36 protein-coding genes are annotated in these 51,523 nt (G+C 49.2%); 21 read left to right on the top strand and 15 right to left on the bottom strand.

The features are described 5' to 3' along the window. Together LAT75_RS04660 and LAT75_RS04655 are read right to left on the bottom strand one after the other, a co-directional pair. Window positions 1-420 (bottom strand): beta-ketoacyl synthase N-terminal-like domain-containing protein (locus LAT75_RS04660; protein ID WP_291481464.1); only part of this gene is annotated, 420 nt, incomplete at its 3' end. A gap of 39 nt (window positions 421-459) precedes the next feature. After that, entirely contained in the window at window positions 460-2,826 is a 2,367-nt protein-coding gene (locus tag LAT75_RS04655; RefSeq protein ID WP_291481463.1) for a 3-hydroxyacyl-CoA dehydrogenase/enoyl-CoA hydratase family protein, read from the bottom strand. 258 nt (window positions 2,827-3,084) lie between these two features. On the opposite strand from LAT75_RS04655, the gene LAT75_RS04650 reads away from it, so the two are divergent. The 4 genes from LAT75_RS04650 (at window position 3,085) to LAT75_RS04635 (ending at window position 7,891) form a co-directional block, all read left to right on the top strand. Next, complete coding sequence (locus LAT75_RS04650; protein WP_291481462.1) at window positions 3,085-4,107, top strand: hypothetical protein; 1,023 nt, start codon at window positions 3,085-3,087, stop codon at window positions 4,105-4,107. A gap of 272 nt (window positions 4,108-4,379) precedes the next feature. After that, window positions 4,380-4,988, top strand: coding sequence for a polymer-forming cytoskeletal protein (locus tag LAT75_RS04645; RefSeq protein WP_291481461.1), 609 nt, complete (start codon window positions 4,380-4,382; stop codon window positions 4,986-4,988). Between the two features lie 300 nt (window positions 4,989-5,288). Further along, window positions 5,289-6,698: an aldehyde dehydrogenase family protein gene (locus LAT75_RS04640; protein WP_291481460.1), complete on the top strand. Its 1,410-nt coding sequence runs from the start codon at window positions 5,289-5,291 to the stop codon at window positions 6,696-6,698. Between the two features lie 20 nt (window positions 6,699-6,718). Then, window positions 6,719-7,891, top strand: a complete 1,173-nt coding sequence (locus LAT75_RS04635; RefSeq protein WP_291481459.1) for an iron-containing alcohol dehydrogenase — start codon at window positions 6,719-6,721, stop codon at window positions 7,889-7,891. Between the two features lie 63 nt (window positions 7,892-7,954). Here LAT75_RS04635 and LAT75_RS04630 read toward each other — a convergent pair whose 3' ends face one another. The 5 genes from LAT75_RS04630 to lysA form a co-directional block, all read right to left on the bottom strand. After that, window positions 7,955-9,013, bottom strand: a complete 1,059-nt coding sequence (locus LAT75_RS04630; RefSeq protein WP_291481465.1) for an FIST C-terminal domain-containing protein — start codon at window positions 9,011-9,013, stop codon at window positions 7,955-7,957. A 137-nt stretch (window positions 9,014-9,150) separates the two neighbouring features. Continuing rightward, window positions 9,151-13,578, bottom strand: coding sequence for a PAS domain-containing protein (locus LAT75_RS04625; RefSeq protein ID WP_291481458.1), 4,428 nt, complete (start codon window positions 13,576-13,578; stop codon window positions 9,151-9,153). A 144-nt stretch (window positions 13,579-13,722) separates the two neighbouring features. Next, the gene (locus tag LAT75_RS04620) at window positions 13,723-14,727 is read right to left on the bottom strand and encodes a GntG family PLP-dependent aldolase (RefSeq protein ID WP_291481457.1); all 1,005 of its coding nucleotides are present in this window, start codon (window positions 14,725-14,727) and stop codon (window positions 13,723-13,725) included. Window positions 14,728-14,824: 97 nt separating this feature from the next. After that, on the bottom strand, window positions 14,825-15,676 hold the full coding sequence (locus LAT75_RS04615; protein ID WP_363320519.1) for a 3-hydroxybutyryl-CoA dehydrogenase: 852 nt from the start codon (window positions 15,674-15,676) through the stop codon (window positions 14,825-14,827). Window positions 15,677-15,762: 86 nt separating this feature from the next. Beyond that, window positions 15,763-17,013 carry a diaminopimelate decarboxylase gene (gene lysA, locus LAT75_RS04610; RefSeq protein ID WP_291481455.1) on the bottom strand — a complete coding sequence of 417 codons (1,251 nt, stop codon included), beginning with the start codon at window positions 17,011-17,013 and terminating at the stop codon, window positions 15,763-15,765. A 345-nt stretch (window positions 17,014-17,358) separates the two neighbouring features. Here lysA and LAT75_RS04605 point away from each other — a divergent pair, with 345 nt between their 5' ends. From LAT75_RS04605 to LAT75_RS04570, 8 genes are all read left to right on the top strand, one after another. Continuing rightward, the gene (locus LAT75_RS04605) at window positions 17,359-19,530 is read left to right on the top strand and encodes a penicillin acylase family protein (RefSeq protein WP_291481454.1); all 2,172 of its coding nucleotides are present in this window, start codon (window positions 17,359-17,361) and stop codon (window positions 19,528-19,530) included. Between the two features lie 40 nt (window positions 19,531-19,570). Beyond that, on the top strand, window positions 19,571-20,491 hold the full coding sequence (locus LAT75_RS04600) for a hypothetical protein (protein WP_291481453.1): 921 nt from the start codon (window positions 19,571-19,573) through the stop codon (window positions 20,489-20,491). Window positions 20,492-20,692: 201 nt separating this feature from the next. Beyond that, complete coding sequence (locus LAT75_RS04595) at window positions 20,693-23,467, top strand: glycoside hydrolase family 3 N-terminal domain-containing protein (RefSeq protein WP_291481452.1); 2,775 nt, start codon at window positions 20,693-20,695, stop codon at window positions 23,465-23,467. Window positions 23,468-23,470: 3 nt separating this feature from the next. Continuing rightward, window positions 23,471-24,217: a cytidine deaminase gene (locus tag LAT75_RS04590; RefSeq protein WP_291481451.1), complete on the top strand. Its 747-nt coding sequence runs from the start codon at window positions 23,471-23,473 to the stop codon at window positions 24,215-24,217. 85 nt (window positions 24,218-24,302) lie between these two features. Next, window positions 24,303-24,926: a hypothetical protein gene (locus LAT75_RS04585; protein ID WP_291481450.1), complete on the top strand. Its 624-nt coding sequence runs from the start codon at window positions 24,303-24,305 to the stop codon at window positions 24,924-24,926. 185 nt (window positions 24,927-25,111) lie between these two features. Next, window positions 25,112-25,288 carry a histone H1 gene (locus LAT75_RS04580; protein ID WP_291481449.1) on the top strand — a complete coding sequence of 59 codons (177 nt, stop codon included), beginning with the start codon at window positions 25,112-25,114 and terminating at the stop codon, window positions 25,286-25,288. Window positions 25,289-25,381: 93 nt separating this feature from the next. Next, window positions 25,382-27,019, top strand: a complete 1,638-nt coding sequence (locus LAT75_RS04575) for a 5'-nucleotidase C-terminal domain-containing protein (RefSeq protein WP_291481448.1) — start codon at window positions 25,382-25,384, stop codon at window positions 27,017-27,019. A gap of 9 nt (window positions 27,020-27,028) precedes the next feature. Further along, on the top strand, window positions 27,029-27,448 hold the full coding sequence (locus LAT75_RS04570; RefSeq protein ID WP_291481447.1) for a DUF2721 domain-containing protein: 420 nt from the start codon (window positions 27,029-27,031) through the stop codon (window positions 27,446-27,448). A gap of 48 nt (window positions 27,449-27,496) precedes the next feature. Here the strand turns inward: LAT75_RS04570 and LAT75_RS04565 are convergent, their stop codons facing one another. Next, window positions 27,497-28,186, bottom strand: coding sequence for an ankyrin repeat domain-containing protein (locus LAT75_RS04565; protein ID WP_291481446.1), 690 nt, complete (start codon window positions 28,184-28,186; stop codon window positions 27,497-27,499). A gap of 254 nt (window positions 28,187-28,440) precedes the next feature. Here LAT75_RS04565 and LAT75_RS04560 point away from each other — a divergent pair, with 254 nt between their 5' ends. Both LAT75_RS04560 and LAT75_RS04555 read left to right on the top strand, forming a co-directional pair. Next, window positions 28,441-29,265, top strand: a complete 825-nt coding sequence (locus tag LAT75_RS04560; RefSeq protein WP_291481445.1) for an FKBP-type peptidyl-prolyl cis-trans isomerase — start codon at window positions 28,441-28,443, stop codon at window positions 29,263-29,265. Between the two features lie 114 nt (window positions 29,266-29,379). Then, entirely contained in the window at window positions 29,380-30,309 is a 930-nt protein-coding gene (locus LAT75_RS04555; protein WP_291481444.1) for a PhzF family phenazine biosynthesis isomerase, read from the top strand. A 111-nt stretch (window positions 30,310-30,420) separates the two neighbouring features. Here LAT75_RS04555 and LAT75_RS04550 read toward each other — a convergent pair whose 3' ends face one another. Together LAT75_RS04550 and LAT75_RS04545 are read right to left on the bottom strand one after the other, a co-directional pair. After that, on the bottom strand, window positions 30,421-31,281 hold the full coding sequence (locus tag LAT75_RS04550; RefSeq protein WP_291481443.1) for an SDR family oxidoreductase: 861 nt from the start codon (window positions 31,279-31,281) through the stop codon (window positions 30,421-30,423). Between the two features lie 2 nt (window positions 31,282-31,283). Beyond that, entirely contained in the window at window positions 31,284-33,059 is a 1,776-nt protein-coding gene (locus tag LAT75_RS04545; protein WP_291481442.1) for a long-chain fatty acid--CoA ligase, read from the bottom strand. Between the two features lie 352 nt (window positions 33,060-33,411). Here LAT75_RS04545 and LAT75_RS04540 point away from each other — a divergent pair, with 352 nt between their 5' ends. Further along, window positions 33,412-33,801 (top strand): hotdog fold thioesterase, encoded by a 390-nt coding sequence (locus LAT75_RS04540; protein ID WP_363320518.1) that lies wholly within the window; start codon window positions 33,412-33,414, stop codon window positions 33,799-33,801. 9 nt (window positions 33,802-33,810) lie between these two features. On the opposite strand, the gene LAT75_RS04535 is transcribed toward LAT75_RS04540, so the two are convergent. Then, window positions 33,811-34,545, bottom strand: coding sequence for a hypothetical protein (locus tag LAT75_RS04535; protein ID WP_291481440.1), 735 nt, complete (start codon window positions 34,543-34,545; stop codon window positions 33,811-33,813). A 321-nt stretch (window positions 34,546-34,866) separates the two neighbouring features. Here LAT75_RS04535 and LAT75_RS04530 point away from each other — a divergent pair, with 321 nt between their 5' ends. The 3 genes from LAT75_RS04530 to LAT75_RS04520 all read left to right on the top strand — a co-directional run bounded on the left by LAT75_RS04530 (window position 34,867) and on the right by LAT75_RS04520 (window position 40,410). Beyond that, window positions 34,867-36,132 carry an HD domain-containing protein gene (locus tag LAT75_RS04530; protein WP_291481439.1) on the top strand — a complete coding sequence of 422 codons (1,266 nt, stop codon included), beginning with the start codon at window positions 34,867-34,869 and terminating at the stop codon, window positions 36,130-36,132. Between the two features lie 430 nt (window positions 36,133-36,562). Beyond that, complete coding sequence (locus LAT75_RS04525; protein WP_291481438.1) at window positions 36,563-39,226, top strand: immunoglobulin domain-containing protein; 2,664 nt, start codon at window positions 36,563-36,565, stop codon at window positions 39,224-39,226. Window positions 39,227-39,252: 26 nt separating this feature from the next. Next, entirely contained in the window at window positions 39,253-40,410 is a 1,158-nt protein-coding gene (locus LAT75_RS04520; RefSeq protein WP_291481437.1) for a T9SS type A sorting domain-containing protein, read from the top strand. Here the strand turns inward: LAT75_RS04520 and LAT75_RS04515 are convergent. Continuing rightward, entirely contained in the window at window positions 40,394-41,011 is a 618-nt protein-coding gene (locus tag LAT75_RS04515) for a thioredoxin family protein (protein WP_291481436.1), read from the bottom strand. The two genes, LAT75_RS04520 and LAT75_RS04515, sit on opposite strands and share 17 nt — an antisense overlap. A 164-nt stretch (window positions 41,012-41,175) precedes the next feature. On the opposite strand from LAT75_RS04515, the gene LAT75_RS04510 reads away from it, so the two are divergent. Continuing rightward, the gene (locus tag LAT75_RS04510) at window positions 41,176-42,123 is read left to right on the top strand and encodes a 3-methyladenine DNA glycosylase (protein ID WP_291481435.1); all 948 of its coding nucleotides are present in this window, start codon (window positions 41,176-41,178) and stop codon (window positions 42,121-42,123) included. Window positions 42,124-42,157: 34 nt separating this feature from the next. Next, on the top strand, window positions 42,158-43,042 hold the full coding sequence (locus tag LAT75_RS04505; protein WP_291481434.1) for a transporter substrate-binding domain-containing protein: 885 nt from the start codon (window positions 42,158-42,160) through the stop codon (window positions 43,040-43,042). An 86-nt stretch (window positions 43,043-43,128) separates the two neighbouring features. Here LAT75_RS04505 and LAT75_RS04500 read toward each other — a convergent pair whose 3' ends face one another. Both LAT75_RS04500 and LAT75_RS04495 read right to left on the bottom strand, forming a co-directional pair. After that, window positions 43,129-44,118, bottom strand: a complete 990-nt coding sequence (locus tag LAT75_RS04500) for a beta-ketoacyl-ACP synthase III (RefSeq protein ID WP_291481433.1) — start codon at window positions 44,116-44,118, stop codon at window positions 43,129-43,131. Between the two features lie 214 nt (window positions 44,119-44,332). Further along, the gene (locus LAT75_RS04495) at window positions 44,333-46,567 is read right to left on the bottom strand and encodes an NADP-dependent isocitrate dehydrogenase (RefSeq protein WP_291481432.1); all 2,235 of its coding nucleotides are present in this window, start codon (window positions 46,565-46,567) and stop codon (window positions 44,333-44,335) included. Window positions 46,568-46,915: 348 nt separating this feature from the next. Between LAT75_RS04495 and LAT75_RS04490 the strand changes: the two genes are divergently transcribed. Further along, window positions 46,916-47,875 (top strand): ATP-binding protein, encoded by a 960-nt coding sequence (locus LAT75_RS04490; RefSeq protein ID WP_291481431.1) that lies wholly within the window; start codon window positions 46,916-46,918, stop codon window positions 47,873-47,875. A gap of 117 nt (window positions 47,876-47,992) precedes the next feature. On the opposite strand, the gene LAT75_RS04485 is transcribed toward LAT75_RS04490, so the two are convergent. Further along, window positions 47,993-51,178 carry a T9SS type A sorting domain-containing protein gene (locus LAT75_RS04485; protein ID WP_291481430.1) on the bottom strand — a complete coding sequence of 1,062 codons (3,186 nt, stop codon included), beginning with the start codon at window positions 51,176-51,178 and terminating at the stop codon, window positions 47,993-47,995. Window positions 51,179-51,523: the final 345 nt, after the last annotated feature.

The raw sequence follows: 51,523 nt of genomic DNA, 5'->3' as shown, positions 1-51,523 counted from the left end.
ATGCTCGGCCATGTACGGATCGGGTGCAAAATGGTAGCCGCTCATCGGCACGAGCGTCATTGATTCGGCGCCGCCCGCAATCACGACTTCAGCATGGCCGGCCATTACAGCCTGTGCGCCCATCACGATGGTTTGCAGCCCTGAGGAGCAAAACCGGTTGATGGTTGCGGCTGGCACCGATTCGGGCAGGCCTGCACGAAGTGAGATCACGCGGGCCATATTCAGCCCCTGCTCCCCTTCAGGCATGGCACAGCCGATAAGCACATCGTCGATTTCGGCGGGATCCAGCCCCGGCAAACGCTCAATGGCACCTTTCACCGCAGCCGCACCCAAAGCTTCGGGACGGGTGTGCCGCAAACTGCCCTTCTTGGCTTTACCAACGGCCGTGCGGACAGAACTTACAAGTACAACTTCTTTCATCTTTATATCTCCTTGAAATTCTTTGGTTTTTGACCGTGGTTAATTACGCAGCGGCTTGTTGGTTTTGAGGATGCTTTCGATTCTCGCCCTCGTTTTCTCCTCACCAAGCAGCGAAAGGAACACTTCACGCTCCAAATCAATGAGGTAATCCTCATGCACGTACTCGGGGCCGAGGAGTTCGCCGCCGCACATCACGTGGGCGAGCCGGGTTGCGAGATAAGCATCATATTCGGATATCCAGCCGGCCTGCTGCATTTGCCATGCGGCATTTTGAAGCGGAGCAAAACCTGGCTTGCCCGGCACAAAAACGCGGTGCCGCACAGGCGGCGCAATGTAGCTCTGATTGGAAAGCCGTATGACTTCCTCCTTCGCGATGTATATCCGGCGGGCGTCGTTCATGGCGATGCGGGTCTGTTCTTTGGTGAGGTAGCCGAGATCGATTGCCTGCTGACCGCTCGTTGCCACTTTGGCCATTGCAATGGTTTCAAAAACCTTCTGCAGAAACGGCTGTATGTGGGATGGGTGCTGCGTTGGGGCAACTTCACCGGCACGTGCAACCATGGTCATGGTTCCGCTGCCCGCAGGGATGAGCCCGACACCAAGCTCGACAAGCCCCATGTAGGTTTCCGTTGAGGCTACAACGGAAGCAGCGCCCATGGTGAGCTCTACCCCTCCGCCCAGTACCCTGCCACGAATGGCATTCACAACAGGCTTCTGTGCATACCGGATTGCCAGTGCTGCTTTCTGAAAATTGTGAACAGCCTTTTCAATCAGATCGAACTGACCGGCAAGACCTGCCTGAGCAAGCTCACCGAGATTGGCACCGACCGAGAAATTCTCGCCGTCGTTTGCAATTACGAGCCCGCGCCAGTCGCCTTTCTCCACGAACTCAAGCGCTTCAAACACACCGTTAATTACGTTAAAGCCCAGCGTATTGGCTTTTGATCTGAACTCATAAATGAGCACGCCGTCGCCGGCGTCGATCAGTGCAGCTTCGGGATTGCTCCAAACTTCCTTGTCTTTTCCGGATGATTTAACCGATGCGAGGCTGATTTCATCCGAATGCACTTCAGCCTGCTGATAGCCGCTGCCGGGAACATAGTGCATCAGGGCGCCGTTTTCTTTTTTCTTGAAGAAGAAATAATCGCCGTCAGCAAGCATTTTGCGGAACCACAGCGGCAGCTCAAGGCCAAGCTTGCCGGCTTCCTGAGAAAAGCGGACCGGGCCAATTGCATCACAAACTGCGAACGGCCCCATCTGCCAGCCGAAGCCCCACTGAATGGCGAGGTCAACATCTCTCGGATAATCTGATATTTCGGGGATACGGTTCATTGCGTAGGCAATCATTCTTGTGGTATGCTCCCGAATGAAATCACCGGCTCTGCCCTCTTCCCCAAAAAGAATTTCCCAGCGTTTCGAAAGCGAATTCTTCTTAATACTGCTTAAGTCCCCTAAGTCCATTTCTTTAGGCGGCTCATAAGCAAATGTGCCGGGGTTGAGCGATTTTATCACTTTGCCGTCTTTAAAATAAAAGCCTCTGCCGGTTTTGGCACCGAGGGCCTTTTGCTCAACCAGCTTCAGCAGTAAATCCGGTACCCTGAAAACATCGCGGTCGGGATCGTCAGGAATGGCTTTATACAGATTTTTGGAAACATAGGTGAGGGTATCGAGCCCGACCACATCGGCAGTTCTGAAAGTTGCTGACTTCGGCCGGCCGGTTAAAGGGCCGGTGAGCAAATCGATTTCTTCTATAGAATATCCCTTCTGAAGAAACCCGAAGGTGAGCATCATAGAATAGGTGCCAACCCGGTTAGCAATAAAATTGGGAGTGTCCTTGGCCTTAACAATGCCCTTGCCCAAATGGATACGACCAAACCGTGCAACCCGATCCGTAACGGCCGGGTCTGTATCAGGGGTAGGTATCAACTCAAGTAGCTTCAGGTATCGCGGCGGATTGAAAAAATGAGTACCTAAAAAGCGCTTCCTGAAACCCTCAGAACAATCGGCGGCAATCTCATTAATAGGCAAACCGCTGGTATTCGAAGAGATAACGGCGCCAGGGTTAGCGTACTCTTCAACACGGGCCATCAGGCTTTTTTTGGCATCCATCTGCTCGACAATCACCTCTATAATCCAGTCAGCTTTAGCCAGAACCTGAATATCATCATCGAAATTGCCGGTAAATATGCGGCCTGCTACCGAATCAGAAACAACCGGAGAAGGCTTCATTTTGAGCATTTTGGAGAATGCCTGTTGAACAATGGCATTTTTGTTGCCTTCATTAGCGGGCATATCAAGCAGCCACACTGTTAGACCTGCATTTGCAAGATGAGCTGCAATCTGTGAGCCCATAACACCGGCACCAAGAACGGCGGCAGTTTTGAAATTGCTGATGTTAGTTGACATTAGAGAAATTGATTCTTTTCGTTAGTTGAAAGTTAACAGCGTTAACTGCTTAACGGTGTTAACATACTAAACGGAAAGCATGAAGTCAACAGTTTTTGAAAAAAGTGGGTTTAAAAAGCGTATTATTGCTTAGAATAATAGCGGAAAAGAAAGTGTATGAGTAAATATACCGTTTTGCTATTAGCTTTTTTTCCTTTATAATTGACACTAATTTTACTGAAGCAGACAACGCTTAGATTCAAACAACACATTAATTATATGGAAATCCAATCAGTCGTATTCCCCAGTGTTATCGAGGCATACAGTGTACAGCTTAAGGGCGTTACAAGGTATGAACTTAACGGTCTCAAAATCCAGGATGGCAATACGGATTATTTAATTGGTAATCTTGCACTTACAGAGGGAAAGAACCCACACAAAGCAATTAACAGCTATGTAAATGAAGCAGATTACGGGCTTCTTATTAAGGCAGCGCTTCTGGTAGCAACTAAATTTATTCATGAGCCGCTTGTAGTTACAACGGGTTTTCCGCTTTCAACAATAAACATCAACAAGCGCCAGGCTATCGAGTTCGTATCCGGAATTGATAACATTGTTTATGATTCAAGCCCAGCCGGAGGCGATGGGTACAAAACCAGACAGCTTGAAATAGCTGATGTTAACATCATAGGTGAAATTGAAGCAGCAAATAAAGCTGTTCGCGATATACCCGAAAAAAAGCTGAGTAATTTTTTCATTGTCAGCCTTGGATACGGCACTGTTGAAGTTGCCCTCAGTACCCCCGATGGTATGGTTAAACGTACCATGGCTTCGGGAAGCGGCCTTCGGTATGCCATAAACCGCGCGATGGACCAATTAAATGAATCCCATTATCTTGGTTTGCGCACCGAACATCAGTTTGATATTGCCTTCCAAAAGGGCAAAATTGTAGTTAACCGCCGCCCTCTTGACCTCACTGAAGTTCGTTCACGGACCCTTCAAAATTACTATAATGAAGTAATTTCATCGCTGATCCGTAACCATTGGTCTGATGAAGATTTTAATACGGCTGAATCGCTTGTTCTTGTAGGAGGCGGTGCCTATTACAAAGATCTTGTTAATTGCTTCAAAGAAGAATTTGATTCCATTCTTGAGGTATTTATTCCTGAGCGCCCTGCTTTTCAGGCAAGCATCGGATACTGCCTGAATTCATTTGAAATGGCAGAAGGTAATAAATCAGTTTGTGTGGGAATAGATATAGGTAACGCTCAAACTGTTATCAGCCTCTTCAAGGACAGCTGAAAGCATTAGAATTTTAAAATTAAAAGCCTCATGTTCTTTGTGACATGAGGTTTTTTTTTGCGAAGGAATATCCTAAATTATAGACTCAACAGCCCCTCTTTTAGCATTTACAGCAGTTGTTTATAACAAAAAAACTCTTAGCGTTTTTTAATATACTTTTCCTGCTGAATGTTAAAACCTAAACCTTGTGGTTCAATTATAAATAAATTTGTCAGTAAATCAGATTTTTCTGCTGAGGCGCATTACAGGCTGCAATTAAACGAAATGGAATAATGCTAAAAAATAAACCTAAACCCGAAGAGAAAGAATTTTCAGACTTTGAAAATGTCTGCATGCTGGGGAGAAACTCTCTCATTAAAGATAACCGGTTAATTGCTTTCGCAAATTCAAAAATATCAGGCGCATTAATGCTGGATATTTATTGTCAGCAGAATCTGGTTATTTCTGAAGGGGCAGTTGTTATCGGTAATATTTTTGCTGACTCAGTGCATGTATATGGTAAAGTTGCCGGAAATATACAGGCAAGTGAAAAAGTGCATATTCACGAAAATGCGCAAATCTGCGGTACAGTTCAGTGTAAGATTATCAAAATCGATGAAGGTGCCTTTTGTAAAATTGACGGTAGCGTTGGCAGTACTGATAAACTTTCAGAACCCTACCGAACCGCAAACGACAGCTTTTACACCGATAACATAAGCTATATCAACAGCTTATTTGAAGAGCAACTAAACAGAGAATCCGAGAGCAGTGCCCCTTCTGAATCTCAGAAAAAGAAGGCCGCCAGATTCCGCCTTAAAACCGAAGAAAAAGCAACTACCCCGCCCGACACAACTGAAACCAGCGAAAAAGGAAAAAGAGGTAACAACTCACTCCTTTTCTGATCTCAGTTTTTTTACGCACTTTTTTAACCCCGGCTTTTGATCCGATTCACGATCAGGAAGCCGGGGTTTTTTGTTTTAAGCTTACTCCAGATTCAAACTTTCAATTTAAATTGAAAGTTTATTCAATAATCTAATACCTATGTTGTATATTACCGTTGCTCTGCAAGTATCAAAACAACACAATCAACCCCTTATACGGCAATCAGATGCATCAGGCATAAGCTAAATGGTTTAAGTCACCCACCCTTCCGATAGCTTCTGAATGTTTCACTGATGAATATTGCCCAAACTAAATCAGATATGGAACTAAAGGATTTGAACAAACGGGAAGAAATTGAATTTGTACTTGAACGTGCAAATAAAGCACTTAAAGAACTGGAGTCTTTTACTCAGGTTCAGGTTGACCGAATAGTTAAGGCACTTGCCAAAATAGTTCACGAGAATGCTGAAATGCTTGCAGAAGAAGCCGTGCTCGAAACAGGTATGGGTAATGTTTCAGATAAGATCATAAAAAACAAAACGAAAAGTGAGCTTATCTATCACAATTTGCGATATGAGAAAACGGTCGGCATTATTGAAGACAATCCGGTTCAGGGCTTACTTACAATAGCCGAGCCGGTAGGTATTGTAGCGGCAATTATACCGTGTACGAACCCAACGGTAACAGCTATGAGTAACGCCATGTTTTGCATCAAAACCCGTAATCCGATTATCATCGCCCCGCATCCCCGAGCAAAAAAAGTAACGGAACATACCGTACAGCTCATGAAAGAAGCCGGGCGTGCCCTCGGGCTGCCATCCGGAGCTATTCAGATTCTGATGGATTCCTCCCGGGAAGACATCCAAACCCTGATGCATAATTCGAATTACATTCTTGCAACCGGTGGTTCTGGCATGGTAAAAGCCGCTTACAGCAGCGGAAAACCTTCATTGGGAGTCGGAGCAGGTAATGTTCCGTGCGTAATTCACCGAAGCGCTAATATTAAACAGTCAGTAGCTGATATTATCCGAAGCAAAACTTTCGATAATGGCTTAATTTGCGCAAGTGAACAAGCCGTAATCGTGAGTCAGGATATATCCGGCGTAGTATGGGACGAATTTAAAAGGCAGGGTGCCTTTGTTACCAATGTTCGGGAAAAACTCTTGCTTCAACAGGCCGCTTTCGGTGAAGACGGGCACGTACTACCTAATGTAATTGGCCAGTCAGCTGAAAAAATTGCTCGTTTTGCAGGTATTGAGCTTCCTAAAAATATTGATATCCGGCTGTTTTTGGTTCCAACCGAAGGCATAGGCTCAGAATACCCGTTTTCCTCAGAGAAAATGAGTCCTATTCTTGCCTTTTACATAACACCTGACTTCGAGCGTTCAATTGAATTTGCAAGCCGGTTACTTCATTTCCAGGGCGCCGGGCATACAGCAAGTATTCACACCAACGATCGCGAATCAGCCCTGCAGTTTGCTCATAAAATGAAGGCAAGCCGCGTGCTTGTCAATCAGCCGGCTGCAACGAGCAGCGGAGGCGCACGACATAACCGCCTTACGCCAACAACAACTCTTGGCTGCGGAAGCTGGGGAGGGAATATCACATCTGATAATATTACCGCTCATCACCTGATAAACAAAAAGCGGGTCGCATTCCGTGTTCGTGTGCCCTTAGAAACCGAAAATATATTTCAGGATGATGAACCTGCCGTTTCAGAATTTGCCTGATGTACTCTAATGATATTACCATGAAACCTCTCCAAACCTACCGAATACCTGAACTTTATGCATGGCCCGGTGCCCTTAGCGAACTGCCTGTGCTTGCTGCAAGAAGCGGTGCAAAACGCCTTCTCATCGTTACCGATACAGGAATTGTACAAAGCGGAATTCTCGATGTTGTTGTAAAATCACTGAAGGGCAACCAGCTTGAACTATTAATCGAATCAGGAATAAGCAAAGAACCATCTACCGGCCTCGTTGATAAATTATACGGTCGGGTGAAGGATTTCCGGCCCGATCTGATTGTTGCACTGGGTGGCGGAAGCCCGATGGATATTGCTAAATTGCTTTCCGTGATGGTACATCAGGGCGGAGAAGCCGTTAGCTATCTGTTCCCTGATGCCGTTCGAACCAAAGGAATCCCGCTTATTGCCATTCCTACTACAGCCGGAACGGGAAGTGAAGTAAGCCCGATTGCAGTATTTACCGACGACTCCGACGGGATAAAGAAAGCCGTTGTTTCCAGGCACCTTATTCCGGAAGTTGCTCTGCTCGATGCTCACTTATCGCTGCGTATGCCCGCTTTGGTTACTGCTGGCAGCGGTATGGATGCCCTCACACACGCTATCGAAGCCTACACCTCAACACGGGCAAATGCTTTCTCAGACAGTTTTGCGCGAGAAGCAGTGCGGTTCATTATCCCGTACCTGAAAACGGCTGTTTTAAGCGGCTTGCAGCAAGATGCACGACATTTTATGTTGCTTGGCAGTTTTTATGCCGGCATCGCTTTTACAAACGCAGGTGTAGCGGCTGTTCATGCGCTTGCTTACCCTCTTGGAGGGCTTTATGATGTACCTCATGGAGTGGCCAACAGCATGCTGCTTCCGTATGTAATGCAGTTTAATAAACCCGCTTGTGCCGGGCGCTACCATGAACTTGCCCGCATTACCGGTATAATAGAAACAGAAGACGCTCCTTCCGGTGCCGATGCCCTGATTCGTTATATAAAACAGCTATCAAGGGATATTGGCATTCCTGAAGGGCTGCACAGAGTGAATATTCCCGAACTTGCCATACCCGGAATGGCTCAGTCAGCGGCGGGAATCAAACGGCTCATGGATAATAACCCCCGCCCGGTAACTGCACTTGACGCTGAACAAATTTACCGGCATGCTTATGGTGATGCGCTTGTTGCCAGCTGAGCGTCATAAAAAAAGCTGCACAGTTTAACAACTGTGCAGCTTATCCCGGAATTCAGTTTACTGCTACCAGCGGCAGACCACAACTGTCTTGTTGTAAATTTCGAGAAATAATTCCCCGGAATTGGCTATTTCGCCGATAGTGAGTGCGCCATTCACTTCACCATCTCCTGCTATGATGCTAAGCTCGGCATCAAAATCATCGCCCATATATAGTGAGCGGGATATACAGTCGATACTGAACAAAAATGAAAATTGGCCCTCAGAGCTGCTGTTTTGAAGGGCTGATTTATTTCTTGCTGCTCGCGCTCCCTCTAACAGAGATGTCATATTGCCGTGCATCAGGCTTACATACTCGCCCTCAGGTACTTCATCAACTACATGAATCTTATTTCCGACAACCTGAATAGGATCCCTAATTACCATTTCTGAATCAATCTTAACCATTCCGAAGGGATATGATTTAGCAATATCAAAAAAGTTATCGTCAGTAAACTTTAAACCGGAGTGTTTTTCAACCAGCTCCCGGTACACTTGGTAAGCAGGTTTCCACTCAAGCTCCTCGAGCATGTTTCCGGTCGCTTTGGTCACTTTAAGCGGCTCGGAAACCGGCCGCCAGCCGTGTTCTACCCCAATAGCAACAGACAGTGATGAAAGCCCGATCATGGCTGCGTTTGCATACATCCCCTGCTCATTGAAAACACAGGGAAATGATTCAAAAGAAAGTGAACCTGCGCCACCACCAAGGTAGTTTACCCCGATTCCGAAATAATTGTACAAAAAAGAAACACTTTCAGGCTTACCCTGCCCCATAGCATCCACAAAACAAAAAACGGTCCGGATTCCGGGGCCCGCTTCGGCTGTAAAGCGATCAAGCAGCGCATCATACTCCGATTCTGCCAAACCGAAGGGAATAGCAATTGTAAACACAGGTTCAGGCAGAGGGATCACAACGAAACCGGCTTCTTTGCGCTTCGATCCTGAAATTAAACCGGGAAAAAACGCTCCAAAAAAGGGCTTTTCCAGTTTTTCAAAAAAAGCTTTTATCTGATCTGTCTCTTTTCGATGTGTTTCTGAAATTAAGATTAAGGCAGTTGCACAGCTCCCGGCTGCATTAATTTCCATTACGGCCTTATCAACATTACCAAAATCGGAATAATAGCATGGTTTCATCAAGATATCATTAATTTAAATACGTTATTTTTAAAACAGAAAGTAGGGGCAGAATGATTCATTTCCCAACTGTTTTTCGACCAATTGGCTTATACCTTCGATAAAAGCCCCAGGTTTTCGAGGGTTTCTTTCAAAAGGGTAGTACGCAGTGGTTTTGAAAGAAAACCGGACATGCCGGAATCGAAACAACGCTGTTTTTCCTCTTTGGCAACACCGGCTGTAAGCGCAATTATTGGAATTGCACTGAAATCTTCACCCATGCTGCGGATTTCTTTTGTAGCGTCGATGCCGCTCATCACCGGCATCTGAATATCCATGATAATAAAATCAGGTTTCACCCGCATCGTTAATTCAACTGCCTGCTGACCATTAACAGCCTCTATGATGTGAACATCACCCAGCAATTTTCTTAAAACTGTTTTAATCAGGGTAAGGTTCAGCGGCACATCTTCGGCAACGAGTACCCGCTTCAGTTCTTTCTTTTCAACGGCCTGCGGCGACTCTTGCTTCAGCCCTGATTCCTGAGGTGTGGACACTGCCGTATTTCGATGCTGATTATTTTCAGCCTGCTTTGAAGCTTCGGCCAGTACCTCCCGCAGCTGATGCCATTTCACCGGTTTTGACAAAGTAATATACTGATTCTTACTCAACCGGCTAAAAAGGGAGCTGAGCCGTGCCCGGTGCGACGGACTGTAGGCAAATACGACGGGATGTGTGTTTGCTGCAGCCGCGCAGCATTTAAAAATGGCATCAATTTCGAATTGCTGATTGGGGTTCAGTGAAATCATCGCAATATTTTCCAACCGGCTGGTTTCCAGCATATGCTGCACTTGAGTAACTGAACTGCAAATTTCACAAACAAATCCAAGTTTTTGGATCATCAGCTTCATAAGATCAGCTTGCGCTTCACAGGGCTCATAGATAAGGATTTTTATGGTTTTACCGATTTCCGAACCAGCGTTTTGCTTCTGCATGATTCGTTCGGTAATATCTGCTTCCTCGTTGAGCACAACATTACTAACGAGCGTGAAGCTAAATAAACTACCCTTGCCCGGCTTGCTGCGCAGGTTAATTTTTGACCCAAGTTTATTAATGATGGAAGCCGAAATCGCAAGCCCGAGACCGGTGCCGCCATACTTTCTTGTATCTGAATTATCAGCCTGCGAAAAAGCTTTAAAGAGACGCTGCTGGCGGTCCGGGTGAATTCCGATGCCGGTATCCTGCACTTCAAACAAAAACCGGCTTCGGCCCGGGCTCAGGCGTTGCTCCGACAAACGGATCGTTACAGTGCCTTTCTCAGTAAATTTAACGGCATTGTTCATCAGGTTAAGCAAAACCTGCTTCAGCCGGATTGAGTCTGTAAGAATAGTATCCGAAACGTCAAGCCCGATATCAAGAATAACTTCGATATTACGGGCGGTAGCCTGATAACTGATTATATCCGCTGTTTCTTCAACAAGCTTGCGGATATTTGTAGGTATATACTCGATTTCGAGTTTTCCGGCCTCAATTTTGGAAAAATCCAAAATATCATTGATGATATTCATGAGCGACCTTCCAGAAGTAAGCACGTACTCCAGGTACTGCCCCTGTAATTCATCCAGCGAAGTTGATGCAAGCAGCTCCGAAAACCCTATTACCCCATTGAGCGGGGTACGGATTTCGTGGCTCATGTTTGCAAGGAACATTGACTTTGCTTTAGATGCTTCTTCGGCTTTATTTCTTGCCTTTTCGAGGGTTTCTTCAAGAAGCATCCGTTGCTTCAGACTCACGAGCACCTTGGCAAATACCCGAAGTAAATCTTTTTCATTTAAAGAAAAGTGCTTCAGCTCACTCACCGTTTCAAAGCCTGTAAAGCCGACAACCACGCCATTATCAACCATGGGGGAGCAGAAAATGCTCTTCACCTTGTCGTACTCTAATAGCTTTTTATAAGCCCCGTCTTTCATCTCAGAAACATCAGAAATATCAACATTCTGGTGTTTCGTTATTTTTTCACCTATTTCCGGAATATTTGAAATATCATAAGCTGTATAAAGCTGAACCGTTGAAACGATACCGGCTTTGCACCACTCGTACCGCATTGACATTTCGGTATGTGATTCATTAAAATCGAAGATGTACACGCGGTCTGCCTCTACGAGATCTGCAATGGAAATGAGGGCATCCTGAATGGTTTCATCAAGCTGCTGCCGTTCCACGCTGATGAAAACCTGAACGATATCGAACAGTGTTTTAAGCATGCGTGAGTATTCGGCAACCTCTATTTCCGCATTTTTCTGGTTGGTGATATCAATCTTGAAACCGTCGAGCCTTGCTTTGTTTTGATCATCATCATAAACAACCTTGGTACGGTTTCTCACCCATTTCACCCTGCCTTCCGAATCGATTATCCGGTACTCCATTTCGGAATCGACCCCTTCTGTGAGGACTTTAGAAAGCTGATCAAAAGCGTGCAGATCATCAGGGTGGGTGTGTGCCCTCCATACATTTACATCCTCAAACCACCGCTCTTTCGGGAAACCGTAAAGCTGCTCTACAGAGGGTGTGATAAAAAGGAGTTTTTTTTCTTTCAAATCAAAGCTATAAACAACATCCGACATATCTGCCAGAATGTTACTAAGCCTTGTTCTTGTTTTTGCAAGTTCATCTCTGTTACGCTTACGCTCATCAATATCCTGAACGGAACCAAAAAGACGTACCGGTTTGCCAGCCTGTATCTCTGCCTGACCAATAGTTCTTACCCAAACACGCCGCCCTGCCGCTGTTAAAATCTGAATTTCAAGATCGTAGCTTTTGCCCTTTTCCAGCAAATCCTGAAAAGCTGAATCGAACGTGTTTCTGAATTCAGGATGGCAGAAACTGTTGGCATCTTTTAGAGACAGTTCGCCGATAGCATGCGGTTCAAGATCGTGAATAAGATAGCAAACCTCTGTCCAGATCAGGGTATCGGTTACGGGTACATACTCCCAGCTTCCGATACGGGCAATCCTGTTGGTCTCAACCAATATCTGTTTGAGGCGCAGCAGGTCTTTTTCAGCCTGCTTTCGCTGGGTTATATCAGCATTTGACCCTGCAATTCGGACAGCTCTGCCGCTTGCATCCCTGATAGCTGCGGCCCGGCCGTTAATCCAACGGTAATAGCCGTGTTTGTGGCGCATCCGGTATTCGATATCAAAATTTGCCTCATCGCCACAAACGAATTTCTCAAGGTAGCCAAGCACAAATGCTTTATCATCAGGATGTAACAGATCCACGAAAGCATCAATCGTAGCAGAGAGCTCTTCTTCTGCATATCCAAGCTGCTTTTTCCATCGGGGCGAAAAAAACATACGGCCTGAAAACAGTTCCCAATCCCAGATTCCGTCTTTCGTGCCTTTTAGTGCCAGATCATATTGGAGGGTTTTTTCCTTTAAACTCAGTTCTGCCTGTTTAAGGCTTGTAACGTTGGTGGAAATACCCAGAATTGCCATCTCACCCAAACCGGGATGTCTGTAAGGTATTTTAATGGTCTGAAACCAGCCTTTTTCCTGGCTCGTACGGTTCATTTCGTACATTTCAGGCATTGTTACCCGTTTGCCGTTTTCTATAACCGTTTTATCAAACGCCGTAAATTTACGGCTCAGCTTGGGATCAACGCCAAGGTCAACATCTGATTTTCCGATAATTTCATCCGGACTTATTCCGTACCAGTTTGCGAACTGCGTATTCGCCATCAGGTATCTGCCCTGCTGATCTTTGGCAAAAATATAATTTGGCATAGCGTCAAGAATGCTTCTCAGCTGCTTATTAAGCAGTTCAACTTCTTCTGCCTGAAGCACTTCGGCAGTAACATCTCGGGCAGCACAATAGATTCGATCATTCTGAAGAGTCGCTTTCCATTCGAAATGCTTTACTTCTTTACTTTTGGTGATAATCCGGTTTCTTATCGTAAGGGAGTTTTCAAGAGTGAGGTTTGTAATTTTTTTTAGCGTATTTCTCTGATCAACCGGGTGAATAAGAGTATGAAACGGATTATGATACAGCTCAGAGCGTTTGTAGCCTGTAAAGTTTTCCCATTGGGTGTTCAGATAAACCATTTGCATATTCGAGTCGAAAATGCAGAGCATATCCAGACTTGCCTCAAAAAGTGCTTCGATTTCTTCAATTCGTTTCCGCTCATAATTGGTGTCGAAAACCATCACCCCTAAAAGATCAGCTTCACCAGCCTGTCTAAAAACAAAAAGCCGGACCCAGTCGTCGAGGGTAACAAAGTAAGTCTCGATCTCAAGTGTAAAGTTATCGCTCTCTACAAACGAGATGATCTGCCCCCATTCACGGTCCTGCGTATGAAAGCCCGGAAACAGGGCACCGATACGGTTTTGATTGAGCCCGATGCTGAGCTTGGCCAGCATGAGCTCCAGTTTTGGGTTATAGTTTACAATTTCAAAATCAGAAACACGCTTGGTACTGTCGCGGATTACGCGACACTCGAGGAAGCCAAAAGGGCTATGGTTAAGTATTTCCCTTGTAATCAAAAAATATCCTTCTTTGGCAATCTGCTTTAAAAAAACATGGGTTTGTTCTATGCTGCATCTGCTGCTGAATACCTTTCAACACAACATATTTAAAAAATATACTACGAATACTGCAAGTATTTTTTACTAACTGAAAATACTGATTCATTTAAAAAAATCACATACTTGTGTAAACTCATCATCTGTAATCTGAAAGTGGAATACAGCCCTAATGGTTTGCGGGCCAAAAGCCGTCATACTTATGCCAGCCTGTGCAAGTTCACTGAGGGTTTGCTCAGCCGGCCCCGGTGTATCGAAAAGCAGGATATTCGTAAATACGTTTTCCGGATCAGCCGCATAACGGCCTTTTTTCTGAATTACATGCGCCAGTTTTCGTGCCCTTTCGTTGTCTGTTTTCAGCTTATCAAAATGATGATCCAGCGCGTAAGCGGCGGCTGCCGCCAGCAGACCGGTCTGCCGCATACCTCCGCCGAGCATTTTCCGGGTGCGCCGGGCTGAACGGATGCGCTCTGCCGTTGAGAGAACCATCGAGCCAACCGGAGCGCCAAGCCCTTTACTGAAACAAACTGAAATGGTATCGAAAAGTGATCCGATTTCGGCTGCGCTGTACGGGTTTTCTGCCAGAGCATTCCAGATTCGGGCACCATCGAGGTGCAGAAAAAGGCCGTGTCTGTCCGCAATTTCGCGCAGTGTTTTTAGTACCGGCATCGAATACACAGCCCCTCCTCCTTTATTTGTAGTGTTTTCAACAGCAATTACGCGCGTATGCGGGTCCCAGTCGTTTTTTGTGCGAACAGCCGCTTCTACCGCTTCAGGATCAAGAATTCCGTTTTTCCCTTGAAGAGGGCGAAGCTGAACCGACGAAAGCCAGGCAGCGGTTGAGGCTTCATAATTAAATATGTGAGCTTTGTTATCAAGTATAATCTCATCACCGGGATTGGTAAGCTCATACAGACAAATCTGATTACCCATCACACCGCTTGGCACAAACAGACCCGCCTGTTGCCCAAACATGGCTGCGACTCTTTCTTCAAAAGCGTTTACGGTTGGGTCCTCACCGAACACATCATCCCCGACGGGGGCGTTTATCATAGCCTGAAGCATTTCCGGTGTTGGCCGGGTTACGGTATCACTTCGCAAATCAATCATAGCCATTTTTTTTGAGTTTAATGTTGAAATAATAGCGGTTAAAAATTAAAGCCGCTGCTTCTTTTGAAGCAGCGGCTTTATGAGATGCAGTTAATTTTTATTTTTTGAAGGAATAAAAACCAGATCCGGTTTTATCTCCCAGCTTGCCGGCATCTACCATTTTAACCAGCAGCGGACACGGCCGGTATTTTGGGTCTCTGAAGCCGTCGTAAAGCACGTTGAGGATATCGAGGCAGACATCAAGACCAATAAAATCGGCAAGACGCAGCGGCCCCATCGGGTGCGCCATTCCGAGCTTCATTACCTCATCCACATGCTCGGGGGTACCAACTCCCTCATATACACAAAATATCGCTTCATTAATCATGGGCATAAGTACCCGATTTGAAACAAAGCCCGGTGAGTCATTTACAGGAACCGGAACTTTCCCGAAATCGCGGGATAGCTTCTCGATTGTACTGTTCACCTCGTCGCTCGTTTCAAGCCCGCGAACAACTTCAACCAGTTTCATGACCGGAACAGGGTTAAAGAAGTGCATGCCAATAACCTTATCCGGGCGTTTTGTTACCCCTGCAAGTTTTGTGATGGATATGGATGAAGTATTAGATGCAAGAATGGTTTCCGGGGGGGTAACCGCATCGAGTGTGCTGAAAATCTTTTTTTTCAGGTCGAAATTCTCGTTTACAGCTTCGATCACCAGATCAGCCTCAGCAGCAGCGGTTTCAAGATCGGTTGATGTAGTAAGCCGCCCGAGCGCAGCGTCTTTGCCGGCTTCTGTAATCTTTTCTTTGGCAACCATTCGGGTGAGGTTTTTTGTGATGGTGCCTAAAGCACGCTCAAGTACAGGAGCGCTGATATCCACCAGGGTTACGTTAAAGCCGGATTGTGCAGCAACATGCGCAATACCGTTGCCCATGGTTCCGCCGCCAATAACTACAATTTTCTGAATGCTCATACATTTTATGATTTAAGGATTGTTTCAGTTGATATAACAGTACATGAACCACTCCGCCAGCCTGCGGAGCTTAGGATGAATCAGCTATTGATGGTAGTTGTAAACCTGCATTTATCCAAAAATTCGGCAACCGTTTCTTCTGCCGTTTGCGCAGGTCTGATTATTTGAAACGTGCCGTCGGTTTTAAGCAGTGCTTCAGCCGGCAGCGCCCGCCGGTTATATTGTGAAGCCATCGTCATACCGTAGGCTCCGGCATCGCAAAACGCGAGCACATCATCCATTTCGGCCTCTGGAAGCAGCCGGTCGAAGGCCAGAATATCGCCGCTTTCGCATATGTTACCCGAAATTGTGTAGAGCTGATCTGGCGTGTGCTCAATTTTGGTGAGGTTTACCACATCATGCCAGGCATCATAAATAATGGGGCGCATCAGGTGATGCATACCCGTATCAGTGCCAAGATAACGTGTTTCGAGCTGATCTTTGATGGTTTGCACCTTCGTGAGTAAAAACCCGGCTTCAGCTACAAACCAGCGGCCGGGCTCAAACAAATAGTGAAAGCCCTCCGGCCGGCCTTTCAGGTCAGCTTCAAAAAGCGCAGAGGCAAGCCTGCCGAAATGCGCCATATCAAAAGGTTTCTCCGAACTCCGGTAAGGGGTCGGCATTCCGCCGCCAAAGTTTATGAAGGTAAGGTCAGAAAACTCCTTTGAGAGCTCTATTAACACTTTCATGGCTGCAATCAGGTTTTCGGGTTCTTTAATACCGCTGCCAATATGAGCGTGCAAACCGATAATGCGTTTGCCGTATTTTTTGGCCAGTGCTACTGCTTCTTCAATCTGCCCGATCCGGATTCCGAATTTACTTTCGGAGTCGCCGGTGTTTACCCGTGCGTGATGCCCGTCGCCAATTGCCGGATTAATTCGCACGCAGCATTCAGTCGCTTCAGGGTGCCGGCAAAAGCGTTCAAGTCGTTTTAATGAACCAATATTGAGAATTACGCCCATCTGTATGGCAGCATCCATTTCAGCATCGCTCATGCTGTTTTCAGTGTAGAAAATCTGCCGGGGATTATCTGTAAAATGCCGGCACAGCAGCACTTCCTCGAAACTTACGGTATCAAAGCCAATACCGGATTTTTGAATGAGTGAAAGAATATGCGGGTTGTCGTTGGCTTTTATTGCATACAGCCACTTAACCGGCTGATTTTCAAATGTATCAAGCACAATTCTGCTTTGTCTCATAATTACGGCTTCATTGTAAACGTAGCAGGGCGTGCCAAGCTGCCGGGCAACCTGAAGCAATGCTGTTGTGTCAGTTTCTCTTATTTTTGTCAAAATTCCTCGTATCAGTTCGTTATATTACACTTTCAAATTTATGTGAAAAGCACCTGCAAACTCAGAGCTTCGATCTGAGGTAAACCGGGCATTCCAAAAATAAGCTCTCAAACTATCTTTCACCGCTCACAATTCAATTATTTTCAATAATGCATGCTTGCTGTGCAGTACGCGCAGCAAGCCCCTAAAGCTTGTAAAATTTCGGACTGATTTACCTAACTTCAGGGCTATCGTAACAAATAACCTTATCCTGATTTGTGAAGGGTATGCCTTCGAAGCAGTACACCTTATTTATTTAGCACCTTCTACAGATAAAATCGGCAGCATTTACTCTCTCTCAAAATTATGAAGTTCACATCACCGGCACTTCTGGTTTTTCTTGCAGTACTGATTTCTGCATCACTTTTTCTTACCGTTCGCTCTGTATTATTTGGTTCTTCGGGCTTTGAAAGCGGCACCCTTACCATCCATTCGCTTCACCAACCCCTAAGCCTTGACCGTACTGAAAGTGGTATGGTGAGTATTAAGCTGCTGCAGATTGAGGACTATGAAACCGCTTTAGGTTTCGTGCACGCCCGCGACCGGCTATGGCAGCTCGAAAAAATGCAGCGCGCAGTGCAGGGTACCCAATCGGTATATGCCGGTAAGGATTTCATGCGGGCTGATTTACTCACCCGCTTACTACTTGAAACCGGCAATCAGCGGTTTGAGGATTTTTTTGGGTTTACCGCTGCCGATATGCAGCGTTTTGAGCGCTACGCAGCAGGTGTTAATGCTTTTATTGATCAGGCCGGAAGAAATTTACCTATGCAGTTTACGATTAGCGGTAGCAGTGCATCCCGATGGACCGCTGAAGATGTTGCAGCATCTTTTGTACTTCAGCTGTGGCTGCTCGAAACCGACTGGCAACAGCAGCTCGCCAACCTGAAAGTATCGAAACTTCTTCCACAGGGGCTTGTACCGCTGCTTTTTGGCCGCACTATTACCTCAGAATTTGCTGAAATTGACGCGGGTCCGGCCTTTCTTGAACAGATTAGTGAACTGCTCACAGCTGATTATCAGCTCAGGGTACTGCTGAATGCTCCAAGGCAGATTGATCCGGTAAGGTCGATAGCTGAATGGCATGAAGACGGGACTGTCACAAGCCTGCTCTCTTTTCAGTCAGGGCCGGGCACACCAGGTTTTTGGTATGATGCAGCATTTACAGGGCCGGCATTTAGCGGAAATGGCATACGAGCCTTCACGCTGCCCGGCACACCCGTATTATGGGCAGGCTCAACTGAGCACAAAAGCTGGCATCCGGTTAATTCTAAAGTCATTACAGATATCCTTTATCAAAATGAGGATTATGCGCCATCTTCCCGTATTTCGGTAAGAACCGCCGAAGGCGGCAGTATGCTTTTTCATCTGAACATAACCCCGGATTCCTTCACAATGCTGCCCGACCAGCGCAGCCGCTTTGCCTTCAAAAGATCTAACACACAAACCGGTGCTATTTTCAGAGATTACATGGGCATTGGCATATCTGGCCGGGAAAATCTGCAAGTTTATGAACAAAGGCATATCAACATCATTAATACCCATAATGATGAAAACATGCTTACTCAACCTCAGTTACAGGCTCAGTACCCGATTCGTTTCTCCGGTTACCGGAGCACGGTAAGTGATGCCCTTTCGGGGCAGACTTTTTTTGGATACAACCGGCTGCTTGAATTCAGCAATCCGGAATTACTTGTTACCCATAAAGGCCGGCTTCAATTTGCGCAAAACCTGAGCAACATTCTTTCAGGCTACACTTCAGTACCATCTCTTTCGATGGCGGCCGAATACCTGTCGAATTGGGACGGGCAGTACAACCGGTACCTCACGGCTGCGACCCTCACAGAGCTTAGCCTGTTTAAAACAGCCGAAAATGCCCTTGCAGCTTATCTTGACCCTGAAGTTGTTGGCGTTTTGCGCAATATAAACCTGATCGATCCGGAGATCGGCGTTTTTCTGCTTAATGCCCACCTCACAGCACGGGAGGGAGCTTCCCCTGTGAGCAATCAGTTTTTTGCCCGCCGGGTTCAGGAAGCTCTTTTTGAGCTGGAGTCCATTTTCGGACCAGAACCATATGCCTGGCGCTGGGGAAATGTAAACAAGAATACGTTTACTGACCTTGCCCTCTGCGGGGATACGCAGCAATCAGCATTTTTCCGCCAAAGGGCGTGCTTCACCCTCGAAGCCGTGCGTGATGTAAGCATACTCGGGCAACAGGACCTTGTGAACGCTGCCGTCGTTTACCTGCGTGACGGCAGCGTGCAGACAAGTTCATTCACTACAGCACTGCTTCAAAGCCGCACAGATCCAAACGGCAATGCTGAACATGTTTCAATGCTTATCCCGGGTCATTCTGATAACCCTTTTTCAACCTGGTTTGATACAGGCATGGGCTACTGGCCCTACTTCGAACGCTTCTCACTCATCCCATCCACAAAAACACGATCACAGCTAAGGCTAAAACCTGCTGGTACGTGAAACAGTTAGCACGTTTACACCTCACCCTTTTGTTTATTATATGACATCATCACACGAACTCAGTATCGGGATTGACGGCGGTGGCAGTGGTTCCCGTTTCGTGTTTTATTATAACGATCAACCCTATTCAGCCGTCGGGCCCATTTTGCAGGCACGGATTAAGCCCGCAGATGAAACGGCAGGGCTTATCGCGCAGATTATCGGTCATATTTGTGAGAAAAAAAATTATCCGATGCCCTCACGCATTACAGCCGGCATAGCAGGTGCCGCACAGGCTGAAATCAGGCAGGCCCTCACGCAAAGTCTGAAAGGAATCTTCAGGGCCGCAAAAATTACGGTTATGTCGGATATTGCAGCCACATTTGTTACCAATTTCCCTGACAGCAAAATTGAGGGCAGAGCTGTTTTGATTTGCGGAACCGGATCTGTACTTGTGTACGGACATGACGGAATTTTAAAAGTTGCCGGAGGTTTCGGCCCCGCTCTCAACGAATACGGAAGCGGGCGTCAGCTGGGTAAAGATTTTATGAGCTGCCTGATGAGCTGCATGGATAAAGGCACACGCGACCCTGAAGTAAAAGCTATACTGGAAAAAGACGGCCTCTACCTGAATACCCGCCTTGACGCCTTAAAACTGCTGTACAGCTCCGATTTCAACCCTTCCACACTCGCCCCAACCTGTCTGCAGCTGGCAAGCACAGGACATTCAAGCTGCCGGAAAATTGCAGAACATCACATTGAATCCCTTTTAAGCCTTTTCGCGGCAGCTTTTAGTGTTAAGCGCAGCCTGAAGCAGGTTGCACTGCACGGCGGCTTATTTAACAGCAGCTGGTTTATGGAAAGGGTGATTCAGGAACTCACAGCTGCTTACACGGATATTCAGATCAAACGCAGCTATCAGGATACAGCCGGTTTTCTGGCCAAAAAGGAAATCAGCAACATACCTGTTGTTTGCCTTTAGAACATTTTAGCATTAATCTTAAGGGCAGCACGCTTCAATATTGTTCATCAATCCCCGAATCCCATTTTCCGGAATCTCATGTGCAGGCCATTTTGTGTAACCTTTAGCTTCTTCTTCATTTTAATCTTACTGTCAACTCCGCTTCAATCAACAACATTAGGTGAAACTGCCCTCAGCTCCGGAACGGGCTCAACTGATGATGTGAGAAATCACATACAGGAACAGGCCCTGCACCTGCTTCGGGACATGAGTTTACAGGAAAAAATTGCTCAGCTTATCGTTATTCGGGCACAAGGCAATTACTATTCGGAAGATGCGGATGAGTTTCTGCACCTTTCACGAATGGTAAATGAGTATCAGGTTGGCGGTATTATATTTTTCCGCGGGGAGATTTACAACCAGGCTGTACTGCATAACAAACTGCAGCGGCTGTCCAGAATCCCCCTTTGGATCAGTCAGGATATGGAATTCGGTGCAGCTATGCGTATTTCCGGCACAACCCGATTCACGCCCGCTATGGGCATTGCTGCTACAGGCAACCCTCACAATGCCTTTGAAAAAGGACGCATCACAGCACTTGAAGCACGCGCTATCGGCGTTCATCAGATTTACGCTCCGGTTGTGGATATCAATAACAACCCTGAGAACCCGGTAATTAATGTACGCTCATTTTCCGAAGATCCTGAAACCGTGAGCATGTACGCCGAATCTTTCATAAAGGGAGTGCAGAGTCAGGGCATTGTTGCAACTGCCAAACATTTTCCGGGACACGGAGATACCGACGTTGACTCCCATATCGGTCTGCCGGTTGTGCAGCACACCCGCGAGCGCCTCAATCAGCTTGAACTACTGCCTTTTCGCCGGGTAATTGATGCAGGCGTTGGCAGTGTTATGTCGGCGCACATTGCCTTCCCAAATATTACCGAGGGTATTAACCGACCGGCCACACTTGAACCCGGTTTAATGCACGGTTTACTGCGGGATGAACTCGGCTTCGACGGCCTCATCGTAACAGACGGGCTTGAGATGCAGGGCATTGCGTCGAATTATGCGCCGGGTGAAGCGGCCGTTCTCGCGTTGAATGCAGGAGCCGACGTGCTGCTGCTTTCCCCGGATGAGCTCACTGCCATTTTCCAGATTAAGGAGGCCGTACAACGCGGCGAGATCTCCGAAAGCCGCATCGATGATTCGGTGCTTCGCATCCTTGCGCTTAAAATCGATCACGGGCTTATGCGCAACGCCGAAGTAAACATCAACCGTATTTCACGGGTTGTAAATACGCGTGCAAACCAGCTTACGGCCGATCGTATAGCACGCGAATCGATTACCGTGCTGCGCAATAACCGGGACATTCTGCCGATAAGGCCCGACCGGTTCCCCAAAATTACCGTTATCGCCATAGCCGGCGGGCGTACGGGAAATGTGGGTTCCGAATTCAGAAGTGAACTTTCAAAATATCATCCGGATATTTCATTCCATTTGTATGACGAACGAACTTCCGAACAGGAGCTCAACGAAGCGATAGCTTCTGCCCGACAAGCCAACCTGATTATCGTAGGCTCGTTTCTGCCCCTTACAACAGGAAGGCCCATCACTTTCAACCGCGAACAGCAGCGCTTTGTACGGCGCATTCAGCAACTCGGGCGCCCGAAAGTTGTTATTTCATTCTCCAGCCCGTATGTGGTTAATGAAATTCCGGATGCTGATGTGCACATACTATCATGGACTTCCCTCGGCAGCCATTCTGCAGCAACAGCTGCAGCCCTTTTCGGAGCAAGCGATGTTTCCGGACGCCTGCCCATATCCATACCGGGCCTGTATGTGCGTGGTGAAGGCATCGAAATTCCTAAAACTATCTTAAGGCAGGACCGCCCGGAAGCAGCAGGGCTTTCCACCGAAAAACTATACGAAATCACCCGAATCATGAACAGGGCCGTTCAGGACTCTGTCTTTCCCGGAGGAACTGTAGCAGTTGTACGAAACGGTATTTTAGCCTGGAATGAAGGCTATGGATATCACGACTATAACAAAAGGCGCCCGGTACGCAGCACTGATATTTACGATATAGCTTCGCTCACCAAACCGGTAGCTACAACTACCGCTGTAATGATGCTTGCCGAGCAGGGCAGGCTACGGCTCGATCAAACCGTTCAGTCTTTTATCCCGGGCTTCCGCTCAGGCATGAAAGGCGACATCACCATAGAGCATCTGCTCAACCACACCTCCGGCCTGCCGGCTTACCGCTTGTATGTGGATCAGTTTCAGAGCCGGGAGGCCATACTTCAGGCCGTTATCAGTGAGCCGCTGCTTCAGCCGCCGGGCGAAGGGGTAATCTACAGCGACCTTGGCTTCATCCTGCTTGCTGAAATTGTTGAACAGATTACTGAAATGCCGCTCGACCGGTTTTTAAACACGCAGTTTTTTTACCCGATTGGCATGACGGATACGCTGTTCAACCCCAGAAGGCGCGGAAGATGGACGCTAAACAGGATTCCTCCAACAGAAGTTGACCGGCAGTGGCGAAACACCATTATTCGCGGGGATGTGCATGACGAGCGCGCGCACTTTATGGGTGGCATAGCAGGCCATGCAGGGCTTTTTTCCACAAGCGGAAACCTGGCCATTTACGGGCAGTTTTTGCTCAACAACGGAAGCTACGGCGGGCGTGAATATGTTTCGGACGCAATTATGCGTACCTTTACCTCCCGAGAAGCTTCCCGCGGGGGAAGGGCTCTGGGATTCGACTTAAAAAGCCTTAACGGCTTCACTACTGCCGGTCAGCTGAGCAGCAACGACACCTTTGGCCATCTGGGGTTCACCGGAACAAGCCTCTGGGTTGACCCGCAGCGGAATCTTGCCGTCATCATTCTTACCAATCGTACCTATCCGGAGCGAGGAACTTCCGCCGGCATTAATCAGGTGAGAGCGAGGGTGATGGACGCCGTGATTGAGGCCATCACCGATGTTACAGACTGATTTATGAATTTCAAGAAATTAAGCACTTTCAGCTACGTCCCCTATTCAGGAAAGCCACAAGCCTGTGTAATCCAATCCGTATCCGGGCATTTTTATCCCGGTGTGAGGATAGAAAACATCTCTTACCCCCTCACCATCGGCCGTATTCAGGCCGCAGTATTTTCCTGCATTGCTGACGGGGAAAAACCCGAAACACTGATACTTCCTGACGAAGCCGATACAGGGGAACTTCTATCCTACTGGGAAACAACCTTTGGCTTTACGACCATTACCGATGCTGATTTCACATTCAGCCCCAAAAATCTGGTCGTTAAAATTTCGGGAAATATCCGATACGACCATCTGCTTGAGCTTTGCAAGAAGGCCGTAATTCCCAACTCCTCTTTTCCGGTAGCTGCTTTGCTTCAGGTAAATGACGGATTTATACCGGGGGTAAATGCTGAAACAACCGGCTGGGAGCTTGGGCTGTGTGCCGAGCGGATTGCACTCAGCAGGGCGATTTCTGCCGGCTATGGCCCGTCAGAAACGGGCAACATGTATATCGCTGCACCCATGGGCGACTACGTGAGCCCGTGCGGAGCATGCCGTCAGGTAATGATGGAACATATACAATCGCAGCGGATTCATCTTTACCAAAATCATACTGAATTGCTTTCAGTAGGCTGCACAGACCTTCTCCCCTATCATTTTTCAAGCGATGAGTTGAGTAAGAAATCCGGCAAAAACCAACAATCTGCTTTTTCTGAATGATGAATCCCGAAAGGCTGTTGCCGACCTTTGTAACAGTACCGGAAATTTAACCACCTGCAATACATCTCTATCACAGCAAAGCCGCATGAAATACCTTTTCATCCTTGATTATACCCGCCTTGATCAGGGTACTTTCCTCAAACATCTCGCACGTTCACTCGCCGGTCTTAAACTCGATTCTTTCATGATGATTCATGCTGACAGCGAGTACACATCCCGAATAACAGAAACGGGGGTGCTCACCGAAACTGCGAGAATCAGGGCTACAAAAGAGCTCAACCACAGGCTCACCGCACTTTTCGCCGATGAGGGCATCCCGCTGATCGCCATTAACGGGTATCAGCGTAAAACGATAGTTAAAGACGGAAATAAAATAAAGGTCAATGCAAACTTCCTGAAAGAGCTCGGAACAAAGACCAATGTACTGCTCTCAAACCTGATTGAAGACGAAAACGGAATGCAAGCTGCCCTTCCCTTGGCACAGCTTGCAGAGGTGCTGCATGAAAAAATGAACTTCACCTATCTGTGTGCATTTGACTCAAATGACAATCCCGAGGCACTACTTTTTACCAGGCATGATGACAATCCTTTACCGGCAAAACTTCCGGAAGAACTTTCGGGAACATCAATGCCGCTGAACCTGCTTCAACCTGCGCAAATGACCTCTTCAGAAGTCTTTCAAAAAAAGCTCCGTTCATCAAAGATATAGCTATATTTTACAACATTATCCACAAACGCTTAAAAAACAATTGCATACAAAAAACTATTGTAAATTAGCCCGAAACCCCTTTTTTTAGCCTTCAGTCTTGATTCACGTGAATCATATAATTAGATTCTAAGGCATTCAACATTGTTTCTTTCATCTTAATTAACAGATAAACGGAGTTCAACAAAATGAGTCGTTTTCACGAAGTTAAAGCCCTCGTAGATTCTCTCGAAGAGGACATGGATAAGTTCTACAACAAGTCAAACAAAACTGCCGGTACCCGCGCGCGTAAAACGCTTCAGGACCTGAAAAAACTTGCTCAGGAAATCCGCATCGATATTCAGGATAAGAAAAACGAAGAGTAACTACTCATTTTTTCTCCTATCCAAACTAAGCCACAGCTCAGCGTGTGGCTTTTTTTTTGTTTCAAAGCCAACACACGTCCCCTCTTTTTAGCTATGCGCCCTTCCCTGTTACTCCTTTTACTTCTGCCCCTGATTGCAGGGGCATGCTCAACCTCAGAAAAAGAAACCAAGCTTGTTTTACTTTCTACAGCTGATGTTCACGGTTATGTATTCCCCTGGGATTACTATAATGATCAGCCTGAAGAGCGCTACAGCCTTCTAAAAGCTGCCACCATTATCGACTCCGTTCGCTCGCAAAACCCGCACACCCTTGCTTTAGACGCCGGCGACTGGCTTCAGGGCAACCCCTTTGCTGAATACTTTGCCAGGGTTGATACCACCCTGGCCTACCCTTTTTTGAGTGTCGTTGATGCGCTTGATTTCAGCGCCGTTGTCGTCGGAAACCATGAGTTCAACTTCGGCCTTGAACACCTGCACTTCCGTATGTCTCAGTCCGATACTCCCTTTCTGGCAGCCAACGCCTTACATTCCGAAACAGGGCAAGCAGCCTATACCCCATGGCTGATTAAAGAAGTTGACGGATATAAGATTGGCATACTTGGCCTTACAACTCCGGGTTCCGCCATTTGGGACCGCCCAAGGCTCGAAGGCAGGCTTCGGTTTGAAGACGGGGTTGAATCTGCACGCAGGTATGTGCCGGAAATGCTGGAAAACGGTGCAGAAGTGATTATTCTGGTGATTCACTCAGGCTTTGAAGGTTCTACGAGCTACACATCCGACGTTTTGGGTGAAGAGCATTTCGGCCGGGCAATTGCAGATGAGGTGCCCGGCATTCATGCCATGGTTACGTCGCACACACACCGGTTAATCGATGATTTAATTTATTTATCAGAAGCCAACCCGCAGGGAGTAGCTGTAACTCAGCCGGGTCGCTGGGCATCGCACATAGGTTATACAGAGCTGCTGCTTAGCCGTGATGCCACCGGAACTGTACAGGTCGCCTACGGCAAGAACATCGCCCTTCCTGTTGAAGGCGCAAAACCGCATACAGCTTTGTATGAGCAGTTTCTTGGGGAACACGAATTGGTGCGCTCCCACATGCAAAAAGCCATTGCCACAACAGATTCTGTATGGAGCAGCTCCGATGCCCGCCTTGCAGACCGTGCCATTACTGACCTTATACAATATGTTCAGCGAAGAGCAACAGGTGCAGACCTCTCAGGCAGTGCCATATTTCATACCGATGCAGCTTTTACAGACGGCATCATCAACCGTGGGTCGCTTGCGAGGGTATATCCTTTTGAAAATACGCTTTTCAAGCTGCGGATAAGCGGGGCTGTGTTACGGGAGTATCTGGAATTTTCAGCCCGCTACTATGAAACCTACAATGGCGACGGTACTGCGCTCCCGCAGCCTGCCGGCCACATACCCGGCTTCAATTTTGACGTCGTTTACGGGGCCAACTACCAGATAAACCTGCGTAAACCCGCCGGTGAACGCATCGAAAACCTCCGCGTGAACGGCAGGCCGGTACGTGATTCAGACAGCTTCACCATTGCACTCAACTCCTATCGTGCCGTAGGCGGAGGCGACTACCACATGATAGCCGGTGCAGAAGTGGTCGGCGTTATAGATACCTCAGTAAGACTTCTGGTTGAGCAATACCTCCTGGAAAAAGGACACATCAACCCACAGGATGTTGCCCGTAAATACTGGCAAATCGTTTACTAATATGCAGCTATGTCTCTCGACCTGACAACACCGGCACTGTTATTTCCGGCCATTTCATTATTACTGCTGGCCTACACCAACCGGTTTCTGACCCTCTCCGGCCTAATCCGCGGCTTATCGCAAAAATACCGGGAAAACCCCGATCACTTAATCTACGGGCAGATTGTAAACCTGCGCAAGCGTGTAAACCTGATAAAATCTATGCAGCTTCACGGAGTTCTCAGCCTCTTTTTGTGCGTTTTTTGCATGTTCCTTCTTTTTGCGGATTACCTTTTAGCCGGCAGTTATGTATTCGGGGCAGCACTGCTTTTCCTGCTTTATTCACTGGCATTGTCAATTCAGGAAATATACATCTCCGTCGAAGCGCTGAATCTTCAGCTGAGCCTGATTGAAAGCAACCCCGTTCCAAAAGAAAAGCCCGCGCAATAAATTTATGCACGGGCTTCTGAAAAGTACGCTGCTGATTGGCACTCAGGGTTAATCCAGAGATTCTTCTGATATTTCATCATCACCGCTGCTTACAACTATATCATCCTGAATGGAATCATCATCATCGTCGTCATCTTCTTGCGCAACTGGCGCAGCTGGTTTTTTCTTTTCCTTTTCCTCAACTGCACCAGCCCTGCGCAGGTAAGCACCAACTTCGGGATGATCATTATCAGTGGCCATTCTTAAAGCCGATTTACCGCTCTTGTCTTTAACGCGAACATCTGCACCGTGGCGCACAAGGTAGGTACAAACGGCGAGATGACCTTCTCTGGCTGCAAGCATGAGAGGAGTTTGCCCCCACGACTGACGTGCATTGATATCAGCACCTTCTTTAAGCAGCAGTTTAACAGCTTCCAGCTGCCCCTCGCGCGCAGCTATGATAAGAGCCAGCGGGCCTACCTGGGCGCCGTTTTCCAGCAGATACTTCATCATCTCAATATTACCGTTTTCGGCAGCCCGGTTGAGCGCTGTACCACCCATTTTATTCGAAATATTGGGATCAGCACCTGCCTTAATCAGAGCCTGAACCACATCAAACCGGTTGTTTTCAGCCGCGTAAATTAGAGGGGATGAACCGTTTTTAGCCTGCTCATTAATTGCTGCACCCTCGCTCAACAAGCGCGTCAGACCCTTAAGATCGCCCGATGCAGCACATGCATGTAGTTCTGGAATACTCATAAATGGATATATTTACTGAATAAAAAAAAATTGCGGCTTTGAATGAATTGGGTTGCCTGAAACTAATACCATTTCTGAAAAATTCCATACGGTTTTGCCTTTTTATCGAACCATCGCTTTGTTTTTTTGCAGTGCCTTTATCTTCTTATCTTGACTGCGCAGCTTTTGCCTGCAATCAACCTCCGGCAACAAACCGCAGCTGCATTTTCGCTCACAAGGTTGCCGCTCTTTCAACAACATTCAAAATTAAATTTATGAGTTTTCCGAAGTTAATCGCATTTTTTGTCCTGTTCGCATTCACAATCAGTTTTGTTGCCTGCCAAAGCCCTGACAACGGAAACGGGGAGTCAGAATTTCAGCCGGTTTTTCCTGAAGGGCTTATCGTTGAAGATATTGTTACCGGTGAAGGTGTTCAGGTACGGCAGGATGACATTCTGAGTGTAAATTACACCGGCTTTCTCGAAGATGGTACTGTATTTGACAGCAGCGAGGGCCGCGGGCCTTTCAGCTTTCAGCTCGGTGCCGGTCAGGTTATCCCGGGCTGGGACCGCGGCCTTGAGGGAATGCGGGAAGGCGGAAAACGCAACCTTACCATTCCTCCTGATCTGGCTTACGGTGAGCGTGGTGCAGGAAATGTAATTCCTCCAAATGCTACCATTAGTTTTGAAGTAGAATTGCTTGAAGTTTTCAAAATGCCCGACGGTGTTTGGGAGTACAATGAATCGGATGTTGTAACTACTCCAAGCGGCCTTCAGTACGTAATCATCGAAGAAGGCACCGGCGAACTTGTTGAAGTAAATGACCGCGCTTTTGTTCACTATGATGGTTTCCTTACCGATGGCACTATGTTTGATTCATCCGCCATGCGCGGACAGCCGCTGAGCATTGTAGTTGGCGTAGGCATGGTAATCCAAGGCTGGGACGAAGGCCTGCAGGGCATGCGCGTTGGCGAGCGCCGTGTGCTCATTATCCCTTCTGAGCTCGGTTACGGCGACCGTGCCCGCGGCGACTTAATTCCCGCAAACTCAACCCTCGTTTTCAATGTGAACGTGGTTGATGTCGATAAAGCGACTGACTGATTTCGATTCTTAACTGCAGGCTGCCTGAGAAGACGGCAGCCTGCAGTTATTTTGTTCTGGCAGCTAAATCCTCCCGCTGATTATTTTCATCCTCTTTTTCCACCACACCCGATTATGAGCAGCATACCCATTAAACAAATCGATGCTTTCACCCGGAAACCTTTTGCCGGAAATCCGGCCGGTGTTGTAACAAATGCCGACCACCTTTCTTCTACCGACATGCAGCGGATTGCCAGCGAAATGGCTGTATCTGAGACCGCTTTCGTGCTCAAGCCAACTTCTGAAAGCTGCGATCTTCGCCTGCGCTGGTTCACGCCCACCCGTGAAGTTGACCTTTGCGGGCACGCTACCATAGCTGCTTTCCATGCCCTTGCAGAAGAAGGCCTGTTCGGCTTAACCGTTGATGAACCCCAAAGCTTCAATGTCGAAACCCGCTCCGGTGTGCTCGCTGTTGATGTGGAATGGAAAGACCTGCAGCCCTATATCAAAATGGGCCTGCCCATTCCGAAGTTTTTCCCCTTTCCGGATGACTACTCCCTGCTTTGTGCAGCCATCGGTGTAGCCGAAGTTGAGCTGAGCAAAAAGGTGAAGCCGCAAATTACGCAGGATGGCTACTGCTTCATCCCCCTCGCTTCGTATGAGAGCCTGAAAACCATTGAGCCTAACCTTATGCTGATGCGCAAGATCAACGAGCGCCATGCTATTACAGGTTTTGCCGTTGTAACTACCGATACGGGGGAATACGACATCGATTGGCACATGCGCTTTTTTGCGCCCTCACTCGGCGTTCAGGAAGATCCGGTAACCGGTTCCGCCAACGGACCAATGGCCGTTTTTCTGTGGCACAACAACCTTGTTGACCGTAACAAGAAGTTCTTTTCCTTCAAAGGATATCAGGGCTACCTGATGAACCGCCCCGGCTACGTTACGGTGAACATGGCTGTGAAAGATAATGAGGTTACCATGCTTCAGATTGCGGGTCAGGCCGTGACAGTTCTCGAAGGCTCCATCCGCACGCACCTCAACATTGCCGAAAAACTATAGTATGAACACATGAGCCGAGTTCCGGCTTCCTCATCCATCCCCCTGAAACAGAAAAGTCCGCTCCGATGCAGCACATCAGAGCGGACTTTTATTTTATTAGCCGGTCGGGACTTAATTCTTCCCGGGTTTCATCATCCTGAAAAACTGCTTCAGCTGCTCACGGGGGGCAGCCTGTGTAATGAAGTTAAACTGCCCGGCTTTCAGGCGTTCGCCGCCGTCGATGGTTACGCACTCCCCGGTGATGTAAGCTGCGAGGTCGGAAATCAGAAAACAGGCCAGGTTTGCAAGCTCATCATGCTCGCCGTAACGGCCGGCCGGGATCTGCTTCAGGTAGGCCTGCTCCATCTTGGGATCGGGCATCAGGCGAGTCCAGGCGCCTTCTGTGGGGAAGGGTCCCGGGGCGATGCTGTTTACCCGAATACCGTAAGTTGCCCACTCGTAGGCGAGGGTGTTCGTCATGGCATAAACACCGGCCTTGGCGCAGGCCGAGGGCAGCACAAAAGCCGAACCGGTTTCGGTGTAGGTCGTTACGATATTGAGGATGCTCCCCTGTTTTTTGGCATCAATAAGGCGACGGCCAAATTGCTGCGAGCAGTTAAAGGTGCCGTTGAGCACAATATCTACGACCGACTTAAACGCGTTGGGGCTGAGGTCTTCCGAGGCAGACAGGAAATTGCCGGCAGCGTTGTTTACCAGCACATCACAGCCGCCAAAACCGGCTTCGATCTTATCCATCATGGCACCTACAGCTTCATAATCGCGTACATCAACCGAATAGAAAGCTGTTTTTTTTCCGGCGGTTGAAACCGCGTCGATTTCTTTCGCCGCAGCTTCCAGCTTTTCGAGCCTCCGGCCGCAGATCAGAAGCTGCGCGCCAAGAGCTGCAAAACCTTTTGCCATCGCCAGACCGAGGCCTGAGCCCCCGCCGGTGATCAAAACCGTTTTGGTGCTCAGGGTGTCCTCTTTAAACATATTCAGCTCTCCTCATAAATTCGTTCGATTTCAAGTTTGTATTTATCGTGAATTACGCGTCTCTTGGTTTTCATGGTAGGCGTGAGTTCCCCGCCATCAATACTCAGCAGGTTATCCAGGAGGGCGAATTTCTTAATCTGCTCCCAGCCCGGAAGTTTTTCATTGAGGTGATCCACCTCAGCCTGAATCAGGTCTTCCAGCTTCTTCATAAAAGCAGGGTCATTTTCTGAAAGCGGCGCGAGTTTGGCTTTGATGGCTTCCATATTCGGCACGATCAGCGCGGAGCAAAATTTACGGCTTGCACCAAGCACCACTATCTGCTCGATGAGGCCGCTGTTCATCAGGGTATTTTCAACATGCTGCGGCGCAACATATTTACCGGTCGAAAGCTTGAAGATATCTTTCTTGCGGTCTGTGATATAAATGAAGCCGTCAGCATCAACCTTGCCTACATCCCCTGTCATGAACCAGCCGTCTTTGTCGATTACTTCGGCGGTTGCTTCCGGGTTTTTGTAGTACCCCTTCATGATGTTCGGTCCGCGGGCACAAATTTCGCCGTCGTCAGCAATTTTGACTTCCACACAACGGATGGCCCTGCCGGATGAGCCCTCTTTAATGCCGCCGGTTGTGGTAACCGAAATTACCGGTGAAGTTTCGGTAAGCCCATAGCCCTGATGACACCTGAAACCAATGGCGGTAAAGAAATTCATCATCGTAGGGGAAAGCGCAGCCCCCCCGCTGATGAAGCCCAGAAGGTTGCCGCCGAATCCTTCACGTATTTTGCTGTAAACCAGCTTATCAGCCATGCGAAGCTTGAAAGCCGCAAGACCGGTTGGAGGCGTATCGATACGGTAGGCTTTGGCCTGCTCCATGGCCCACATCCCGATTTTGAGCTTCAGACCCTCGCCGGAAGCTACCTTGTTGAGGATACCGGAATAAATCTTTTCAAGAAGCCGGGGCACGGTTGCAAAGAACATCGGTTTGATATGCCCGATATCATCCTTGATTTCCTCAACTGCTTCAATGTAATAAATCGGGTAGCCGATATTCATGTACAGGTAGTTGAGCATGCGCTCAAAGATGTGGGAAAGCGGCAGGTAGCTCAGAATTCTGCCGCCGCGCTCGCCGTCGATATCAAACGGAATCCGCTCAATCGAATACTGCACGTTTGAGGAGATGTTTTGATGGGTGAGCATCACCCCTTTCGGCAAACCGGTGGTACCGGAAGTGTAGATAAAGGAAGCAAGGTCTTCAGGCTTTACCTCGCTGCGGAGTTTGTCAAATAAATCGGGGTGCTCTTTTTCGTAGGCTTCACCTTCTTTCAGCATGTCGTCGAACATCTTAAAGCCTGTTTCTTTTGTGCTTACCAGACACACGATTTCGAGTCCCTTAACATCTTTATAATAGGGTTTGAAGTTGCCGAAGAGCTTATCCTGCGAAAACATGTAGATTTTGGCCTCTGAGTTTTCCAGGATGTATTTGATCTGATCGCCGGGCTGCGTGGTATAAATGGGCACGTTAATGGCGCCAATAGACAGAATGGCTGCATCAGCCAGAATCCAGCGTACTGAGTTTTCAGAGTGAAGTGCAACACGATCCCCTTTCCGAATTCCCATTTTATAAAGTGCAAGAGCGAGGTGCCGTTTCATACGGTCGAAATCGTCAAGCGTAGTCGTTATCCAGGTGCCGTTGCGTTTGGTCGCACCGATGATTCCCGTATTATTTTTAGCCCTTCCGGCTTCGGCAATCTCGAAAATGGTTGAAGGCTTGAATTCCATAGTAAGCAGATTTTTTGATTAGATTGAGTGTTGTGTTATGGATGCACAGCTACCGACAAAAGAGAAACCGCTGTACTTATGCATTTTTACCGGTCAGCATAAGATACGTCATAAGCTCGCGGATTAAGGAAAACCCCGTAAATTCAACTCATTAGTAAAAACTGCATGTGCAAGGAGTTAAAAAAAACTATTGCCGAAGCATGTTGGTTTTGGTGAGGATTTAGAGGTACCTTTCTCTGCAGTCAACAGTGTTAATATGCCATATTTGGCCGTAGTTTCAAAGCTAATAATGAATATTCAGGACGATTTACAGGAAATTGTAACCGCTTTTTTGAATCAAAAAAGCCGGAACATGGGGCATGCCCTCGGTATTACATTTACATCCCTTTTCAGAGATGAAGTGCAGGCAACTATGCCCGTAAATGAAAACACGGTTCAGCCTTTCGGTCTGCTTCACGGGGGGGCTTCGGTTGCGCTGGGCGAAACGATCTGCTCGGTGGGCGCATGGCTGAACGTAGATCAGCAGACGCAGTCGGCCGTGGGGCTCGAAATTAATGCGAACCACCTGCGGGCCGTGCGCTCCGGCACCGTTACCGGCATCGCCAGACCCATCCACAGAGGAGCAAGCACGCAGGTTTGGCAGTACGATGTGTACACCGAAACCGGTAAGCATGTGTGTACCGGCCGCTGCACCATGGCTGTAATCTCCAACCGGGCAGTCCGCAAAAACAGCCAGGCCTAAGGCAGCAGTTTATCCCCTGCCCTGAGCTTCATGCAGTATCCGAAGCAGGCGCCGGCGTGCTACCGGGAAAAGCGTCTGCTCAAAGGCAAACGCAATCGGGCTGTGGAACGCAAAGGTTGCCGGATTCGGCAGGTCTCGGTACTCCCGGATCAGATTCAGCTTTATGCTCGCAGGGTCTTCCTGCGCTGCCGTGCCCTCACTCATTTTCTTCACGAGGGTTGTTTTCAGCGAGCGGTAGCGCTCACGCGCATCCGAATAAATGGAGAGCTCGTAGCGAAACAGCATTAACCCGCCGGCTTCATAATCCGGCATGAAAAAATAGCCCTCATCCTGGTACGCCGGCTGTATGCCTACCTGATCCACGCTCAGGTTTTCATCCACAAATTCGTAAATGCTCACGCCCTCTTTAATGGCTTCCGTAATAAGCGGCTGAGCCCAGCGGATGAACTCTTTTACCGCTCCAAGATCCAGCTTTTCCGGCAATACTGATTCAAACTCGATACGCTTCTCTTCCAGGTTAATACTCTTTATCCGGCGCGGACCTCCGTTTTCAACGAGCGAAAATCCGTCGAGAACCTGCTGTAACTGCTCACGCAGCTCAATCAGCCTGCCCAGATACGGATACAGCAGGTTCATTTTGAACGCCTGCTTCACCGCTTTCAGGTTGCCGAGCAGCAGATACTGCCGCTTTTCAAAATCGTCATTCACCTGAGTGAAAAAATCGAGAGATAAATCTGCTTTCATAGAATACACTGTTGCTGATGCCCGGTTTAAATTGTCAACTCCGTACCTGTCCTGAGAGCAGAGGTCTGCGGCCTCAGGTAAACCCTAAACGTTAAAAGTACCGGATCTGCACACCAGGCGGTTTATCAGGAAGTAACACTGCCCTTAATTAAACCTATCACGCAAAAAATGTCAATAGCCCGCCCGGTTTTAACCTCCCTGCGGGCATCACAAAAACTAAACCGCCACAATTAAGCGAGTTTGGCCTGCTTCCTTCTTATCTTGCAGCAGTTTAACCATTCCGGCCAGGGCGCTTCATCTCAATCAACCAATTTCAGGCTTTTGCTTTCAGAAAATAAAAAAGACCAGCTCTACAAAGTCTTTACCGATCCCATCCACGGCTTTGTGCACGTGCCCAAGGGGCAAACCCTGCGGCTGCTCGATCACCCGTATGTGCAGCGGCTCAGGCGCATCCGTCAGCTGGGGCTTGCCTACACCGTATTTCCGGGCGCCGAGCACTCGCGTTTTTCCCACGCCCTCGGCGCGGTCGGGCTCATGCTCAAAATGCTCACGACCCTGCGCGACAAAAACACCACCATCAACAATCAGGAAGTTGAGGGCGTACTTGCCGCCATCCTTCTGCACGATATTGGTCACGGCCCGTTTTCGCACACCCTCGAGCACACCCTCGTGGCCGATTTCAACCATGAGATGATGACCCTCGCCCTCATGAAGCAGCTTAACGCCGAGTTCAATGGCGGGCTCGAAACCGCCATTCAGATTTTCACCGATCAGTACTCCAAGCCCTTCCTGCATCAGCTCATCTCCTCCCAGCTCGATGCCGACCGCCTCGATTACATCAAGCGCGACAGCTTCTACACCGGCGTGCTCGAAGGCTCCATCGGCATCGACCGCATCATCAAAACCCTGCGCGTGCACAACGGCAGCATCGTGATCGAGAAAAAGGGCATCTACGCGGTCGAAAACTACATCATGGCCCGGCGCTTCATGTACATGCAGGTGTACCTGCACAAAACCGTGCTCAGCGCCGATATGCTCATCCGCTCAGTCTTCCGGCGCGCCGCCGATCTCGTAACCGAAGGCTATCAGCTCAACTTCCCGTCGCAGGCCATCCGCTATTTTCTTGAGCAGCGCCCCAGCGCAAAAAAAGGGATCTCTCAGGAGCTGCTGCAGCACTACGTGATGCTCGACGATGCCGATGTGCTCATGTGCCTCAAATTCTGGCAGCACGAAAAAGACCCCATCCTCGCCGACCTCTGCACGCGTTTCCTAAACCGCCGCTTCTTCCGTGCCACTGCCCTCAACAACAAGCTCAGCCCTGAAGATAAACACCGCTACCGCCTCGCGACCTCCAAAATCCTGCGGAGCATGCGCATGCCCTTCGACGAAAAAACCGCGGGCTACTACTTCGGCACCACCGAAACCCGCAACGAGGCCTACCGCTTCGAGCGCTCCGGCATCTACATTATGGAGCAGCCCGGCGTAGCCGTCGAATTCTCCAAAGCCGCCGACGCCCGCCATATCGAAGCTCTCAGCCACCCCATCGTGAAACACTACGCCATCCACCTCAAAGAACTCAAATCCTGAGTTTTTTTTATCGGGGGATGTGCTTCCGGCTTCTCCCGCATCCCAAAACAGCAAAACCGCAGGTGCTAAACCCGACTTCAGTAATCGCGCGACGGAAATCGACCTGCCCCAATCACATCACCCGCCCGCCTGTCGTATTCCGGGAAAACCAGAGCCTGCTTCCTCTCAAAATTCAGCATTTCTTTATCGGGGGATGTGCTTCCGGCTTCTCCCACATCCCAAAACAGCAAAACCGCAGGTGCTAAACCCGACGCCTGTAATCGCGCGACGAAAATCGACCTGCCCCAATTACATCACCCGTCCGCCTGTCGCATTCCGGGAAAACTGCGGATTTGAATCCCAAAAGAACTATTTTGGCTTATCGAAGTTTGTAGTAGTTTCAGTTTTTGGTAATACCTCAACCGCTCATTTGTTTAGCCCACCTGATTAGATGGCAAAATTTCTTCTGCTTCTGAGCCTGCTGCTTGCCGGGCTGTTTCCGGCTGCTTCGGCCCAATTTGTTACTCAAACCGTACCCTTCGAAGGCTCCGCCGGGCACCTGAATTTCTGGGACCGCCTTGAGCTGGGTCAGCAGTCCCGCATGATGTGCAGCGCCGACGGCATTTTGCAGGATGAGATTTCCATCGAAGCCCTGCGGCAGTACCGCGAACTGCGGCGCATGCAGCCCGAAGGCGCCCTTTTCGAGAGCCTGCTCACGGAAGCATCCGTAGGCGATACCCGCAACTTCCGCGTGAGAAACCTCACTAACAATACCTGGCGCACGGTCGGCTTCACGCTTCGCGGCCTCAGCAGCGACATCCGTATCTGGGTCGAAAACGGAGAATTCGCCCCGGACAAAGTCAATCAGGAAGTGATCGACGGCCTGCTCGAAGCAATGAGCCACAGCACCCCTGAGCTTTCCATTGCCCCTGAGCGCGGCATCATTTCCATCAATACCGAAGTTTTCGGCAACATGCCAAATGTTGACGGCTCCGGCATCCTCAACATCCTCATCACCGATGTAATCGACGGCTGGACGCCCGGCAGCAACCACGGCTTTGTGGCCGGTTTCTTCGACCCCGTCGATCTCACCCCCGGCAACAGCAACAGCAACGGCACCGACATCATCTACCTGAACTCGACGCCGCTGATTTACAACGACGGGCAGGTAAACACACAGCGGGTTCGGAGCGTGGCATCTCACGAGCTGCAACACCTGATTCACGCCAACTACGGCGCCCTGCACATTTTCCAGAATGAGGGGCAGAGCGAGTGGGCAGAGCTTCTCACCGGTTTTGCAGGCCGCAGCCCCAACTACCTCTCCGATCCGCTGGAAATCGATCAGGAACTCTACAGCTGGCGGCGCAACTCCCCCGAGGTGCTCATCGACTATCAGCGGGCCTCGCTGCTGCACTCCTACCTGTTTGAGCGCTTCGGCGCAGAAGCCACCGGCGCCATCACCCGCGCGGATGGCGGGCGCCTTCAGGCCTACGAAACCCTGGCAGCGGCACAGGGCCTCACCTTCGAAGAAATTCTTGTGGATTTCCACATCGCCAATTTCATCAACCGCGCCATTGGCGGCAACACGCGGTTTGCCTATACGGATATCCGACGCCGCTCAAACCGGGTCACCTTCCCGACCTTTCAGTATTTCAGCGGTCAGACGGAAGCCGGCCGCAGTTCTGACCTGCTTTACGGAGGCGCCGAGTACAGCGAATTTATCGGCGTCGAAAATATGAACCTCAGTTTCGGAGGAGCCGACGGCGTCCGCTTCGCGGTGATAACCTTCCCGGAAGATGTTAATCAGGATCCGGAAGTGCTCTTCCTCAATCCCGGCGCTTACGAGCTGCCCGGACCCTTCGAGCGTGTGATTCTCACGGCTGTTGCAGCCGAGCCCCCTGTCATTTCCGTACCCGCATCTTTTGAGCCCGATGCCGGCACTGCTTTTTCCCCGCTCAACACTCCGTCGCAGTCATTCAGCTACACCGCAAGCTGGGATACGCTCCCGATTGTAACCCAGACGCTCACCTACGCGGGTCAGCCCACAGCATTTGCAGAGCTACCCGGCAACCCGGCCCAGCAGGACCGCCGCGGCATCCGCAAACTTGCAAAACGGTTTTCACCAAACGTATCAGGCCGCATTACGGAAGTCAGGTTCACCGTTAATGGCCGCGACTCAAGCCTTGTTGGAAGCGACGACCTGCGCATCAGCCTGCATCAGCTTGCAGGCCCGGCCAGCGACCCCATCCCCGGAACTGAAATTGATGCGGTAACGGTGCCCGTAAGTCAGCTTGTACGCGGTGCAAACAGTATAAATGTGAGCTCAGCCGACTGGCGCACGGTCGGGGAGCAGGATTTTTTCATCGTATTTGAGGTGATGAGTCCGGCTTCAAGAGTGGAATTCCTGCTCGACAGCGGCAGCGAGAACCCCGGCAATCCGAACTACTTCCCCGCGCGCACGCGACTGTTCGTAGAGCCGCCCAGCGCGAACAACCCTGCATGGTTCAGGTACAGCAACCGCAACAACATGATTGCATCCGTCCGGATCACGGGCAAGTACGACGGGCCTGTTGAAGCACCGGTAATTACCCTGCAGCCGCAGCCGGCCATGGTTACGCCGGGAGGCAGTTACACCCTGGAGGTCGGCGCAACAGGCGTGCCGGAACCCGTATTCCAGTGGTTTAGAAACGGGCTTCCGCTTTACGGCGAAAACCGCAATTTTTACCAGATCACAGATATGGGTAACGCCGACGAAGGCCTGTACACCGTACGGGTTTCCAATCCCGGCGGCTCGGTGCTCAGCAACGAAGTTTTTGTGGGCCTGCGCCTCGACGACTTCAGCCTGTCCCCAAACTTCCCCAATCCCTTCCGCCAGCGTACCACCATCAGCTTTATACTTCCTGAAGCTTCCGTTGTTGAGCTCACCATTCATGACATACAGGGGCGGCTTGTAGGTACCATGCTCAGCAACACCTTACTTGAAGCCGGTATTCACGAATATGAGTGGGAATCGAGATGGATGGCCAACGGCACTTACTTTTACCGCCTCCGTGCTGATGCTGTAAACAGCAACGAATCTTTTACTGAAGCCCGTAAAATGATTAGATTGCGCTAACGAAATTTTCACCAATCAATCTGTTTATGAAATTATCCGCTACGCTCTTTTCTGCCCTGGCGCTGATGCTGTTTATCAGCATTTTACCAGCTCAGGCACAGCAGGCTTCCGTCTTGTTTCCCCCCCAAACCGATGCCGCCTTTGAATCGCAGTGGCGCGTGATTGTAACCGATGTTGATGACAATGTGGTTGCAGACAGCCTCTTCACCTCTCAGGAAACAGTCGGCTTTGAAGGCGATTTAGCCTCTGAAATCCTGTTTTACAGCATCTCACCCTACCCTCCGCTGGCACAGCGTGTGATCCGTACCGAAGGCTCGCGTGCATTTGCAGCTCTCAGCGATTTAATTGACCTCAGCGCTCTCGATGATTTCGGCCTGCCGGTTGATTTCGATGCTGATGTTGACCTCATCAACCTTGATGTTGCCCCGGGCACAAGTGTTGAACTTGCTGCCCAAAACCTGCGCATCGAATTGCCTGAGGAAATACTGGACCTTATCGACCTGCCAACCGGTATTACCCTGGGCGACTCAGTGGATATTGACATCAGCCTCAACTATGAGCGTTTGCAGCCCCGAAATTTCAACAACAGCCTGGGCGTATTCACAGCAGAAGGCGGCAGGCTCGCTTTAAACCTTGACGTTACCCTCACAGTTGTGGTGCCGATTTTCGGCCCGCAGCCCTTCACAATACCCATCCTCGAATCATTCGGGCCGGAGTTTTATATGGCTGAAGGCTTCGGGCTTGTTTATGAAGAGCTTCCCCCGACTTCCATTGCCATCGTACTGAGCATTTTTGATATTAACCAGCCCATTGCTGACATAAATGGCAGCATTTATGAGAAGCAGTCGCTCACCGAAGTTCCCGGTACAAGCATACCGGCACCTGGAAATGCTGAAATTGCCGGGCTGATTTCCCTTCATCCCAACTATCCCAACCCGTTCAACCCCACCACGAATTTGGTATTTGAACTGAGTGAAAGCGCACAGGTGCTCATTGAAGTATTTGACCTGCAGGGTCGGCGGGTTGCGGTTGCTGCCTCAGCGGGCTTCAGCTCAGGCGCACATCACCTTCCCTTTGATGCATCCGCGCTGGCATCCGGTATGTACAGCTATCGGGTAACAGCAACCGGAAACCAGAGCGGCGTGCAAACCACAGCGTTCGGGCGGTTTACGGTTCTGAAGTAAACATCATCAGAAAGCGCAGCAACTCTGCCTGCGTCGAAGCAGTTTTGTCATCGGCGTACCACTTATGCAGTTTTTCCGCAAGCTCCGTAAACGGGGCTTGCGCGGTTTTAAGCTCCAGGAAAAGCTTCTGCGCGGCCGCCGGTCTCGGGCCCCAGTTAAACAGCTCCTCACCGCTTTCCTTATCGAATACAATGAGCTTAGGGATTGATTTCCCTCCGTTTGTGAGGTATCTGTTCATCAGCTCCTCGTGATGATCACGCAGCAGCAGCACGAGCTCAATATATCCGTTTGAAGCTTCCGCCACTTTATTAAATACCGGCAAGATCTGCGCCGCATCGCCGCACCAGGGCTCGGTGAGCACAACCCAGCGCTGCGGCCGCTCTAAAGCTGCGGCAAAACCGGCAAGCTCCGTGTTCAGCGCGATGTGCTTATCGATCCGCTTCATGCGCGTCACGTTCATTTTGGTGTAATTGATCATCATTTCTGAATGATTGCTGCCGGTCGTTTTGCCGGCGGCGAGCAACGCATCTGTCATTTCACGATAAGTATCATAGCTCATTTCGCCTGAAATTTCTTCAGCAACAAGAATAGTTTGCTTCATCTAAAAGATTGTTTTTATGATTATTGTTAAAAAAATTTTATGCACTAAGTACGGTTTTTGTAAACCAACAGCTTGCTCTATATTTGGCACTTAAACAGGTTAGATGATTAATACATTCATGACCTGACTTATTTCATGAAGCAGGCCTCAATCTTTTTGTACTCATGCTGCAACAACCATCAGATTATAACGAAGTTCTGCAAACCTGCTCTCAGCTTGGTTTTACGGACTGGATGGAGCTGGCCCGCTTGCACAGCGGGGAAGTAAGCAAGCTTACAGATGGGTATGTGAACGACAAATCTCATCAGATACAAAATCCCGTGATGGATTTTATGTTCACCTATTACCAATTCCGGCCGGCCAAACTAAAAAAATGGACGCCGGGTGCTTTCACGTTTTTAGAAAGTGCAAAAGCTGAGCATGGTTTTGACCCGCGCTATTTCACCTTCACCACAGAAGGTGCAATAGCTGATATGAAGCTGTTCCCTGCAAAAAAGATCCGGGGGTTGCGATGGATAACCGCCCTTCTGGAGTTCAGTGCGGCCCGTCAGCCGAATTTCGGCTGCTGCGGGTTGCACGAATGGGCAATGGTGTACGGGGCCGATGAGGTACGCCATGAAAAATTCCCGCTCAGGCTCAGCAGTTCAGAGATTAAAGACCTGGTAGATAGCAAGCCCGTGACCTGCACCCATTTCGACGCGTTTCGCTTTTTCACACCGGCCGCGCAGCCCAAAAATGCACACAAGCTGAGCCGGGAAAGCATGCACGATATGGAGCAGCCCGGCTGCCTTCATACCAATATGGATCTTTACAAATGGTGCTATAAGCTGACCCCCTGGGTACCATCCTCCCTAACCCTGCAGGCTTTTAAAGTTGCCTGTAAGGCCCGGGAGCTTGATATGCAGGCAGGGCCGTACGACCTCAGCAGCATTGGCTTCGAACCTGTTTGTATTGAAACCGATGAAGGCCGGCGCATATACAAAAAGCGACAGGCTGCAATTTATGATGACGCCCGGCCGGTTAGGCAGGCATTACTGTACCATCTACGACAGATGGAGCAAGTATTAACCAGCAGCGGGAATGAGATACCCGTTACCGAAACAACACTTTGATACCTAATATTTACGAAAACCCAATTCCGAATAAATGAAACTATTTTCACTTCTTCCTCTCATTATCGTTAGTACGCTGCTGATGTTTAGCGCCTGTTCTGAGCATCCGCCCTTCTCCGGCGACAGTTTTGAGCTTGTTAAACAGCGCGGCTACGGAACCCTTACAGTAGTATATATCCCCGCGGAAGGCTTCGCTTATATTGACGACAGAGGTAAGTTAACCGGGGTAACTATCGACATCATGGAGGAATTTCGTGATTTCCTGGATGTTTCTATGGGGCTTGACATCACTTATGAGTTTGTTACAGCCGACAGATTTCAGCAGTTTTACAGTGACATCAAAAACTCAGAGGGCGGTGTTTTTGGTCTTGGGAATGTTACGATTACGGAAGCACGCAAGCTTGAACTGCGGTTCAGTCCGCCCTACCTTACCAACATAGCAGTGCTCATCACCAATGATTCCGTAAGTGAACTTTCTGAAATGTCTGAAATCGGGCAGCAGTTTGCGGGCATGAGCGGGCTTGCCTTTGAAGGTACCCTTCATCAGGATCGTATTGAGCGGCTGATCGCGAATTACATACCCGGAACACCCGTTGAATTTGCCGGCTCCAATACGCAAATTCTGAATATGCTTTCTGAAAGGGACGATCTGTTTGCTTATATCGATATTTATAATTTCTGGCGGGCCGTTGAACGGGGCAAACCCCTGCGGCAGCACGCGGCAGGAGATCTGGCGAGTGAGCGCTTTGGTATCATTATGCCGCTGAACAGCGACTGGCAGCCGGTTATCACCGATTTCTTTGAGCGCGGAGTTGGTTTCCGTACTTCATCGGTTTACCGCAGTATACTCGAAAGACACCTCGGCGAAGAACTCACTGAAAAACTGGAATCAGCCCGTGAGGCCGTAATCGGCGACTGATGCCATCACCTCAACATCAATCAAAAAAGCCTGATACTGTGTTTAGCAGCATCAGGCTTTTTTTATGAATGCGATATAAGCCGGATCTAAACCCTGAAAAGGCAGGATGCCCATGTGAGGCCGGAGCCGAAAGCGACCATTGCCAGCAGATCGCCCTCTTTCAGCCGGTTTTCCTCGAAAGCTTCTGTGAGCGCAATCGGTACGGAAGCGGCTGAAGTGTTTCCGTAACGGTTAACATTTACAAATACTTTTTCCTGAGGAAGCCCGGCCTGACGAGATGCAAATTCGATAATACGGGCGTTGGCCTGATGCGGGATAAACAAATCGATATCAGCGGTTGTGTAGCCGGTCTGATCGAGTACAATTTTGAGGGCTTCGCCCATTTTTACGGTAGCGAACTTGAATACCTCACGACCGTTCATTTTGAGGTATTGCAGCCCCTGATCAAGCCGCTCATGTGTTGTGGAATAGCGCGAACCGCCCGAAACCTGAATGATATGCTCAGCCCCGCTGCCGTCAGAACCGAGGTGATGCGCGAGCATCCCTTTGCCTTCCTCTTCGCAACGCTGAATTACTACTGCCGCAGCCCCGTCGCCGAACAGCACACAGGTGTTGCGGTCATTCCAGTCCACATTCCTTGTGATAACTTCAACGCCTACAACCACAATATTACGGTACTGACCGGAGCGAATGAACTGATCTGCAGTAACAAGTGAATACACGAAGCCCGTGCATCCCACAACCATCACAAAAGCGCCGGCATTTTGAGCGCCCAAATTATGCTGCACCTGCGAAGAAACCGGCGGAGTGAGATAATCCGGACTCGAAGTTGCCACGATGATGAGATCAACTTCATCAGCAGTTATCCCGGCCTTATCCATCGCGGCCTGCGCGGCCTTTGTTGCCAGATCAGAGCAGTGCTCATCATCTGAGACCATGTGGCGTTCCTTTATTCCGGTACGTTCCGTGATCCACTCATCAGTCGTATCAATACGAGCGGACAAGTCCGCATTAGTAACTACTGTTTCGGGTATATACTTGCCGTACCCGGTTAACTTTCCGTAATATCGAATCATATAAATTGAGTTAAATAATTATGGGATGAGCTCCCTCACTGAAATACCGGAATCTGACCCGGCACAGGTTTGGTTGTTTCGCTTTCTCAAAGTTGTATTCCCAAGCAGCTGCGAAAGTACTGCATGTGTACCTGGCAGAGAAAATAAGCCCTATTATAAGAAAAAAACCGGTGCGCTTTTCAAAGTACAAAAGGCACCGGTTTGTTTAACTTACTCAGGCTTTGCTTTCCGCAAGCCCGTCAATAATGGCACTAAAGGTTGGGCTCGGACGCATCACATCAGTTGTTTTGGCAAAGTCAGGATGGTAATACCCCCCGATATCCTCCGCTTTACCCTGCGCCCCAATCAGTTCCAGGTTAATGGTTTCTTCTTTTTCTTCGAGTTGCTTTGCAACTTTAGTGAAGATTTCAGCAAGTTCTGCATCATTCTGCTGCTCTGCGAGGGCCTGCGCCCAATACAGGGAGAGGTAGAAATGAGAACCCCGGTTATCGATCTGCCCCAGCTTGCGGGCGGGAGATTTGTCGTTGTCCAGAAACTTCTCGTTGGCTTTGTCGAGGGTATCGGCGAGCACTGTTGCCCGTTTGTTTCCGAACACACGGCCCAAATGCTCAAAGGAAACGGCCAGGGCCAGAAATTCTCCCAGGGAATCCCAGCGCAGGTAGCCTTCCTGCAGCAGTTGCTGAATGTGCTTGGGTGCAGAACCGCCGGCGCCGGTTTCGAAGAGCCCGCCACCGTTCATCAGGGGTACGATGGAAAGCATTTTGGCCGAGGTGCCTACTTCCAGAATCGGAAAGAGGTCGGTGAGGTAGTCGCGAAGCACGTTACCTGTAACAGAAATGGTATCGAGGCCCTTTTTCATGCGCTCAAGCGAGAAAACAGTGGCCTCAACCGGCGGCATGATGTGGAGTTCGACGTCGTCGGTTTTCTGTTCGGCGAGATACGTCTTCACCTTGCTGATGAGCTGCGCATCGTGGGCGCGGGCTTCATTCAGCCAGAAAACGGCCGGGGTGGCAGATTCACGGGCGCGGCGCACAGCCAGATTTACCCAGTCGCGGATGGGTGCGTCTTTCGTCTGACACATCCGGAAAATGTCGCCGGTCTCAACAGGCTGTTCCATGAGCAGCTCACCGGCACTGTTAAGTACCTGCACAACGCCGCTGGAATCGAGCTGAAAAGTTTTGTCGTGTGAGCCGTACTCTTCCGCTTTCTGCGCCATCAGCCCCACATTCGGAATACTTCCCATGGTTGACGGATTGAATGCGCCGTTGGCTTTGCAAAAATCAATCGTTGCCTGATACACGCCCGAGTACGAACGGTCCGGAATAACGGCCTTGGCCTCGCGCTGCTTGTCGTCTTTATCCCACATGCAGCCTGAATCGCGGATGAGCACCGGCATGGAGGCGTCAATAATCACATCGGAGGGCACATGCAGGTTGGTGATGCCCTTGTAGGAATTCACCATCGCCAGATCGGGACCGTTTTCGTACACGGCTTCGATAGCTGCCTTAACTTCCGCTTCCTTCTCGTGGCCTTCAATACGGGCAAAAACATCCCCCAAACCGTTTCTGGTGTCAACGCCGAGTTCCTTAAACAAGCCGTCGTATTTAGCGAAAACATCCTTAAAGAAGACCTCAACAAATGCCCCGAAAATGATGGGGTCAGAAACCTTCATCATGGTGGCTTTCATGTGAAGGGAAAAAAGCAGGCCTGATTTGCGGGCGTCATCAATCTGCTCAGCTGCAAACGCCTTGAGCTTGTGCATGCTCATCACGGCGGTATCAATTACCTCACCTTCCAGAAGTTTGAGGTTTTCTTTCAGGACGCGCTTCGTGCCGTCAGCGGCCACAAACACGATACTTGCCATATCTGCGGCGGCAAGCGTCATAGACTGCTCGGTCTCGAAAAAGTCACCCTCACTCATGCTTGCCACGTGGGCTTTGTTATCCGGTTTCCAGGCACCCATACGGTGGGGATGCTTTTTGGCGTAGTTTTTAATCGCCTTGGGCGCCCGGCGGTCGGAGTTGCCTTCGCGCAGCACCGGGTTCACCGCTGACCCCAGCACTTTGCCGTAAGTTGCTTTGATGGTCGCTTCATCCTCTGTTTTGGGCTCGTCAGGATATTCCGGTACCATGAAGCCCTGCGATCTCAGCTCATTGATGGCCGCCTTCAGCTGCGGCACCGAGGCTGAGATATTCGGAAGTTTGATGATGTTAGCTTCCTTGGTCTTCGCAAGCTCACCCAGCTCCGCGAGGTGATCGCCAATGCGCTGATCCTCAGAAAGATGCTCCGGGAAATGGGCTAAAATTCGGCCTGCCAGGGAAATATCACGGGTTTCAACTTCTACCCCGGCTTGTTTGGCATACGCACTAATTACGGGCAGCAACGAGTGTGTAGCCAGCATTGGCGCTTCGTCGGTTAATGTGTAAATAATTTTTGGCGTGGATTCCATAAAATAAAATCAGAGGGTTAATAATGAAGATTAATTCGGTCCCAAAACAACAACCTTATTTCTCTTATATAGTGAAGAGAATAGCTCATTTCCTGAATCAATTGCCGAGCTGGCTTCATTTAGGTTGGTCAATTTGTTTTTGCACCGGAAAATATAACATGCAGGGGTATTTCTAAAATCAAAGCTTACCGAACAGCCTCAGATTCCCGGCTGCCGCATCCCGCATCCTTCACTTTGCAAGAGCGTCTTTTATGGGTTAAATTAAATTTTCGGACTATTACTTTTAAACAGGCCTCAGATACACAACTGCCAACAGAACGCTAATCTAAGTTTTTAATCGGTTACAAGATGAAACCTGCAGCCAAAATCACCCTAATCTATCTGATATTCGGCTATGCATGGATCCTTATCAGCGATAACGTCATTTTATGGTTTTATGACTACATTGAACTTGAAACGTACGTGTATATTCAGACCTACAAAGGCTCAGCTTTTGTACTTGTTACAGGTGTTCTTCTATATTTCCTGACCGACTACTATCAGAAAACGATTCTTCAGAATCTTAAGGTAGTCAGAAATTTAAATAAAGATCTTGACCGAAAAGCTATTCATCTGAACCAGGTCAACCGCAACCTGGAACAATTCACCTATGTAATTTCACACGACCTGCAACAGCCCCTTCAGGTTATTCGGATGACCCTCAGACAGCTTCACCGCAAATATGGCGACAAACTCGATGAGAAGGGTTCTTTCTATCTGAAAAATTCGGAACAAACAGTTGATCAGATGAAGCTGCTCATCGACAAAATGTACAATTATTACGAGGTGAGCGCACATACATCTGATGAAATAAGCCCGGTTGACCTGAACCTTACAATGGATGAAATCCGCTTATGGAATATCCGCTTAATTGAGCAACGTAATGCTTTGTTCACCTGGGATAAGCTGCCGGTACTAAACGTAAGTAATAAGCGTATTTTCCGGCTTTTTGAAATTCTGATACGCAACAGCCTGCGCTATGCCGGTAACATCAACCCGTTTCGGGTGCACGTCAGCTGTAAGGAAGAAGAGCAGTATCTTGTGTTTCGTGTTCAGGATAACGGGCCGGGCATTGCGCCTGATAAAAGAGCCAACATCTTCATCCTTTTTTCTCCTGATTCAACGGGCGGGCTCACGGGGCAGAGTTCAGGGTTGGCCATTGTTCATAAAATAGTTACCGGTCTCGATGGTCAGATTGAATTCAGCAGCAGTCCGGAAACAGGAACCGTTTTTACCATCTATCTGCCTAAATCGCTTTTGGTTGAGTAAGTTTTCAAGGATTAACCCAAGCTTCCTGCAAAAAAAGTCCTCCCCGCTTTAACGGAGAGGACTTTTTTTTTGAACGGCTTTCCGGGGATGTGTTTCCATCCCTCACCCAATTCGTTCTTATTTCACCAGCAGCATTTTATTGGTTTTAGTGAAACCTCCGGCCTGAATGCGGTACAGGTACACCCCGCTTGAGAGCGCGCCGGCATCGAAGGTGACTGTGTGCGTGCCTGCGGCCTGCGTACCGTTCACCAGGGTTGCGACCCGCTGACCCGTAAGGTTGTACACTTCCAGCAGCACCTCAGCAGACGACGGCAGCTGATAGCTGATTTGGGTTGTCGGGTTGAACGGATTCGGGTAGTTCAGTGCGAGGTAAAACTCCTGCGGCGCCTCATTGGTGTCGCGGGTAACGCTCGTCACATTCTGAAGCTCTACTACCTGACCGTTTTCAAATACGGCAAGCAGGGTCAGGGCTGGGCCGTCCTGATTCGCTGACGGATCAGCAAAGCCGGAGGCCAGAATGCCAACAAGCTGAGGTTCGTGCCCGCTTAAATCAGCGGTGAAGGCAAACAGCATTTCACCTGAGCCGGCCTCCATGAGGTGCAGCTCGTATGCATCGGGCAGCATCCCGAATTCGGGTACAAACATGTCGCCGAAACCGAAGCTGCTGAGGAAAGGCGCTTCTCCTTTCACAGCAATATCAAGGTTTGGCGCGTCAGTAACACCGTGGAAAAGATAGAGCGCATGCATGCCTTCACCGGGCTCGTGCATCATATCCATGTTGTACACTTCAAAACGAAACGCCGTGCTGCGGGTATCCGGATTATCAGCGAAGGCTTCCGTATCGAGTACACCGGTTGCGATGATCAGGTAGTTTTCATCTTCAGCGAACGTGTATGACTGCTCGTAAAGCAGCGTTTCTGTTCCGGATGCCGCAACTCCAACGGTAACTTCTGTTTCTGCCGGAATCAGCCCGTCAGGCAGGCCGATACGGTAAGGGATGCCAATGGCAGTCAGTTCTCCGTCGAGGTATAAATCAATCAGCTGCAGAGCAGGATCAGAGGCATTATGAATCAGGAAAATGTTCGCAAAAGCCGGTTCTGGTTCCGGCTCGTTTACGGTTGCATCAACCAGTACATCATCTACCGACCAGTACCAGTCCCAGCTGCCGGTGAAGTTCCATTTGAAGCGCACGGCTTCCTGCCCGTCGGCTTCGGGCACATCCATACTGAAGAAAGCCGGGTTCGAAGTCTGCCCTGAGGTCCACTGCTCAAGCGTGGTCCAGGTTTCGCCGTCGTCGATGCTGTAGGCAACCGTTGCCGTTGAAGAATTGAAATCGCGGAAGAAGTGTGTGAAGGAAAGGCTTACATCTTCGGCATAGGTAAGATCGAGGCGGGGCGTAATCAGATCGGAATTCTGACTGTTGCCGTTGCCGTAGGCGTCGCTGTCGAGGTAGGCGTAGCGGTCGCCGCCATCAATTCCCCGGCTGACGATGTTCCCGAACTGCCAAACCTGACCGTTGCCGATGTTATCGGTGATTTCCCAGCAGTCGGGAGCGCCCAGCGGTCCGTCGAAACCTTCGCTAAAAGGTGCTTTGAAAGGCTGCGTGCAGTCCACAATGCGGAACTCGGAGCTGCGTGTATCGTTGTCGGGGTTTTCATCACCCGGCAGGTCAACAAAAGCAGAAAAGAGGTACTCACCCGCAGGAAGTTCAATTTCAGGGAAAACCACGTTTGCAAGCTGCCTGTTTTCCAGCTCACCGGTCCACTCCAGAGTGGTGCTGACAACCGACTCTCCGCCGGCTTCAAAAACCTCGTAGCCTACGGTAACAGCAGTTATGGTTTCAAAGCCTGCGTTGCGAATGCGGACTTCCGGAATGATGGGGTCCGAGATCTGGAACGAGCCAATCGGGCTGAGAACAGATGACAGCTGCGCGTCATTTTCCAACGGGTTTGCAAAGGGGTTAAATCCGGGATGGGTAAGGGCTCCGGTTCCTGCCGGGTCGAGCCAGGGCTCAAGACTTGTAGCCGGGGTACCGCCGCCGGTCCAGGATACACCGAGTTTTCCGTACCAGTCTTCGAGGGTGTTCCCACAGGCTGCAGAGCCCCCGTGAAGCTGCCCGATGATAAGCCCTTCGCCATCAAACAGGGCTGAGCCGGAAGAACCACCTTCCGTGGTCGTGCCATCGGCCCAGGATCCCACGCGCCAGTGTGTAAAGCCACTGCCGGGTGCGCCCGAGTAACTCGAAGTTGTAACGCCGTTAAACAAGTAGCTGAACTTTTTGATGTCACCCCGGGGGTGATGCACCCCAAAAATGTAGCCGTCGATAGTGGCGTCCATGGTGCGGTTCCAACCTGAGAAAAACAGCTCGTACTCTTCCGGCACATCCTGATTCAGCTGAAGCAGCCATACATCAGTGGGGAAATGCCGTACAAGACTTACCGCGCCCGACATTGCATCATGAGACGGCGGGGATGACGGGTTCTGGCAGGTTTCACTTTCATAATTAAACATAAACACCAGCTGACCGGGATCACGGAAACAGTGGTTGGCCGACAAGAAGTAAGGGGTTCCGTCATTTGCGGTGTTGTTAATCAACTGACCGGTACACCAGCTGTTTCCGCCTACCACCATGCGGGCAACCGAGCTGATCTGTTCTTCCCAGCCTTCTGCTGCTTCACAGGCCACGTTCAGGTTACAGGAACCTGAGGCCCCGAAACTGCCGTCTTTCAAATCGCGATATCCGTGCGTAACACGCGCCAGGTTCAGGGTACCCTGTAAGGCCACATCAACCGGCTCAATGTATTCTATGATGACTTCATCACTCCAAATCAGCGTTGTGGCAAAATAGCCATCCTCCTGATTGTTTAAGGCCGTGAAGGCACCAAGAATGGTTTCGCGGTCTTTGCTGTAAACATACAAACGCGCACCTTCGGGAAGCTTGAAATCATCAAAAAGCAGATTTAGGGTACGGGCGCCATCACTCTTTACCCCAAGCCGCCACACGCGGAAATCTTCTTTCATGGTTTCCCAAACACCGGAATTGGCGGTGTTCAGGTTCACATCAATATTGTAACCAAAACGAAACGGGGTATTGGGCTCAAAATCCAGTTCCATATCTTCAAGGCGCTGCTGCTCGAGGCCGGTTGCTGAAAGCGAAACCACCGGCACTGAAGCAAGTTCCTGTTTCGCATCCATCTGAAAACTCAGCGGGATTCCCCCCTGATTAACCTGTGCCTTTACAGAAAAGAAAGGCAGCATCAGTAACATAAGCCCGAGAAAGCTTATCCGTAATTTAAACGCCATATAAAATGATATTTGAGACGCACACCTGCAGGCTCTGACTCAATCCGGGTAGCCTTTCGCGTAAATCAGATTCCGGTACTAAACTGAAACTTCATCACGCAAACAGCTTGTCTGATAGAAAACTATCGGAGATTTGGGTGCACTATTAAAATGGTGGTTGAAGGATTTCACTAACTATGTACTTATCGGCACAACAATTTAGCTGCCAGCCCTAACCTTATTGCCCGTTTGCCTGTTAACGAAGGTTAATGAAGATAGCCTTTCTATTAAAACCAACAAAAAAGCGAATTGCTTCAAAAATACTCCTGCCTTTTTCATACTTTTGAGCAGCAAAAACGGCGCTTT

It is taken from the genome of Cyclonatronum sp., from assembly GCF_022565315.1.
Classification (GTDB): domain Bacteria; phylum Bacteroidota; class Rhodothermia; order Balneolales; family Cyclonatronaceae; genus Cyclonatronum.
The sequence above is the reverse complement of the archived record's forward strand: the minus strand, read 5'-3'. Positions and strand labels throughout refer to the sequence as shown.

What these genes read in the sequence shown, in the direction of transcription:
- LAT75_RS04655 (WP_291481463.1), bottom strand. Translation starts at nt 2,826, where the DNA reads ATGTCAACTAACATCAGCAATTTCAAAACTGCCGCCGTTCTTGGTGCC.
- LAT75_RS04650 (WP_291481462.1), top strand. Translation starts at nt 3,085, where the DNA reads ATGGAAATCCAATCAGTCGTATTCCCCAGTGTTATCGAGGCATACAGT.
- LAT75_RS04645 (WP_291481461.1), top strand. Translation starts at nt 4,380, where the DNA reads ATGCTAAAAAATAAACCTAAACCCGAAGAGAAAGAATTTTCAGACTTT.
- LAT75_RS04640 (WP_291481460.1), top strand. Translation starts at nt 5,289, where the DNA reads ATGGAACTAAAGGATTTGAACAAACGGGAAGAAATTGAATTTGTACTT.
- LAT75_RS04635 (WP_291481459.1), top strand. Translation starts at nt 6,719, where the DNA reads ATGAAACCTCTCCAAACCTACCGAATACCTGAACTTTATGCATGGCCC.
- LAT75_RS04630 (WP_291481465.1), bottom strand. Translation starts at nt 9,013, where the DNA reads ATGGAAATTAATGCAGCCGGGAGCTGTGCAACTGCCTTAATCTTAATT.
- LAT75_RS04620 (WP_291481457.1), bottom strand. Translation starts at nt 14,727, where the DNA reads ATGATTGATTTGCGAAGTGATACCGTAACCCGGCCAACACCGGAAATG.
- LAT75_RS04605 (WP_291481454.1), top strand. Translation starts at nt 17,359, where the DNA reads ATGAAGTTCACATCACCGGCACTTCTGGTTTTTCTTGCAGTACTGATT.
- LAT75_RS04600 (WP_291481453.1), top strand. Translation starts at nt 19,571, where the DNA reads ATGACATCATCACACGAACTCAGTATCGGGATTGACGGCGGTGGCAGT.
- LAT75_RS04590 (WP_291481451.1), top strand. Translation starts at nt 23,471, where the DNA reads ATGAATTTCAAGAAATTAAGCACTTTCAGCTACGTCCCCTATTCAGGA.
- LAT75_RS04585 (WP_291481450.1), top strand. Translation starts at nt 24,303, where the DNA reads ATGAAATACCTTTTCATCCTTGATTATACCCGCCTTGATCAGGGTACT.
- LAT75_RS04580 (WP_291481449.1), top strand. Translation starts at nt 25,112, where the DNA reads ATGAGTCGTTTTCACGAAGTTAAAGCCCTCGTAGATTCTCTCGAAGAG.
- LAT75_RS04575 (WP_291481448.1), top strand. Translation starts at nt 25,382, where the DNA reads ATGCGCCCTTCCCTGTTACTCCTTTTACTTCTGCCCCTGATTGCAGGG.
- LAT75_RS04570 (WP_291481447.1), top strand. Translation starts at nt 27,029, where the DNA reads ATGTCTCTCGACCTGACAACACCGGCACTGTTATTTCCGGCCATTTCA.
- LAT75_RS04565 (WP_291481446.1), bottom strand. Translation starts at nt 28,186, where the DNA reads ATGAGTATTCCAGAACTACATGCATGTGCTGCATCGGGCGATCTTAAG.
- LAT75_RS04560 (WP_291481445.1), top strand. Translation starts at nt 28,441, where the DNA reads ATGAGTTTTCCGAAGTTAATCGCATTTTTTGTCCTGTTCGCATTCACA.
- LAT75_RS04555 (WP_291481444.1), top strand. Translation starts at nt 29,380, where the DNA reads ATGAGCAGCATACCCATTAAACAAATCGATGCTTTCACCCGGAAACCT.
- LAT75_RS04550 (WP_291481443.1), bottom strand. Translation starts at nt 31,281, where the DNA reads ATGTTTAAAGAGGACACCCTGAGCACCAAAACGGTTTTGATCACCGGC.
- LAT75_RS04545 (WP_291481442.1), bottom strand. Translation starts at nt 33,059, where the DNA reads ATGGAATTCAAGCCTTCAACCATTTTCGAGATTGCCGAAGCCGGAAGG.
- LAT75_RS04540 (WP_363320518.1), top strand. Translation starts at nt 33,412, where the DNA reads ATGGGGCATGCCCTCGGTATTACATTTACATCCCTTTTCAGAGATGAA.
- LAT75_RS04535 (WP_291481440.1), bottom strand. Translation starts at nt 34,545, where the DNA reads ATGAAAGCAGATTTATCTCTCGATTTTTTCACTCAGGTGAATGACGAT.
- LAT75_RS04525 (WP_291481438.1), top strand. Translation starts at nt 36,563, where the DNA reads ATGGCAAAATTTCTTCTGCTTCTGAGCCTGCTGCTTGCCGGGCTGTTT.
- LAT75_RS04520 (WP_291481437.1), top strand. Translation starts at nt 39,253, where the DNA reads ATGAAATTATCCGCTACGCTCTTTTCTGCCCTGGCGCTGATGCTGTTT.
- LAT75_RS04515 (WP_291481436.1), bottom strand. Translation starts at nt 41,011, where the DNA reads ATGAAGCAAACTATTCTTGTTGCTGAAGAAATTTCAGGCGAAATGAGC.
- LAT75_RS04510 (WP_291481435.1), top strand. Translation starts at nt 41,176, where the DNA reads ATGCTGCAACAACCATCAGATTATAACGAAGTTCTGCAAACCTGCTCT.
- LAT75_RS04505 (WP_291481434.1), top strand. Translation starts at nt 42,158, where the DNA reads ATGAAACTATTTTCACTTCTTCCTCTCATTATCGTTAGTACGCTGCTG.
- LAT75_RS04500 (WP_291481433.1), bottom strand. Translation starts at nt 44,118, where the DNA reads ATGATTCGATATTACGGAAAGTTAACCGGGTACGGCAAGTATATACCC.
- LAT75_RS04495 (WP_291481432.1), bottom strand. Translation starts at nt 46,567, where the DNA reads ATGGAATCCACGCCAAAAATTATTTACACATTAACCGACGAAGCGCCA.
- LAT75_RS04490 (WP_291481431.1), top strand. Translation starts at nt 46,916, where the DNA reads ATGAAACCTGCAGCCAAAATCACCCTAATCTATCTGATATTCGGCTAT.
- LAT75_RS04485 (WP_291481430.1), bottom strand. Translation starts at nt 51,178, where the DNA reads ATGGCGTTTAAATTACGGATAAGCTTTCTCGGGCTTATGTTACTGATG.